Here is a 55,458-nt window from a genome sequence, read left to right on the forward strand (position 1 = left end):
GACCCGCGCGGCTCCGTGGCGCAGGACCCGACCGGCGGGGCCCTGCCGGGGATGCGGGACGGCGGCGACCGGGCCCCCGTCCCGGCCGGGTCGCGCCCGCCCACCGAGGGCACCGTCACGATCCGCGCCGTCGGCCGGGGCAGCGAGGCCGGTCCGTCGAACCGGCAAGAGGCGGGGTCCGCCCCCGGCGAGGGCACGATGACGATCCGGGCGCCCGGCGCGGGCGGCCGGTCCACGGCCCCCGGGACCGCACAGCCGGACTCCGGCGCCCCACAGGGCCCGCAGACACCGCAGGCCCCGCAGCCCATTCCGGCGGCCCGGAACGCCCCGGCCGCCCCGACCCCGACGACCTCGCAGGCCCCGACCCCGGCCCCGGCCCCGCCCGCGACACCCCACGGCCCGCTCCAGGGCCCGGTCCAGGTCCCTGCTCCCGCCCCCGCCCCTGCCCCGACGCCGGCCCCGGCCTCGTCCACCGCCCCCGAGCCCGCTCCGGCCGCTCTGCATTCCCCCCTGACCCCCGGGCCCGGCGGCGGATCGGCCTCCTGGGCGCAGCAGGTTCACCAACTGGCCCAGCCCGACCCGCAGCAGGCGCCCCAGCAGCCCCAGCAGTCTCGGAGCCCCGGCGCCGACCAGCAGCCCGTCGTGCCCTGGAAACCGCCGGTCGACGACCCCTTCCAGCAGCTCGCCCGCTCGCAGGCCTCGGCCCGGCCCGCCGGTCTCGGCAAGCGCCTCGCGGCCCGGCTGGTCGACAACCTCGTGCTCGGCGCGGCCGTCGGGGCGGTGGCCCTGCCGCTGACCGCGCAGGCGCTCGATCACATCGACCGGAAGATCACCGCGGCGGAGCGGACAGGAGAGACCGTCACCGTCTGGCTGCTGGACGCCACCACCGGGGCGCTGCTGGGTGCCGTGCTCGGCGCGTTCCTGCTCCTCGGCTTCCTCCTGGAGGCGCTGCCCACCGCCAAGTGGGGCCGGACGCTGGGCAAGAAGCTCTTCGGGCTCGACGTACGGGACATCGAGTCCCACGACACGCCCTCGCTGGGCGCGGCCCTGCGCCGCTGGCTCGTCTACGGCGTGCTGGGCGTCCTCGCCCTCGGGGTGGTCAATGTGCTCTGGTGCCTGTTCGACCGCCCCTGGCGCCAGTGCTGGCACGACAAGGCGGCCCGCACCTTCGTCGCCGGCTGACAGGCTGACCGGCTGACCGCGTTCCGGAAGAGCGTGGCCGGGCGGGCGGCGGCAAACCTGTTTAGACTCGTATGCCGCTGTGCGTCCCCCGAACGCACCTGAGCCGTTGCGGGCCCCCGTGGGGCGGGATGCACTGCCCCCATGAGCAACGACCAGCCGACGCCCGGCCAGCCGCCCGAGGACGACGATCCGTTCCTCAAGAAGCCGCAGGAGCCCCCGCCGCCGTCCGACGGTCAGCCGTACGGCAGTACACCGCCCCCTCCGCCGCCCCCGCCGCCGAACGACCCGTACGGCAGCGGCGGCGGCTTCGGGGCGCCCGACCCGCTGGCCGGAATGCCGCCACTGGCCGAGCCCGGCAAGCGCATCCTGGCGCGGCTCATCGACTTCCTCATCATCTCGATCCCGCTGTATCTGATCTCGCTGCCGTGGGGCGGCGCGGTCGACGTCGACGGGGGCGGGGACAGCGGGTTCAACGCCGCTTACACCGGCCAGCAGTTGGTGTGGTCGCTCATCGGTCTGGTGGTGTACGTCGCGTACGACACGTACTTCACGCACAAGGACGGCCGCACCGTGGGCAAGCGGCTGCTGAAGCTGCGGGTCGCGATGCTCAGCGACGGGCGGGTGCCCGACACGAACGCCGCGCTGACGCGGGCCGTCGTGCTGTGGGCCCCGGCGCTGCTGTGCTGCCCGTGCCTGTGGTGGCTGATCAACATCGTGCTGATGTTCACCGACAAGCCCTATCGGCAGGGACTCCAGGACAAGGCGGCCAAGACCGTCGTGGTCGTCGTCCCCTAGGGTGCTCAGCGGCGCAGCGAGTGCTCACCCGCCCGTGCGGACGTGGAGGCGGACGCGGACGGGGGGGCGGACGCGGACGGGGGGGCGGGCGGACGGGCCGCCGGGACCCGCTCCCGCGCTCCGACTTCCTCCAGGGCCCGGTGTGTACGGGTGGCGGCAGCGGTCGGTGCGGCGCTCTTTGTCGCGGCGGGCAGGGTCAGGGCCGCCAGCAGGCCGAGCACCAGTGAGGCCGTGCCGATGGCGGCCACGCCGACGCCCGACTCCGTACGGAACAGGAGCAGCAGGGCGAGGGCGGTGACGACGACGGTGGCCGAACCGTAGGCGAACTGAGCGGCAGTCGGACGCGGCATGGCGGTTTCCGTCCTCGGGACGTCGGATGGGCGGGCGGTCGACGCGGTCGCGGTGTCGAGCGACCCTACGACGGTGGATGCCCGAGCCGGACCAGCGGTAAGCGTGACCTAACCCACGGTACTGGTGCACAGGGGGCGCACGGAGTCACGTCCCGGCCAACCGGACTGTCCGGCGCGCCTGTTGACGACGGTGCTCATTCCTGGTGAGTTATTTGCCGTCCGCATACCGGAATGGCCGTCCTGCATAGTGCACTTGGCCTGTTCAAGTCAAGGTCTGTCTTTTCTCTCATAACTTCGATCGAATGTCGTCACTTGTGACGCGTTTACGCGGGCGGCCCTCTCCATACCCCCCTGGCCGCTGCGCGGACGCCCGGGGAGGACTGCATCAAGTGACCAATCAGAGACGCGCGCTTCGCGCCGCTGCTGTTGTCGTGGCCATGGCCGCGACTGCGGCGACGGCGTCGACCTTCGCCACCGCCCAGGCGCATGAGACCACGTCGGGCTCCGCCGCCCCCATCGTCGACCGCCAGGACCCGGCGCCGGCGAAGGGGCATGTGGAGCACAACCTGGAAGGCCCCTTCAGCGAACAGCAGGCGGCCCAGCGCGAGGCCGCGCTGGAGGAGGTGCTGTCCGGGGACAAGAAGGTGTCGAACCGGGGCGGCTCCAAGGTCGTCAAGCTCGACAACAAGAAGTACGTGGAGCTCGGCCGGGAGAAGACCGACAAGATCTTCACCATCCTGCTGGAGTTCGGCGACAAGGTCGACGACACCACGATGTACGACCCGGACGGCGACGGCCCCAAGCCGCCGGTGAAGAAGTACGGCGGCGCCCCCGGCCCGGCGCACAACGAGATCGCCGAGCCGGACCCGGAGAAGGACAACAGCACCGCCTGGAAGGCCGATTACAACCGGGAGCACTTCCAGAAGCTCTACTTCGGCGAGGGCAAGGGCGTCCACTCGCTCAAGACCTACTACGAGAAGGCCTCCTCGGGCCGCTACTCGGTCGAGGGCGAGGTCTCCGACTGGGTGAAGGTCGAGTACAACGAGGCCCGCTACGGCTCCAACTACTGCGGCCAGTCCAACTGCGCCAACGTCTGGGACGCGGTGCGCGACGGCGTGAACGCCTGGGTCGCCGACCAGCAGGCCAAGGGCCGTACCGACGCCGAGATCAAGGCGAACCTGGCCGAGTACGACCAGTGGGACCGCTACGACCACGACGGCGACGGCAACTTCAACGAGCCCGACGGCTACATCGACCACTTCCAGCTGGTCCACGCCGGTGAGGACGAGTCGGCCGGCGGCGGCGCCGAGGGCACCAACGCCATCTGGGCGCACCGCTGGTACGCGTACGGCACCAACGCCGGTTCGACCGGCCCGGAGTACAACAAGGCCGGTGGCGCCCAGATCGGCGACACGGGCATCTGGGTCGGCGACTACACCGTCCAGCCCGAGAACGGCGGCCTCGGCGTCTTCGCCCACGAGTACGCCCACGACCTCGGTCTGCCGGACCTGTACGACACCTCCGGCGGCGGCGAGAACTCGGTCGGCTTCTGGTCCCTGATGTCGGCGGGCTCCTGGCTCGGCACCGGCGACGGCGAGATCGGCAACCTGCCGGGCGACATGACCTCCTGGGACAAGCTCCAGCTGGGCTGGCTCGACTACGACACGGCCAAGGCGGGCAAGACCTCGCTGCACAAGCTGGGCGTCTCGGCGTACAACACCAAGAACCCGCAGGCGCTCGTCGTCGAGCTGCCGGAGAAGGCCGTCACCACCACCGTCGTCAAGCCCGCCGAGGGTGCGAAGCAGTGGTGGAGCGACATGGGCGACGACCTGTCGAACACCCTGACCCGCTCGGTGGACCTGACCGGCAAGTCCAAGGCCACGCTGGACCTTTCGGGCTGGTACGACATCGAGGCCGACTACGACTACCTCTACACCGAGGTGTCCGACAACGGCGGCAGCAGCTGGACCGCGCTCGACGGCACCGCCGACGGCAAGGCCCTCCCGCGCGACGCCAGTGACAAGCCCGCCCTGACCGACGTCTCGGGCGACCACAAGGAGCTCTCCTTCTCCCTGGACGCCTACGCGGGCAAGAAGATCGACCTCCGCTTCCGCTACCAGACGGACGGCGGCGTGAGCGGCAAGGGCTTCACGGCCGACGAGATCACCATCACGGCCGACGGCGCCACGCTCTTCTCGGACAACGCCGAGGGCGACGACAACGGCTGGACGTCGAAGGGCTTCTCGCGGATCGGCGAGTCGTTCACGGCGGACTACCCGCAGTACTACATCGCGGAGAACCGGCAGTACGTCAGTTACGACGAGACCCTCAAGGTCGGCCCGTACAACTTCGGTTTCTCCGCCACCCGCCCCAGCTGGGTCGAGCACTACGCGTACCAGACCGGTCTGCTGATCTGGCTGTGGGACACCTCGCAGAAGGACAACAACACCTCGGTCCACCCGGGCCAGGGTCTGATCCTGCCGATCGACTCGCACGCCAAGCCGCTGAAGTGGAAGGACGGCTCGCTCCTGCGCAACAAGATCCAGCCGTTCGACGCGCCGTTCAGCTGGTACCCGAACAAGGGCTTCACGCTCCACAACGCGGACGTCCCGGTGAGGATCAAGCCCTCGTTCGGCAACCCGGTCTTCGACGACCGCAGGGGCACCTACTGGTACAAGGAGAACCCCACGGGCAGTGTCAAGGTTCCTGACACGAACACCCGCATCTCCATCGTCCACGAGCCGCGCAACGGCTCCACGATGACCGTGCTGGTCAGCCCCTCGGGCCGATAGTCCCGTAAAACCGCAGGTCAAAGCATGATCGGCCGTCGCCCTCTAGCGGGCGGCGGCCGATCGTGTTTAGGTGCGTCTTGTTCACATCCTTATTGACACGGCGTCTCGCGGGGGAGCGTGGAGCATGGCAGGCGGAGGTTTCTGCAGGTTGCCGAACGGCACGGTGGTGGTGGCCCTCACCCTCACCAGGCCGACGGAGGGAACGGCATCCCGCGCCGGTACGGGAGCGGGGCCCGGGGCCCCCGTACGGGTGCTGGTGCACGCGGCGAACCGGGCGCGCGCCCTGACCAGGCTGCGCAATCTGGGGCTGCGGGCGGTCTATCTGCGCGGGAACGACCGGCCGCCGACGCCGGACGAGGTCACGGCGGTGCTGCACCACCCGGACGGCCTGCTGTGGCGGGGCGTACCCCAGGCGGATGCCTCCGGGCGGCCGGACGCCTCAGGGCGAGCGGACACCTCCGGGCGGCCGGGCGGCCTGGTGCCCCGGTCGCCGCACCTGCCGCAGTCGTCCCACCCGCCGCAGTCGTCCCAGTCGTGCCAGGAGCTGTGGCACCCGATCAGAGCCCTGCTGGGGCCCTCCGGGCACGCCGGACCGGCCCGCCCCGCCGCCTGAGGGCTGTCCGGAAGGCGCTGGAGGGGGCGCGTGGTGGCAGGGGGGCCTGCGGGCCTTACGGGACCTGGGCGACGACCGGGGTGCCCGAGAGCTTCACCCCGGCGGTGCGAAGCTCCTCCAGGGCGCGTTCCGTGGTCGCTCCGGAGACGCCCGCGGTCAGGCCGAGCAGCACATGCGTGACGAAGCCCTCGCGGGCGGCGTCCAGCGCGGTGGCCCGGACGCAGTGGTCGGTGGCGATGCCGACCACGTCCACTTCGGTCACCTCGTGCTCGCGCAGCCACTGGGCGAGACCGGTGCCGTTCTCGTCGGAGCCCTCGAAGCCGCTGTAGGCGGCCGAATAGGCGCCCTTGTCGAACACGGTGTCGATCGCGCCGGAGGCGACGGCGGGCGCGAAGTTCGGGTGGAAGCCCACGCCCTCCGTACCGGCCACGCAGTGCACCGGCCAGGAGTGCTCGAAGTCCGGGGTGGCCGAGAAGTGGTCCCCGGGGTCGATGTGGTGGTCGCGGGTGGCCACCACATGGCGGTAGCCGGGCTGGGCGTCGCCGATCAGGTCGGTGATGGCGGCGGCGACGTCGGCACCGCCCGCCACCGCGAGGCTGCCGCCCTCGCAGAAGTCGTTCTGAACGTCCACGACGATCAATGCGCGGTGCATGGCGGGTGTCCTTCGGTGGGGGAGGGAGCGGGATGTCTCACGGGCGGATCGAGTGGTTCGAGTGGTTCGAGTGGATCGGTGGTGGTGGCTCGGGGTGACCGGCCGACGGGGTGTCTGGGAGTTCGAGCCCGGGGAACGGAGTGCCTGGGAGTTCGAGCCTAGGGACTGGAACCTCACAATCAAGCCCGTCCACCAAACCCCGGGGCGGAACGAGACGGTCCGGGTGCCGGGGCGCCCCTCGCCGGGCCGCCCCGGACCGCCCTCAGACGTACTCGGTCGGGATCACCGGCTCGCCCCGCGACAGCTGGATCGCCGACATCGGCAGCCCCGCGCGCGCGGCCACATGCCGCTCCCGGGCCGCGTCCAGCGGTTCGCGGGCGACCACCTCGCCGCCCCGTACCAGCTCCACCAGCAGCTGCCGGTCGGCCAGCTCCGCCGGGACCGGTCCGGTGCCGACCACCTCGGCCTCGGCGACTCCGTGCTCGTCCGGCCGGCGCGCCGCCCACTTGCGCCCGCCGACCGACGACTTCGCGCCCAGCGACTTCTTGGCCACCGGCCGCAGCGGCTCGGCCGGGTCCGCCGAACCGGCGCGGGCGACCAGCTTGTAGACCATGGAGCACGTGGGGTGCCCGCTCCCGGTGACCAGCTGGGTGCCGACCCCGTACGCGTCCACCGGCGCGGCGGCCAGCGAGGCGATCGCGTACTCGTCCAGGTCCGAGGTCACCACGATCTTGGTGTCCGTCGCCCCCAGCTCGTCCAGCTGCTGCCGCACCCGGTGCGCGACCAGCAGCAGGTCCCCGGAGTCGATCCGTACGGCTCCGAGCTCCGGCCCCGCGATCTCCACCGCCGCGCGGACCGCCTCGGTCACGTCGTAGGTGTCGACCAGCAGCGTCGTGCCCCGGCCCAGCGAGTCCACCTGCGCCAGGAACGCGTCGCGCTCGGTGTCGTGGAGGAGGGTGAAGGCGTGCGCGCTCGTGCCGACGGTCGGGATCGCGTAGCGGAAGCCCGCCGCCAGGTCGGAGGTGGCGTCGAAGCCGCCGACGTACGCCGCGCGGGCCGAGGCGACGGCCGACAGCTCGTGCGTCCGCCGCGCGCCCATCTCGATCAGCCGGCGGCCTCCGGCGGCCGCCGACATCCGCGAGGCGGCTGCGGCGATGGCGGAGTCGTGGTTGAGGATGGAGAGGATCACCGTCTCCAGCAGCACGCACTCGGCGAAGCTGCCCTCGACCCGCAGGATCGGCGAGCCCGGGAAGTAGACCTCGCCCTCCGGGTAGCCCCAGATGTCACCGGTGAAGCGGTAGTCCGCCAGCCACTGGAGGGTCGGCTCGTCGACGATCCCCTGCTGGCGCAGGAAGCCGATGATCTCGTCGTCGAAGTGGAAGTTCTCCACCGCGTCCAGCACCCGCCCGGTGCCCGCCACGACCCCGTAGCGCCGCCCCTCGGGCAGCCGGCGGGTGAACGCCTCGAAGACCGCGTGCCGGTCGGCGGTGCCGGCCTTGAGGGCCGCCTGCACCATGGTCAGCTCGTACTGGTCGGTGAAGAGCGCGGTCGACGGAACGCCGACCCGTCGCCCGAGGTCCGCTGAGTTCATGGCTGGGATGCTACCCCCTATTCGTCAGAGTGACGAGATGTGGGGTCCGTTTGTGCGCGGGGGCCTCCCGAGTGGCAGCATGGGACAAGTGAGCGTTGCTACCCCCGTAGAGATCGAACGTCCCGATTCGGCAGAGGAGACCTTCGCGGTCCCCGAGCCGGACGTCCCGTGGGTGACGCTCGTCCACAATGACCCGGTCAACCTCATGAGCTACGTGACCTACGTCTTCCAGGCCTACTTCGGCTACTCCAAGGACAAGGCCCACCGGCTCATGCTCGACGTGCACCAGAAGGGCCGCGCCGTCGTCTCCAGCGGAAGCCGCGAGGAGATGGAGCGTGACGTCCAGGCCATGCACGGCTACGGGCTGTGGGCCACCCTCACCCAGGACCGCAACTAGCGCCCGCGCGCACCGCCGTACCCCCCGCCCCGTTCGACCCACCATCGGAGAATCCATGGCCGGCCATTTCGAGGCCACCCCAGGCGGCGGCGCGGCCGTCGCGCTCGACGAGGTCGAGATCTCGATCCTGCGCTCCCTCGCCGTCCAGCTGCTCGAACTGATCGGCCCCGGTGACGAGCCCGCCGAGGGCGAGGACCCGCTCGCCGCCCTCTTCGCCGAGGGGCCGAGCAAGCCGCCCTCCGACCCGGCGCTCGCCCGGCTCTTCCCGGACGCGTACGGGGGGCCCGACGGGTCCGCCCCGCAGGGCGGGTCCGAGGAGGATCTGCGGGAGCTGTCCGCCGAGTTCCGCCGGTTCACCGAGAACGACCTGCGCTCCCGCAAGCGCGAGGACGCCCTCACCGTCGTCCGCACCCTGGACGGGCTCTCGTCCGCCGGGGACGGCGGCGCCGTGCTCACCCTCACCGGCGACGAGTGCCGCAGCTGGCTCGGCGCCCTCAACGACCTGCGCCTCACCATCGGCACCCGGCTGGAGGTCTCCGACGAGGACGAGGGGCAGGAGGGGTCGCTCTACCGGCTCCCCGACAGCGACCCGCGCAAGCCCATGGTGATGGCCTATCTCTGGCTGGGCGCGCTCCAGGAAACGCTTGTCGAGACGCTGATGCCGTAGCCGTCCCGCGCCGACCGGCGAGGCGGGTCCGTTCGCTCAACGGACGCTCAGATCCGGGTAATGATCCCCCCAAGTCATAAGCGTTGTTCGTGGCGGATGAGGTTTCTTGTCCGCTTTTATCTGTGGAGTGCGCCACAGAATGTCCCAGGGTGTCCTGTGGCGGCCGTGATAGATCTTCACGACCGCCCGGCGACGCCACCCCTGTCTCCGGGGGCGCTAATGCCGGCCGAACGCCGGCGGCACTCCATCCATATCCGGGGGGATCAGGACCTGGTCCGCAGCCTGCACGGCGCGGATCGGCGTGGAGAAAGGCGCACCACACATGACATCGGCGCAGGTCGACGAGGGACAGGTCGACAAGGGTCGGCCCGGCGGTGACGCCGGGGACGCCGGGACCGGTGGCGAGGGATACCAGCGGGGTCTGGGAGCTCGTCAGATTCAGATGATCGCCATCGGCGGGGCGATCGGCACCGGACTCTTCCTCGGTGCGGGCAAGGCCATCGACCGGGCCGGGCCCAGCCTCATCCTGGCCTATGTCCTCGCCGGGCTCGTCATCTTCTTCATCATGCGGGCACTGGGCGAACTCCTCATGTACCGCCCGGTGTCCGGTTCCTTCTCCGAGTACGCCCGGGAATTCCTCGGCCCGTTCTTCGGATTCGTGACCGGCTGGACCTACTGGCTCTTCTGGGTCGTCACCGGAATCACCGAAGTCACCGCCGCGGCCACCTATATGACGTACTGGTGGAACATTCCCCAGTGGCTGTCCGCCCTGGTCTTCACCGTCATTCTGTACGGCGCCAACCTGATCTCCGTGAAGCTCTTCGGTGAGCTGGAGTTCTGGTTCTCCATGGTCAAGGTCACCGCGATCGTCGGCATGATCCTCATCTGCGCCGGCGTCCTGACGGTCGGTTTCTCGGACGCGGGTGACACCGCGACCGTGGCCAACCTCTGGAACGACGGCGGATTCTTCCCCAACGGCATCGGCGGCATGCTGATGACGCTCCAGATCGTCATGTTCGCCTTCCTCGCCGTCGAGCTCGTCGGCGTCACCGCCGGGGAGTCCAAGGACCCCGAGACCGTGCTGCCCAAGGCCATCAACACCGTGCCGTGGCGCATCGCCGTCTTCTACGTCGGCGCCCTCATCATGATCCTGTCGGTCGTGCCGTGGTCCACCTTCAAGCCCGGTGTCTCGCCGTTCGTGAAGGCCTTCGAGGAGATGGGGCTCGGCATCGGCGCCGCCATCGTCAACTTCGTCGTCCTCACCGCGGCGCTCTCCTCCTGCAACTCCGGCATGTACTCCACCGGCCGCATGCTCCGCGACCTCGCCCTCAACGGCCAGGGCCCCCGGGCCTTCACCAGGCTGACGAGGAACGGCCTGCCGCTCGTGGGCACCACGTTCTCCGCCGCCCTGATGCTCGTCGGCGTGTGGATCAACTACCAGTGGCCCGGCGAGGCGTTCAACTACGTCGTCTCCTTCGCCACCATCTCCGGTATGTGGGCCTGGATCATGATCCTGCTCAGCCAGATCCGCTACCGCCGCATGGCCGACGCGGGCATGCTGCCGCAGTCCTCGTTCAAGGCCCCCGGAGCCCCGTACAGCAGCTGGTTCGCGCTCTGCTTCATCGGGTTCGTCATCGTGATGATGGCCGTCGACAAGGACGCCAGGATCTCGCTCTACTGCGCACCGCTGTGGGCCCTCGTCCTCTTCGTCTCCTACCGGATGCTCCAGGCGCGCAACCCGGAGAACGCCTCCTTCGCCAAGCGCTGACCCGAGGGCGGACCCGGCGGCCACCGGGTCCACGACCACCCTCCTCCCGGACGCCGTCGTCCGCCCCCACGACCGACGGTGTCCAGCATGCGGGCCCCTGCGTACCACCCTCCGGTACGCGGGGGCCCGCCGTCCTATCCTGGCGCCATGCTGACCATCACCCAGACGCTCTACGACCAGATCGTCGCCCACTCCCGTGCCGACCACCCCGACGAGGCGTGCGGAGTCGTCGCGGGCCCGGCCGGGACGGACCGCCCCGAGCGCTTCGTCCCGATGCTCAACGCCGCCCGCTCGCCCACGTTCTACGAGTTCGACTCCGGCGACCTCCTCAAGCTCTACCGCGAGATGGACGACCGCGACGAGGAGCCCGTGATCGTCTACCACTCGCACACGGCGACCGAGGCCTACCCCTCCCGCACCGATGTGACGTACGCCAACGAGCCCGGCGCGCACTACGTCCTGGTCTCCACCGCCGACACCGACGGCGCGGGCCCCTTCCAGTTCCGCTCGTACCGCATCGTGGACGGCGAGATCACCGAGGAGGACGTGCAGGTCGTCGAGGCGTACTGAACCCCGGGCAGATCGCAGGGCCGTCGCACGGGTCTGGCACACTGCACCCCAGACCCGACCACAAAGGCAGCAGGAACCAGGAAGCCGGTGCGATTCCGGCACGGTCCCGCCACTGTGACCGGGCCCCCTCCCACGCGGACGACTCCCCAGCGGACGACTTCGCACCGGAGGGCGGCCCGGAAGCCAGGAACTGGCCCGCCGCCTTCCCGCATCGACCAGGGGACGCGGAAATCCCCCGGAGAGGCCCTGCCATGTCCCGGCGCACCCCCGCGCTCATAGCCGCCGCCGTGCTGCTCCCGCTCGCCCTCACCGCCTGCTCCTCCTCGGACGGCGACAACGCCACCGGGGACAAGGCCTCGGAGAAGAGCGACGGCTTCCCGTACACCGTCACCAACTGCGGTGTCACCACCACCTTCAAGGCCCCGCCGAAGCGCGTGGTCACCATGAACCAGCACGTCACCGAGATCATGCTGGAACTGGGCCTGGCCAAGTCCCTCGTCGGCACCGCCTACCTCGACGACAAGGTCCTGCCGAAGTACGAGAAGGACTACGCCTCCGTACCGGTCCTCGCCAAGAAGTACCCCTCCTACGAGCAGGTCCTCGCAGCCAACCCCGACTTCGTCTACGGCGGCTACGGCAGCGCCTTCACCGCGGGCGACGGCCGCGGCCGCGAGGCGTTCAAGAAGTCCGGCATCGAGACCCGGCTCAACACCGAGAGCTGCGCCGAGGCCGACACTCCGATGGAGACCCTCTACGAGGAGGTCCGCGAGGTCGGCCGCACTTTCGGCGTCCCCGACCGCGCCGAGGCCTGGGTCAAGCAGGCCAAGGCCTACAACGCGGCCACCGCCGAGAAGCTCAAGGACGTCAAGCCGCTCCCCGTCTTCGTCTACGACAGCGGCGACAAGACCGCGTTCACCGCGGGCGGCAAGGGCATCGGCAACGAGCTGATCAAGCGGGCAGGCGGCACCAACGTCTTCGCCGACCTGGACAAGCCCTTCGGGGACGCCTCCTGGGAGAACGTCGTCGCCCGCAAGCCCGAGGTCATCGTGATCTACAACTACGGCTCCACCACCGTCGAGCAGAAGATGAAGCGCCTCCTCACCGACCCGGCCCTCGCCGACGTCCCCGCCGTCAAGAACAAGCGCTTCGCGGTCATGCCGCTCTCCGACGCGGTCCTCGGCGTCCGCGTCCCCGCCGCCGTCGAGAAGCTCGCGGCCCAGCTCCACCCGGCGGCCACCACCTCGTGACCTGCCGCACCCCCGCACCGCGGCGGCTGCTGCGCTACACCCTGGTGCTCGGCGTACTCGCCGTGCTCCTGGCCGTCGCCGTGCTCGCCGCCCTCGCCCTCGGCTCCGTCCGCATCCCGCCCGGCCAGGTGCTCGACATCCTGACCGGGCGGGCGGAGGCGAGCCCGTTCCGCACGATCGTCCTGGACGTGCGGCTGCCCCGGGTCCTGCTCGGTATCGTCGTCGGCGCCGGACTCGCCGTCATCGGCACCGTCCTCCAGGCCCTCGTACGCAACCAGCTGGCCGACCCGTTCCTCCTCGGCGTCTCCTCCGGGGCCTCCACCGGCGCGGTCCTGGTGATCGTCCTCGGTATCGGCGCCGCCCTCGCCACCACCGTCACGATCCCCGCCGCCGCGTTCGCCGGCGCGCTGCTCTCGCTGCTGCTCGTCTACACCCTGGCGCGCGGCGGGGGCGGCCTCACCACCAACCGGCTCGTCCTCGCCGGGGTCGCCGTCTCCTACATCCTGTCCGCCCTGACCAGCCTGATCCTGGTCACCTCCGCCCGCGCCGACCACCTCCAAGAGGTCCTCTACTGGACCCTCGGCGGACTCGGCGCGGCCCGCTGGGACATGCTCGCGCTCCCCACGGTCACCCTGGTCATCGGCACCGCCGTGCTCCTCACCCTGGCCCGCCCGCTCGACCTGCTCCTGGTGGGGGAGGAGGGCGCGACCGTGCTCGGCCTGGACACCGCCCGCTTCCGGGCCGCCGTCTTCGTCCTCGCCTCCCTCATGACCGGGGTGCTGGTCGCGTACAGCGGGGCGATCGGCTTCGTGGGCCTGATGGTCCCGCACATGGCCCGGATGGCGGTGGGCGCCTCGCACCGCGCGCTGCTCCCGGTGGCCGCGCTCGGCGGGGCGGTGTTCCTGGTCCTGGCGGACCTGGCCGCCCGGACGCTCGCGGCCCCGCAGGACATCCCGGTCGGCGTGCTCACGGCCCTCACGGGCGGCCCGTTCTTCCTGTGGATGCTGCGGCGCAGACCCGAGGGAGCGCCCGCATGAGCTCTTCCCGCCGGGAGTGCCCGCATGAGCCCCTTTCCACTGGGAGTGCCCGCATGAGCCCCTGCCCCCGTTTCTCCTTCGCCCGTCCCTTCGCCGGAGCCCGCCCGTGACCACCCTGCGCACCGAGCGCCTCTCGTACGGGACCGGCGAAGGCCGCCACCTCGTCGACGCCGTCGACCTCACCGCCGCCGACGGCGAGACCGTCGGCCTCGTCGGCCCCAACGGCAGCGGCAAGACCACCCTCCTGCGCTGCGTCTACGGCACCCTGCGCCCCACCCACGGCAGGGTCCTCCTGGACGGCGACGACCTCGCCGCCCTCCCCGTGAAGGCCCGCGCCCGGCGCATCGCCACCGTCCCGCAGGAGAGCCACGCGGGCTTCGAGCTCACCGTCGGCCAGGTCGTCGCGATGGGCCGCGCCCCGCACAGGCGGTTCTGGGAGGCGGACACCGCCGCCGACACCGCCCTGGTCACCGAGGCCCTCGCCCGGGTGGGGATCGCCGCGCTCGAATCCCGAACGTTCGCCTCCCTCTCCGGCGGCGAACGCCAGCGCGCCCTGGTCGCCCGCGCCCTGGTCCAGCAGCCCTCCCTCGTCGTCCTGGACGAGCCGACCAACCACCTGGACATCCGCTACCAGCTGGAGATCCTCTCCCTGGTCCGCGAGCTCGGCACCACCAACCTCCTGGCCCTGCACGACCTCAACCTCGCCGCGTACTACTGCGACCGCATCTACGTACTCAAGGACGGCCGCGTCGTCGCCTCCGGCACCCCCGAGGAGGTCCTCACGACGGAGCTGCTGGGCGAGGTGTACGGCGTCGCCGCCGAGGTCAGCACCCACCCGAAGACGGGCGCACCCACGGTCGTCTACCTCCCGCAGGACCACACCAGCCGGCGTGAGTCCGCATAATGGTCGCTCACCATCCACCATGTGAGATCACACTCGGGTTTCCGGACCGGGAATCGATACGATGCCCGCATGGTTCCCCATGACGTGAGCAACAGGACGCCGGGCACGCTGCTCGTCGCGCGGCTGCACGTCGACCTGTGCAGGCTCGCCAGCGCGATCTGTCCCGCCCGAAGCCTGCCCGTGAGCCGCCCGGCCTGAGCCGCGGTCCGCGCGCCCACCCACGTACCACCCCCCTGCGCGGGGGCATAAACGCGCGCCCCACGCCACCTCTCCGCTTTCGACAGGAGCCCACGCCATGGCCATCGAGGTCCGCATTCCGACCATCCTCCGCACCTACACCGACGGCGCGAAGGCCGTCGAAGGCAACGGGGACACCCTCGCCGACCTCTTCGCCGACCTGGAGAGCCGCCACACCGGCATCCGTGAGCGACTCGTCGACGGTGCGAACGGCGAACAGCTCCGCCGCTTCGTGAACGTCTACCTCAACGACGAGGACGTCCGCTTCCTGGACGGCATCTCCACCAAGCTCAGCGACGGCGACAACGTCACGATCCTCCCGGCCGTCGCCGGCGGCATGCGCTGATGCGGTACGACTCCCCGCTGGCGGCCGTGGGGAACACCCCCCTCGTCCGCCTCCCGCGGCTGTCCCCGTCCGAGGACGTCCGCATCTGGGCCAAGCTGGAGGACCGCAACCCCACCGGCTCGATCAAGGACCGCCCGGCGCTCCACATGGTCGAACAGGCCGAGAGGGACGGCCGGCTGACGCCCGGCTGCACCATCCTGGAGCCCACCAGCGGCAACACCGGCATCTCGCTCGCCATGGCGGCCAAGCTCAAGGGCTACCGCATCGTGTGCGTCATGCCGGAGAACACCTCGCAGGAGCGGCGCGACCTGCTCGCCATGTGGGGCGCCGAGATCATCTCCTCCCCGGCCGCGGGCGGCTCCAACACCGCCGTGCGCGTCGCGAAGGAACTCAGCGCCGAGCACCCGGACTGGGTGATGCTCTACCAGTACGGCAACCCGGACAACGCGGGCGCCCACTACGCCACCACCGGCCCGGAGATCCTCACCGACCTCCCGTCCATCACCCACTTCGTCGCGGGCCTCGGCACCACCGGCACTCTCATGGGCGTCGGCCGCTACCTCCGCGAGAACCGCCCCGGTATCCGGATCGTCGCCGCCGAACCGCGCTACGACGACCTGGTCTACGGTCTCCGCAACCTCGACGAGGGCTTCGTCCCCGAGCTCTACGACGCCTCGGTCCTCACCACCCGCTTCTCCGTGGGCTCCGCCGACGCGGTCACCCGCACCCGCGAACTCCTCCAGCAGGAGGGCATCTTCGCGGGCGTCTCCACCGGAGCCGCACTCCACGCGGCGATCGGCGTGGGCAAGAAGGCGGTCAAGGCGGGGGAGAGCGCCGACATCGCCTTCGTCGTGGCGGACGGCGGCTGGAAGTACCTGTCGACGGGCGTCTACACGGCCGAGACGACGGAAGCGGCGATCGAAACGCTCCAGGGCCAGCTCTGGGCGTAGGCCGCAGGTCAAGCCCGTCCGGCGTTCGAGGACGTCCTTCCAGGCCGTCCGGCGTTCGAGGGCGCCTTTCAGCCTCTCCGGCGCTTGAGGAGCGGGGTCCTGGGCAGAGCACCGAAAAGGGCCCCGCCCCTCACCCCGCCCCCAGCCCCCGCACCCGCTCCCAAAGCTCCGCGTCCACCGCGCCCACCCTCCGCCGGAACCCGGCGATCGGCACCTCCCGCAGCTCATCCGTCTCCAGAAAGCTCCGCCGCCCCCGCGCATCCCCCACCGTCCCCGCGGGCAGCGCGATCACCCCGGGCCGCTCCTCGTGATGCTTGCTGGTGATCTTGGCGACGAGTGCCGTACGCCTCCGCCCCCGGCCCCGTACGGAGAGGACCAGGCACGGCCGGTCCTTGGACCCGGGCCCGTCCTCGTACGGCACATCGGCCCACCACACCTCACCCGCCCGCGGCGTACGCCCGTCCCCGCGCCCCACCGGGCCCGACGGCCCCGAAGGCCCCGAAGGCTTCCCGGGCGGCCGGGTCCGAGCCGTCGCCCCCGGCTGCCGGGGCCGCCGCGTGCGGGGCCCGCGGTCCGAGCGCCCCCGCCCGTCCACCACGGCCGCGACGAGCGCGAGCAGGACCACGGCGACCAGCGCCACCCACCAGAACGTGTCCATCCCCCGACCGTACCGGCGGGCCCGCTTCCATCGAACCGGTGACAGAGCAGGTGAGTTCCCCCACAACGGCAGGCAGCGAAGGAGCGACGCGGAGTTTCGCGCCTTACGCTCGACGAACCGCAAAACGTTCCCGCAGAACTCGCACGAACCCTCCCCGTTCCCACGTATCGGAGGTTCACGCTCCATGAAGCTCACCGTCGTCGGCTGCTCCGGCTCGTTCCCGTCCACGGGTTCGGCATGTTCGAGCTACCTCGTAGAGGCCGACGGCTTCCGGCTGCTCCTCGACATGGGCAACGGCGCCCTCGGCGAGTTGCAGCGCCACGTCGGTCTCTACGACCTCGACGCGATCTTCCTCAGCCACCTCCACGCCGACCACTGCATCGACATGTGCGCGTACTTCGTCGTGCGCTACTACCGCCACGACGGCGCCCGCCCCGTCCCCCTTCCGGTCTACGGCCCCGAGGGAACCGAGCAGCGGCTGACCGCCGCCCACGGCGACACCCCCTCGGACCGGGCGATGAGCGAGGTCTTCGACTTCCACACCCTGAAGTCCGGGTCCTTCGAGATCGGGCCCTTCTCGGTCCGCACGGAGAAGCTCTGCCACCCCGTCGACACCTTCGGCATCCGGATCGAGCACGGCGGCTCCACCCTCGCCTACTCCGGCGACACGGGGACCTGCGGGGCGCTGGAAGACCTGGCCCGGGACGTGGACCTGTTCCTGTGCGAGGCATCGTTCGTCGACGGCAAGGAGGACATCCCCGACCTGCACCTCAACGGCCGCGAGGCAGGCGAGGCGGCCACCCGCGCCGACGCCCGTCGGCTCGTCCTCACCCACATCCCCCCGTGGACCGACGCCGACCGTAACCTCGCCGACGCCCGCGCCGCCTACCCGGGCCCGGTCGAACTGGCCGTACCGGGCGCGGTGTACGAGCTCTGAGCCCCGGCGCCCGGAATCCGCGGCAGGCCCGGGCCCGCTCTGCGAGACTGCCCGCGTGATCACCATCAGACCCGCCCGCGAAGCCGACCTCGCCGGCTTCCTGACCCTCGCGTCCCAGGTCGAGCACTGGTTCGGGCCGATGGTGGCGGAACCGGGCTTCCACCGGGCGGTGGACGACCACATCCGTGACGGGGCGGCCCTGATCGCCGAGTCCGCCACCGCACCCGGCATCCTCGGCGGCCTCCTGCTCGGCGCCGCCCCGCCCGCGTACCACGTGCACTGGCTCGTCACCTCCGAGCACTGCCGGGGCGCGGGCGTGGGCCGCCTGCTGATGGCCGAGGCGCTCCGCCGGTACGTCACCGGGCCCGGGACCGTCGAAGTGGTCACTTTCGGGCCCGACCACCCCGGGGCCGTGGACAGCGGGGCCCGCGTCTTCTACGAGAAGCTCGGCTTCGAGCCCGGCGAGCCGACCGACCCCGGCCCGGAGGGCGGCTCCCGCCAGATCTACCGCCTGCCCGTGCCCCTGCCCGTACGCCAGGTGTGAGGCGACCGTACGGCAGGTACGACGAAGCCCCCGCCCCGAAAGAGATCTTCGGGAAGCGGGGGCTTCGTCGTACGGGCGTGGCGGAGGCTACTTCGCCTCGGCCTTCTGCAGCTCGGCGAGCTCCTCGTCCGACTCCCGGCCCGGGGTCGGGAGGTTGAACTTGATGATCGCGAAGCGGAAGACCACGTAGTAGATCACCGCGAAGCAGAGGCCGACCAGGACCAGCATCCAGGGCTTCGACGCGATGCCCAGGTTCAGCAGGAAGTCGACCAGACCGGCCGAGAAGCCGAAGCCGTCCTTCATGCCGAGCGCCCAGGTCAGGGCCATCGACACACCGGTCAGCACCGCGTGGATCGCGTACAGCACCGGGGCGATGAACATGAACGTGAACTCGATCGGCTCGGTCACACCGGTGACGAACGAGGTCAGCGCGAGGGAGAACATCATGCCGCCGACGACCTTGCGGCGCTCCGGGCGGGCGCAGTGGACGATCGCGAGGCAGGCCGCCGGAAGGGCGAACATCATGATCGGGAAGAAGCCGGTCATGAACTGTCCGGCCGACGGGTCGCCCTCCAGGAACCGGGCGATGTCGCCGTGCTTGCCGTTGTACTCGCCCGCCTGGAACCACGGGAAGGAGTTCAGCAGGTGGTGCATGCCGACCGGGATCAGCGCACGGTTGGCGACACCGAAGATGCCCGCGCCGACCGCGCCGGAGCCGACGAGCCACTCGCCGAAGTTGTGCAGGCCTGCGCCGAGGACCGGCCAGATCAGACCGAAGACGATACCGACGACGAGGCCCGCGAAGGCAGAGAGGATCGGGACCAGACGGCGGCCGCTGAAGAAGCCCGCCCAGTCGGGCAGCTTCGTCCGGTAGAACTTCTGGTAGAGCAGGGCCACGATGATGCCCATCACGACACCGCCGAGGACACCGGCGTTGACGGGCGCGTCGTTCATCACGATCTTGCCGTCGACGACGCTGGCGACCTGCGGCAGGTTGCTGTCCGTGAAGGTGGCGAGCACGTTCTTGAAGACCAGGTAGCCCGTGACGGCCGCCAGGGCGGTGGAGCCGTCCGACTTCTTCGCGAAGCCGATCGCGATGCCGACGGCGAACAGCAGCGCCATGTTGTCGAGGAGTGCGCCGCCGCCCGCGGCCATGTAGCCGGCGAGCTTCGTTATGAAGGCCGGGAACGAGTCGCGGCCCAGCATGTCTTCATTGCCGAGGCGGACCAGGAGCGCGGCGGCCGGCAGCACGGCGACCGGCAGCATGAGGCTGCGGCCGATGCGCTGCATGACGGCCATCACGCCGGCGCCCTTCTTCTTCTCGGCCGCGGGTGCGGTCTCAGCCGTGGTCATCAACTTCCTCCATGGGGCACAGTGCCGCCCAGGTCATCGATGCGGGGAGGCGGCGACTCGACAGACGCGGCAGACTGCCGTGGTCTGGACCACTCAGTGGTGTAGACCAGTTTTAGCACGGTGAGGGTTAGATAAGGAACCTGCAATTCCCCCTTGATTCGCAGTAGCAGATCCAGCACGTTCGGTGACATGCCGAAGGCCCCCGGACCAGCTGGTCCGAGGGCCTTCGGCGGCCGGGGGCAAAGCCCCGGTGTACTGCTACTTCGTCAGATCCCTCTCGATCTCCTTCTCGATCTCCTCCGGTTCGCGCCCCGGAGTCTTGAGGTCGAACTTGGTGATCGCGAAGCGGAAGACCACGTAGTAGATCACCGCGAAGCACGCGCCGATCGGGATGATCAGCCATGGTTTCGTATCGAGATGCCAGTTGACGACGTAGTCGATCAACCCTGCCGAGAAGCTGAACCCCGCATGCACCCCCAGCAGCCAGGTGATGCCCATCGAGGCTCCGGTGAGCACCGCGTGCACGCCGTACAGCAGCGGCGCGACGAACATGAACGAGAACTCGATCGGCTCGGTCACCCCCGTCACGAACGAGGTCAGCGCCACCGACACCATCAGACCCCCCACTTCCTTACGGCGCTCCGGCCGTGCGGTGTGGGTGATGGCCAGGGCGGCGGCGGGCAGACCGAACATCATGATCGGGAAGAAGCCCGAGGTGAACTGCCCGGCCGACGGGTCCTGGGCGAAGAAGCGGGAGATGTCGCCCTGCACGGTCTGGCCGTCCGCCCCGGTGAACTCGCCCGCCTGGAACCAGAAGAACGTGTTCAGGAACTGGTGCATGCCGACCGGGATCAGCAGCCGGTTCGCGAAGCCGAAGATCGCCGCACCCCACGAGCCGAGGTTGATCAGCCGCTCGGAGAACCAGGTCAGGCCGTCGCCCACCGGCTGCCACAGCAGCCCGAACAGGACGCCGAGGATCACGCAGAGGAACGCCATCAGGATCGGCACCAGGCGCCGCCCGTTGAAGAACCCGAGCCAGTCCACCAGCTTGGTCCGGTGGTAGCGCTGCCAGACGACCGCGGTCAGCAGGCCGATGATGATGCCGCCGAGCACTCCGGGGTTCTGCGGCTCACCCAGGGGCAGATCGTCCGTCACGGTGTCGTCGATCGGGAACGCCCCGAGGACACCCCGGTAGACCAGGAAGCCCACCACGGCCGCCAGTGCGGTGGAGCCGTCCGCCTTCTTCGCGAAGCCGATGGCCACGCCGATGCAGAAGAGCAGGGGGAGGCCGAGCTTGCCGTCCAGGATCGCGGTGCCGCCGTTGAGCAGCACCAGTGACGTCTTTTCCCAGAAGGCCCCGTGCAGATAGGAGGCGAAGAGGTTGCCGAGGCTGACGAGCAGACCCGCCGCCGGGAGGACGGCCACCGGGAGCTGGAGGCTCCGCCCGACCTTCTGGAGGCCCTGGACCGGTCCGTTCCACCATTTTCGCTGCGGTGCCGCAGCGGCGCTCGAACTCATGGGCGTCCTCCCGGAACACATCGCGTTTGGCGGTCGTTGCAAACTGGTGTAGACCAGTTGCGTCACGGTCCGGGCCCCGCCCCGGAGGCAGGGGACCGGTGATCGTCATCTTTGGGGATCGTCCGGTTACCCGCCCGCGAAGTTGGGCCAACCGTGCGTTACCGTGACGAAACGGACCCGCAGCGGGCGGCCGTCTGCGCGCGAAGAACCAGGGAGAAGGACATGGCCACCAAGGCTGAGAAGATCGTCGCCGGGCTCGGCGGTATCGACAACATCGACGAGGTCGAAGGCTGCATCACCCGCCTCCGCACCGAGGTCCACGACCCCAGCAAGGTCGACGAAGCCGCCCTGAAGGCCGCCGGCGCCCACGGCGTCGTCAAGATGGGCACCGCGATCCAGGTCGTCATCGGCACCGACGCCGACCCCATCGCCGCCGACATCGAAGACATGATGTGACCGACTGCTGACCCTCGGCGGCGCACGCCGCCCCGACGGCCGGGCTCCGCATCCCGCAGACCCCGCAGGCCCCGCACCCACGTGACTCGGTGCGGGGCCCGCGCCGTACCGGGCCCCACACACCGGCGCGTCCCCGCTACGGCCGCCGGCGCGTCCCCCGTACGGCCGCCGACCGCACCCGAACGGAGCCACCCGCGTCAGCGGATAAAGTCGGGCCCATGTCTCGCATCGACGGCCGCACCCCCGAACAGCTCCGCCCCGTCACCATCGAACGCGGCTGGAGCAAGCACGCCGAAGGCTCAGTCCTCATCTCCTTCGGCGACACCAAGGTCTTCTGCACCGCCTCCGTCACCGAAGGCGTCCCCCGCTGGCGCAAGGGCAGCGGCGAGGGCTGGGTCACCGCCGAGTACTCCATGCTGCCCCGCTCCACCAACACACGCGGCGACCGCGAAGCCGTACGCGGCAGGATCGGCGGCCGCACCCACGAGATCAGCCGCCTGATCGGCCGCTCCCTGCGCGCCGTCATCGACTACAAGGCCCTCGGCGAGAACACCATCGTCCTGGACTGCGACGTCCTCCAGGCCGACGGCGGCACCCGCACGGCCGCCATCACCGGCGCCTACGTGGCCCTCGCCGACGCCGTCACCTGGGCCCAGGGCAAGAAGATCGTCAAGGCCGGACGCAAGCCCCTCACCGACACCGTCGCCGCCATCAGCGTCGGCATCGTCGACGGCACCCCCCTCCTCGACCTCTGCTATGAGGAGGACATCCGCGCCGAGACCGACATGAACGTCGTCTGCACCGGCGACGGCCGCTTCGTCGAGGTCCAGGGCACCGCGGAGGGCGCGCCCTTCGACCGCAAGGAACTCGGCGCGCTCCTCGACCTCGCCACGGCGGGCTGCGTGGACCTCGCCACGCTCCAGCGCGACGCACTCGCGAGCACGCAGGACGCGTAACGACCCGCCCCCCGGGTAAAGAAGCAACCAAATGCGCACCACAGAGCGTCGTTACGGACACGGACGCACGGGTCGAACCGTGCGTCCGTCCACGTAACGATCCCCGGGGAGGGACCCCACCATGGCTTCGCGCCGCCACCAACGCCTCGTACTCGCCACGGCCGCCACCCTGCTGACGCTGACCACGGCCGTGGGCTGCGCCGGACTCGACAAGGCGCTCGACTGCGTACGCACCGCCGACGCCATCGCCACCAGCGTCGGCAACCTCCAGAACGCCGTCTCCAGCGCCTCCGAGGACATCACCCAGGCAACCGAAGCCCTGGACGACATCGACCGCGAACTCAAGAACCTGAACGACACCACGGACGACGCCGACCTCTCCAAGGCGGTCGACGACCTCCAGGCGGGCGTCACCAACGTGCGCGAGTCCATCGAGAAGGGCGACGCCACCCCCGACATCACCCCGGTGACGGACGCGGCCGCGGAGATCGGCAAGGTCTGCACGCCGTAAAGCGGAGATCGGCAAGGTCTGCACGCCGTAGGGGGAGCGGCCGCGGACCGACGGCGACCGGCGACAATGGGCCCATGACGCGCCTGATCCTCGCCACCCGCAACGCCGGGAAAATCACCGAACTGCACGCCATCCTCGCCGACGCGGGACTCGACCTCGACCTCGTCGGCGCGGACGCGTACCCCGACATCCCCGACGTCAAGGAAACCGGCGTCACCTTCGCCGAGAACGCGCTCCTCAAGGCCCACGCCCTGGCCCGCGCCACCGGCCTCCCCGCCGTCGCCGACGACTCCGGCCTCTGCGTGGACGTCCTCGGCGGCGCCCCAGGCATCTTCTCGGCCCGCTGGTCCGGCACCCACGGCGACGACAAGGCCAACCTGAACCTGCTCCTGGCCCAGCTCGGCGACATCGCGGACACCCACCGCGCCGCCCACTTCGCCTGCGCCGCCGCCCTCGCCCTCCCCGACGGCACGGAACGCGTGGTCGAGGGCCGCCTGAACGGCACCCTGCGCCACGCCCCGTCCGGTACGAACGGCTTCGGCTACGACCCGATCCTCCAGCCTGAGGGCGAGACCCGCACGTGCGCGGAGCTGACGGCGGCGGAGAAGAACTCGATCAGCCACCGCGGCAAGGCGTTCCGGGCGTTGGTGCCGGTGGTGCGGGAGCTGGTGGGGTGAAGCGTGGAGAAGGGGCCGTCCCGATCGGGACGGCCCCTTCTCGTGGGCGTGCGGCCGGTGGGATTCGAACCCACACAGGATTTCTCCCAGATGCCCCTAAAACACCCGCCGATACCAGTTTGGCCACGGCCGCGCAGCAGATCTCAGCTTACTGCCCTCTGCGGAGTGAGCGCGCTGGATATCAGGGAGAGATCCTCAGGCCGGTGCGACCTTGCCACCCCTGCACCAGGTGCGGGTCACCGCGTGGCAGTTCGGGCACAGGAGCCGCAGATTCTCCCTGCGGTCGTCGCTCCAGTCGCCGTTGATGTGATCCACCTCCAGCGTCATGGGCTTGCCCAGCCAGAGGGCCGGGGTCGCGCACTCGGCGCACTCCTCCGCGAGGCCGACTTCCCGCAGTGCCCGCCGTAACAGGGCCGTCTTCGTACGGCGTTTGCCCTCGTTTTTCACCAGGATCTGTTCAGCGGTCCTGAGCGGGGTGGGTCCGGCTTGCCCCCGCTGGTGGCCCTGCCCCAGAAAATGTGCGGTGGAGAGTCCGTCGTCGGCTGTCCACGTGCGTAAGTGCTGTCGTTGGCTTGTGGTGTCCGCCAGGCCCAGCCGCCTGAGGACGTCGGCGATCGAAACGGCAGCGGCGACGGCTTCCGCGAGTTCTGCGGTCGAAGGACGTTCTCCGGCTCTGTGGTGGCCACGGCGGGAGAAGTGGGACACGTCGATCCCGAAATGCTCGAAGCGGGCGAACAGGTAGCGGCTGAGTCTGCCATAGGGGCGGGTGCCCAGAAAGGCGATGACCTCCTGGATGTCGGCGCACCGACGGGCTGCCTCGGCCAACCGCTCCCGTGTATAGCTGTTGCGGGCGCTCACCGGGCTTCACTCCGTGCCGAGGTGCGAAGCCCTTTGCCGCGGCCGCGGCCGCGGTACGTGTCGGTCGTCGAATGGCAGTTGGGGCAGAGGAGCCGAAGGTTCTCCGGCCGGTTGTTCCGCCAGTTGCCGTCGATGTGATCGACCTCAAGTGGCAGAGGCCTCTCCCGCCACCTCCGGCCCGTGTCGCAGAGGGCACACCGTTCCACGGCGCCCAGAGCGATCATGGCCCGCTTGAGCCGCTCGCCGGGTATGCGGCGTGCGAGGTGTTGGCTCTGGTCGACCAGCAGTTCCTCCGGATGCCGACGGCGGATGTCGCCGGTCCTCGGCGGTGCCGAGAAGTGCGATGTGCCGATCCCCAGAGCCTTCACACGGCGGCTGATGTGGGTGTGCTGACCTCCGACCACCTCAAGGCCGAGGCGCCGCAGCACTTCGCACATGTTGGTCGAGGAACCGACCGCCGCTTGCAGGACCTCCTCCGTCCAGCGCACGCTTTCGCTCTCGAAGTGGCGGGTGTCCACGCCGAGCTTTCGCATACGGTCGAGCAGATACCGCCGCGTCGGACTCTTCGGATCCACCCCGAGCTTTGTCAACGCCTCCGAAAGAGTTCGCGACGACGACGCGGCCTCCGCCAGCCGTTCCCGCGTGTACGGGCTCTTCCCCATGCCCCTGCCCCTCCGATTCCGGCCGCACGTTCGCAGCCTCGTACGGAGTAACGAACCGTTTATCAGATGGTTACGTCCGGAATCCGGAGGGCGCACTCAAAGGGAAAGGCCTCAGAACTTCGGCTCCGGCGCCTGCGCCCGCACCAGCGCCGCCGCCTCCTCCTCCGTCTCCACCGACGGCGGGGACCCGATCAGCGGCTTCTGGGCGGTCTCCTTCATGCAGGCCACCGCGATCACCCCGACCAGCGCCGCCGCCATCGCGTAGTACGCGGGCATGAGGTTGGAGCCGGTCCAGCTGATCAGGGCCGTGATCACCAGCGGCGTCGTGCCGCCGAAGAGCGACGCGGAGAGGTTGTAGCCGACCGACAGGGACCCGTAGCGGACGTTCGTCGGGAAGAGGGCCGGCAGCGCCGCCGACATCGTGCCGAGCATGCAGACCAGGGAGAGGCCCAGCAGCAGCATGCCGACCGTGATCGGGAGGATGCCGTCCACCCGGATGAGGAGGAACGCCGGGAGCGAGAGGAGGAGGAAGCCCAGCATCCCGGTCATCAGCAGCGGCTTGCGGCCGAAGTGGTCGGAGGCCCTGCCGATCTGGCTGATGACCGCCATCAGCAGCACCATCACCGCCAGCAGGATCAGCAGCCCGTGGGTCTCGCTGTAGCCGAGCTCGTCGGAGAGGTACGTCGGCATGTACGACAGCAGCATGTAGTCGGTGACGTTGTACGCGCCGACCAGGCAGATGCAGAGGATCAGCGTCCGCCAGTACTGCCGGAAGATCTTGGCCAGGTCGCCCTTGGCCGTCGTCTCGACGCCGTCCGCCGCCTCGCTCGCGTGCGCGGTGCCGCCCTCCAGCTTCTGGAAGGCCGGGGTCTCGTCCAGGCGCAGGCGCAGGTAGAGGCCGACCAGGCCCAGCGGGCCCGCGACGAGGAAGGGGATGCGCCAGCCCCAGGTTTCCATCTGAGCATCGCTCAGAAGGGCGTACAGGGTCGTTACGAGGCCCGCCGCGCAGACGTAGCCCGCCAGGGTGCCGAACTCCAGGAAGCTGCCGAAGAAGCCGCGGCGCTTGTCGGGGGCGTACTCGGCGATGAACGTGGACGCACCGCCGTACTCACCGCCCGTCGAGAAGCCCTGGAGCATCCGGAAGAAGATCAGCAGGACCGCGGCCCAGACCCCGATCGTCCCGTGCGAGGGGATGAGGCCGATGGCGAACGTGCCGACCGCCATCAGGATCATCGTCAGTGCGAGGACCTTCTTGCGGCCGATCTTGTCACCCATCGGGCCGAAGAACATGCCGCCGAGCGGCCGTACGAGGAAGGCCACCGCGAAGGTCGCGAAGGAGGAGAGGAGCTGCGTGGTCTCGTTCCCGGACGGGAAGAACACGTGCCCGATCGTGACGGCCAGGTAGGAGTAGATGCCGAAGTCGAACCACTCCATGGCGTTCCCGAGCGACGCCGCCTTCACGGCCCGCTTGACCGCGGCGTCGTCGGTGACCGTGATGTCCGTCCGGCGCAGCCGCGGATTCCGGCGCTTCCGGATGACCCGGAAGAGCGTGGGGTGGCGTTTGACCGCTGCTGGGTCGGCCGCCTGGTGGGGTTCGGGGGCCGCCATGGCCGGGGTCCTTTCCTCGGAGGGTGTTCCAGGAAAGGCTTCTGCGCGGTCATGGCGGCCGCAAACCGGCTTCGCGGGTCGGTGCGATCTCCCTCACACCGTCCCGGCGTGCGATTCCGGCGCCCGGACGGCGGGAGGGCTCAGATGCCGAGGTCCCTGATGATCTTGGCTACATGGCCCGTCGCCTTCACGTTGTAGAACGCGTGCTCGACCTTTCCGTCCTCGTCGACGACGACGGTGGACCGGATCACACCCGTCACCACTTTGCCGTAGAGCTTCTTCTCGCCGAAGGCGCCGTACGCCGCCAGGGTCTCCTTGGCGGGGTCGCCCACCAGGGTGACCTTGAGGTCTTCCGTCTCGCGGAACTTCGCGAGCTTCTCCGGCTTGTCGGGGGAGACGCCGATGACGTCGTACCCGGCGTTCGCGAGCAGGTCGAGGTTGTCCGTGAAGTCGCAGGCCTGCTTGGTGCATCCGGGGGTGAGCGCGGCCGGGTAGAAGTAGACGATGACCTTGCGGCCCTTGTGGTCCGCGAGCGACACGTCGTTGCCGTCGGCGTCGGGAAGGGTGAAGGCGGGAGCGGTGTCGCCGGGCTTCAGTCGCTCGCTCATGGGTTCTCCTCGGGTGGCGCATGGGTCGGACGGGACCGAGCGTAATAGGGGTGCCGTCGGGTGTGCGGAGGTTCGAGCTGACAGACTGTCGACGAAGGTTCAGATGAAGGTTGACCGGACGACGACCACGGAGGCGGCGCAGTGTCGGATGCCAGGACCCCTGCGCAGATCGAGGCGGACATCATCAGCAGGCGGGAGCAGCTCGCTGTGGTGCTCGACGAGATCGGGGTGCGGGTACACCCGAAGACGATCATCGGTGACGCGAAGGCGAAGGCGGCCCAGTCCGTGGACCGTACGGTCGGCCGGGCTTTCGTCGCGGTGAACCGCTCGGTGTCGGATGTGAAGGCGCGGTTCGTCGCGGAGGACGGCTCGCCGCGGCTGGAGCGGGTGATCCCCGCGGCGCTGCTGGTGGTGGGTGTGGTGGGGCTGCTCACCGCGTCGAAGAAGCGCCGCCGCGCGTGATCCGTACCCGGAGGCGTACGGTCCGGGGTGCGGCAGGTAGGTTGCGGGCGTGAGCGAGAACACCCACGACGACAAGCTGCCCATCCGGATGCTGCACGACCGGGTGCTGGTACGGAACGACACGTCCGAGGGGGAGCGCCGTTCCGGCGGCGGCATCCTGATCCCGGCGACGGCCGCGGTGGGCCGGCGCCTCGCCTGGGCCGTGGTGGTCGCGGTCGGGCAGAACGTGCGGACGGTCGAGCCCGGTGACCGCGTGCTGTACGACCCCGAGGACCGTGCCGAGGTCGAGGTGCGGGGCGTGGCGTACGTCCTGATGCGGGAGCGCGATCTGCACGCGGTGGCCGCCGACCGGTTCGAGGGGTCGGTGGATTCGACCGGGCTGTATCTGTAGGCGTCCCTGGGAGAAGCGCTCCAGGAGAGTGCGGGTAAGGGTCTGGCGACCGGTGTCACCAGGCCCTTTCCCTCTTTCTTGCTACGGTGGAAGCACCCCGACGAGACGCGCCGTACCGGGTTGGCAAAGACGACGCACCCGTTCTGTTCGCGTGGTTGTCGTCGGAGGTGCCTGTCGTGGCGTGGGTTGTGTTGATCATTGCCGGTCTGCTCGAAGTGGGCTGGTCGATCGGGATGAAGTACACCGAGGGGTTCACCCGGCTGTGGCCGAGCGTGTTCACGGGGCTCGGGATCGTGGCGAGCATGGTGCTGCTGTCGCACGCGGCGAAGACGCTGCCGATCGGTACGGCGTACGGCGTGTGGGTCGGTATCGGCGCGGCCGGTGCGGCGATCCTGGGCATGGTCGTGCTGAACGAGCCGGTGACCGCGGCCCGGATCTTCTTCGTGTGTCTGCTGCTGGTGGCCGTGGTGGGTCTGAAGGCGACCTCGGGGCACTGAGCCTCGGGGCGCTGCGGTCGTGAGGCGCTGGGTCCCCGCCGCGTCACCCGGTGTCCGTGGGGGCGCCGGAGTGGGCGGCCGGCGGCGGGCCGGACGGGTCCGTGCCGCTGCCGGGGTCCTCGTCGAGGTCGGGTTCGTCCACCTCGTCGGAGCCCGGGGCCGTCTCCAGGTCGAATTCCCGGGCCGGGGAGGAGCGCAGTGCCGCTTCCGTATAGGCGGCCCAGGTCTCGGCGGGGACGCCGCCGCCGTTGACGCGGGACAGGCCGAGGGCTCCGTACAGCGGGGTCTGGGCGCCGGTGTCCGGGTTCTGGCCCATCACGGCGACGACGGTCGCGAGGTCGGGGGTGTACCCGGCGAACCAGGCGGCCCGGTCCTCCTCGGCGGTGCCGGTCTTGCCCACGGCGGGGCGCCCCACCGCCTGGGCGGCGGTGCCGGTGCCGCCCTCCACGACGCTGCGCAGGACCGCGGTGGTCGTGTCGGCGGCCTCGCGGCTGACAGCCTGTTCGGTCGTGCGTTCGGGCAGTTCGATCTCGGCGCCGCCCTTGGTGACCTTGTCGACGAGGACGTACGGGCCGCGCCGGCCGTGGTCGGCGAGGGTGGCGTACGCCTGGGCCATGTCCAGGACGCTGGCGTTGGCGGTGCCGAGGGCGATGGAGGGGGAGGCGGTGAGGTCGGGGGTCTTCGCGGGGATGCCGAGGGCGACGGCGGTGTCCCGCACCCTGCCGGGGCCGACGTCCTGTGCCATCTGCGCGTAGACGGAGTTGACGGACTTGTCGGTGGCGGTGCGTACGGTGATGGAGCCGTAGTCGACGTCGTCCTCGTTGGCGGGCGCGTAGTCGGTGGCGCCCTGCGGTCCGGTGACGGGGCGTCTGTTGGAGCCGTCGTAGACGGTGTTGGGGGTGATGGGCCGGCCGTCGCCGGTCGTGGAGCCGTTGACGAGGGCGGAGGTGAGGACGAACGGCTTGAAGATGGAGCCGACCTGGTAGTCGCGACGGGTCGCGTTGCTGACGTACTGCTTGGTGTAGTCGATGCCGCCGTACAGGGCGACGACCGCCCCCGTCTCGGGGACGATCGAGGCCCCGCCGACGCGGATGTTGCGGTCGATCTCGCGCTCGTGGCTGGTCTTGGCCATCACGTTCGTGTCGACGGCCCTGACGAAGGCGTCCTGTTTGGCCTTGTCGAGGGTGGTGGTGATGCGGTAGCCGCCGGTGGCGAGGGTCTCCTCGTCGAGGATGCCGCGCCGGCTCAGGTAGTCCTCGACGGCCTGCACGATGTATCCGCGCTGTCCGGAGAGCCCGGTCGGGGGCTTGGCCTCGCCGGGTGCGGGGAACCGGGTCGTCGCCCGTTCGGCCGCGTCGAGCCAGTGCTCCTTGACCATGCCGTCCAGGACGTAGTTCCAGCGGCGCAGCACGGCCGGTTCGTTGTCGGGGTGGGCGACGACGTCGTACGCGCTGGGGGCGTTGAGCAGGGTGGCGAGGTAGGCGCCCTCGGCGGTGGTGAGGTCCTCGACGTTCTTGCCGTAGTACGCCTGGGCGGCGGCCTGGATGCCGTAGGCGTTACGGCCGAAGTAGCTGGTGTTGAGGTAGCCCTCAAGGATCTGGTCCTTGCTCTCCTCGCGGTTGAGCTTGACCGCGATGAAGAGCTCCTTGGCCTTGCGGACGACGGTCCGTTCCTGGCCGAGGTAGTAGTTCTTGACGTACTGCTGGGTGATGGTGGAGCCGCCCTGCTTGCCCTTGCCGGTCACGGTGTTCCAGCCCGCCCGGAGCAGCGCCCTGACGTCCACGGCGGGCTGGGAGTGGAAGTCGCGGTCCTCGGCGGCCAGTACGGCCCGCTGGACGGTGAGGGGGACCTGGGAGAGATTCACCTTCTCCCGGTTGACGTCGCCGTGGCGGACGATGACGCTGCCGTCGTTGTAGAGGTAGACGTTGGACTGGGCGGTGGCGGCGGCGTTGGCGGCCGGGATGTCGACGAGGTGGTATCCGGCGATGAGCCCGCCGCCGAGGAGGAGGGCCAGGCCCAGCGCGGTGCCGAGGATCATCCGCCAGGTGGGGAGGACGCGCCGCCAGCCGGTGCGCCGGGGCCGTTTCGGGTGACCCTTGCGCGGTGTCCTTCCCGGCTTCCGCGGGCGGTCGCCTCCGGGTGCCGCCATCGCGCCCGAGGGGTCGCGGGGGGCCCAGTTCTGCGGCTCGTCGCTCATATCGGTGAGGGCTCCTCGGGCGTGGACAGTTCTTCCATAGTGCCCGTTTAGTCACAAAAACTGTGGTTTAGGAAGGTGCGTTCCCTCCTCCGGTCGCCTCACCGGCCGTCAGAAACACGGTCGCGGCCGCCTCCGCGCGCGTACTAGGCTCGCGGGCTTTGGCGTCGGGAGCCGGTCGGCGGCGGGGGAGAGGGGGCGGCGTGCGGCTCTACGCGGTCGTGGCGGCGGGCGGATTCCGGCGCTACGCCACCTACCGGACGGCCACGGCCGCGGGGGTGTTCACCAACACGGTCTTCGGCTTCATCGTGGCGTACGCCTACATCGCCCTGTGGGACGAACGCCCGCAGCTCGGCGGCTACGACACCGCGCAGGCGCTGACCTACGTCTGGCTCGGGCAGGCCCTGCTGATGGCCTGCGCCATGATGGGCGGCGGCTTCGAGGACGAGCTGGCGGAGCGGATCCGTACCGGGGACATCGCCGTCGACCTGTACCGCCCCGCCGACCTCCAGCTGTGGTGGCTGGCGGCCGACCTGGGCCGGGCGGCCTTCCACCTGCTGGGCCGGGGCGTCGCACCGATGTTCCTGGGGGCGCTCGCCTTCGACCTGGCGCTCCCCGGCTCCCTGTGGACCTGGCCCGCGTTCCTCGTCTCGGTGTTCCTGGGCCTCGTCGTCAGCTTCGCGGTGCGCTTTCTGGTCGCGCTGTCGGCGTTCTGGCTGCTCGACGCGGCGGGAGCGATGCGGATCGCGTCGCTGGCCGGGCTGTTCTTCTCCGGGATGCTGCTGCCCCTGAACCTGTTCCCCGGCCTGCTGGGCGAGGTGGCGCGGGCGCTGCCGTGGTCCTCGCTGCTCCAGGTCCCGGCCGATGTGTTCCTCGGCAGGCGCACGGGGTGGGGGCTGGTGGAGGCGTACGCGTTCCAGGGCGGCTGGGCGGTGGTCCTGCTGCTGGCGGGGCGCCTGTTGCAGACCGCGGCGACCAGGAGGGTGGTGGTCCAGGGTGGCTGAGACGGCGGTACGGGCCGACGAGGGCCGGGAGGCGGGCGGCTTCGCGTTCGAGGAGCGGCCCCGGCTGCTGGAGGGGCTGCGCGCGTACGGGCTGATCACGGCGATGTGGGTGCGCTCGACGATGGCGTACCGGGCCTCGTTCGTGATGACCGCGCTCGGGGACTTCGCGGTGACGGCCTTCGACTTCGTGACGATCCTGCTGATGTTCACGCACGTCGACGCGCTCGGCGGCTACACGCTCCCGGAGATCGCCCTGCTGTACGGGCTCTCGGCGACGGCGTTCGGGCTGTGCGACCTGCTGCTGGGGTCGATGGACCGGGTGGGCCGCCGGGTCCGGGACGGCACGCTGGACACGCTGCTGGTGCGGCCGGTGCCGGTGCTGGCGCAGGTGGCGGCGGACCGGTTCGCGCTGCGCCGGGCCGGGCGGATCACCCAGGGGCTGCTGGTCCTCGGCTATGCGCTGATCACCCTCGACATCGCGTGGTCGCCGCTGAAGGTGCTGATGCTGCCGGTGATGGTGGTGAGCGGGGCGGCGATCTTCGGCTCGGTCTTCGTGGCGGGGGCGGCGTTCCAGTTCGTCGCGCAGGACGCCTCCGAGGTGCAGAACTCCTTCACGTACGGCGGGACGACGCTGCTCCAGTACCCGCCGACGGTCTTCGCGAAGGACCTGGTGCGCGGGGTGACGTTCGTGGTCCCGCTGGCCTTCGTCAGCTGGCTGCCCGCGCTCTACGTACTGGACCGGGAGTACCCGGTCGATCTGCCGCAGTGGGTGGCCTTCCTGCCGCCGGCGGTGGCGGCGGGCTGCTGGGGGCTGGCGGGTCTCGCGTGGCGGGCGGGGCTGCGGGCGTACCGGAGTACGGGCAGTTGAGGAAACGGGAGCCGGGCCCCTCGGGCCGGGTGTCGGACGGGAGGCCGGACAGGGTGCCGGACGGGTTGTCGGACAGGACTACGCAGGAGGTCACGGGCATGGGCGGCGACGGCTTCATCACCCTCGACGGCGTCGAGAAGGTCTTCCAGGTCCGCCGGAAGGCCGGTCTGCTGCGCCGCGAACGGCACGAGGTCCGGGCCGTGGACGGGATCAGTTTCCAGGTCCCGCGCGGTGAGATGGTCGGCTACATCGGCCCGAACGGGGCGGGCAAGTCGACCACGATCAAGATGCTGACGGGCATCCTCACCCCGAGCGGCGGCCGGCTGCGCGTCGCGGGCATCGACCCCGCCCGGGAACGCACGCGTCTGGCGCACCGCATCGGCGTCGTCTTCGGCCAGCGGACCACGCTCTGGTGGGACCTGCCGCTGCGCGACTCGTACCGGCTGATGCACCGCATGTACCGCATCCCGGACCGCCGTTACCGGGAGAACCTGGACCGCTGTGTCGAACTCCTCGACCTGGGAGCGCTGTTGGACGTCCCCGTGCGGCAGCTCTCCCTCGGTCAGCGGATGCGCGGCGACATCGCGGCGGCGCTGCTGCACGATCCGGAGGTGCTGTACCTGGACGAGCCGACGATCGGGCTCGATGTGATCTCCAAGGTCAAAGTGCGCCAGTTCCTCCAGGAGTTGAACGCCGAGCGCGGGACGACGGTCCTGCTGACGACGCACGACCTGACCGACATCGAGCAGTTGTGCAGCCGGGTGATGGTGATCGACCACGGCCGTCTGATGTACGACGGTTCCCTCGCCGGCCTCCACGAGGCGGGGGAGAGCGAGCGGATGCTGGTGGTGGACCTGGAGCGCGAGCTCCCGCCGATCGAGCTGACGTCCGGCCCGTCGGGGCCCGTGCTGCGAGCGGTCAGGGTGGAGGGCCCGCGTCAGTGGCTGGCGTTCCCCGCCGAGGCTTCGGCGGCCCCGCTGGTGGCGCGCATCGCGGCTGAATACCCGCTGGTCGACCTGTCGGTGCGGGAACCGGACATCGAGGCGGTGATCGCGAGGATGTACGAGTCGGCGCCCTGACGGTTCCTGCCCTGACGGCCCCTCTCCGGGACGGCGGGTGCGACTGCTCGGCCTGCGCGTCTGTGCCTTGAGCGGGTGCGTTCAATAGGCTGCGCGGTATGACAAGTGAACGTCCGGAAATGCGCGCATCCGACACCGAGCGTGAACGGATCGCCGAGCTGCTGCGCGAAGCCGTGGCCGAGGGCCGACTGGAGATGGACGAGTTCGAGCAGCGCCTCGAAACGGCCTACAAGGCGCGTACACACGGGGAGCTGGAGCCGCTCGTCCAGGACCTTCCGGCGCCCGGCTCGGCGGTGGCCCCGGTGGGCGCGACCGCGCCCGCCCCGCTGCGGGGTTCCGCGGCGAACTGGCCCGCCCGGATCGGTGGCACCGCGACCTCCAAGGGCGGGTTCGCGCTCTGGGGCGGCTTCAACCGAAAGGGCCGCTGGACGGTGGCCCGGAAGTTCACGGCGTTCGCGATGTGGGGTGGCGGCGAGATCGACCTGCGCGAGGCGCACTTCGAGGACCGCGAGACCGTGATCCGGTGCTTCACGATCATGGGCGGTCTGCATGTGACCGCGCCGCCGGAGCTGAACGTCGACGTCAGGGGAGTCGGCATCATGGGCGGCTTCGGCGAGGGCTCCAACGAGGAGGGCGAGCCCGCGCCCGATGCCCCGTACGTGCGGATCACCGGCTTCGCGCTGATGGGCGGCGTCGGCGTGGAGCGCAAGCGGACGAAGGCGGAGCGCCGCCGCCTGAAGGAGGCGGAACAGGCGGAACTGGAGGCGCGCCGCCGACGCGGTCTGGAAGGCCCGGATGGCGGCACCCGCAAGGAACTCTGAGGGGGAGGGCGGGGCCGACGCGGCTGTTCAGCACGTCACGCGTCTCGCAGTGCCTCACGCGTCTCGCAGCGCCTCCCACGCCTCACCGCGCCTCCGGCCGATCGGGGCCGGGGTGCCGCTCAGCGGCCGCTCACAGTGCGTCGGACCGGGGGGCAGGGGCCCGGTCCAGGGACGCCAGGTCCACCCGGTCGCCGAGCGCGCGGTAGCCGTCGTCGTTGAAGTGCAGGTGGTCGCCGGAGTCGTACGCGGTGAGCAGCCGGTTCGGCGCGGCGGGATCGCGTACCGCCTCGTCGAAGTCGACGTACGCGTCGAACACCGTCCCCGCCCGGATCTGCTCGTTGACCGCCAGCCGTACGGCGTTGCGCTCGGGCGTCCAGCTGGGGAAGCCCTCGAACGGGGTCAGCGTCGCGCCGACGACCGTGAGCCCGCGGGCGTGCGCCCGCTCGGTGAGGGAGCGCAGGCTGTCCACGATGCGCTGGGGGTCGGTCTCCTGGGGGGACTGCTGTACGTCGTTGATGCCGAGGGCCACGATGACCGTCCGGACCCCGGCGACCGGCAGGACGTCGCGCTCGAACCGGTCGGTCCCGGCTTCGCCACCGGTGCCGCGCCCGATGCCCACGACCCGGTTGCCCGAGATGCCCGCGTTGGCGACCCCGTACCGGCCGCCCAGCCGGTCGGCGAGGACGTCGGTCCAGCGGGCGTTCGCGTCGGTGGTGGAGCGGCTGCCCGCGGTCAGGGAGTCGCCGAGGGCGACGATCGCGCCGAGGGCCCTCTCGTTGCGGACGTCCACGGCGGTCAGGTAGCGCCAGTTCGTGGTGGGCCGGGTGCCGCGCTCGTCGACGAGGTAGGACGTCTGGTGGCTGTTGGGGTGGTAGGTGACCGGCCCGCCGGGCTCCGGGGTGCGGAAGCCGACCTCAAGGTCGGAGTCGGGGGCGACGGGCACGACGACGGGATCGCTGACGATCCGCCCGCCCGCGGCGATGGTGACGGCGGCGGCGCCCTTGAAGGTCACCGGCCTGGTGTTGACGGTGGCTTGGTCCACGACCAGGGGGACCGTGCCGAAGAGGTTGGACAGCGTGATGCGGGCTACGTTCCCGCCGATGCTGGTGTGGACGATGTTTCGGATGGTGCGTCCGGGTAGCCCGTTCGGGGTGTTGGGCTCGGCCCGGACCGGTGCGGCCGTCCAGGTGGCGACCCAGTTGCCGCCCGAGGTGGCGGGGGCGACCGGGTTACGGGCGGCCGCATGGGTCTCGGCGGGCGGGGGCGGCGTCGGCCGGGGGCCCGAGAGCAGCGTCGTGCCGAAGGCGACGGCGGCGGCGAGCGCGACGGTGCCCGCCACGAGGGCGATGAGCAGGGCATACCCCTGGCGCCTGGGCATGTGCGGTGTTTCTCCTTGTGATGATCGTGCTGGTCCCATGATGCGACAGGCCGTCGGGAACTCGACGTGCGGCCCGGGAGTAGGTGAGGTAGGGACAATGCGTACGTCACGGGGGCGAGGCGTACGCGGACGGGTGGAGCGGATGGAACGGACCGGATCCGAAGAGCAGGACGCGGGGCAGGGGCAGAAAGCCGAGCGAAAGTCAGTGGGCCCGGGCCCGGGCCCGGGCCCGGGCTCCGGCGCGGGCTTCGGGCCAGGGCCGGGCGCGGGGCCGGGGCCGCTGGCCTCGTTCGCGTACACCGCCGCCGACGAGGAGAAGCAGCGCGGCGTACGGCGCATGAAAACCACGGCCACCGGCCTCCTCCTGCTCGTCGCGCTCGTGTACGTGCTGGCCACCTGGGCGAAGAGCTCAGGTGTGGGGGGCTGGCCGGGCTACGTCGCGGCGGCTGCCGAGGCGGGGATGGTGGGCGCCCTGGCGGACTGGTTCGCCGTCACGGCGCTCTTCCGGCGCCCGCTCGGTCTGCCGATCCCCCACACCGCCATCATCCCTACCAAGAAGGATCAGCTGGGACAGTCCCTCGGTTCCTTCGTGGGTGAGAACTTTCTCTCCGGAGACGTCATTCGTGACCGAATTCACGCGCTGGGCGTCGGAAAGCGGCTCGGTGTTTGGCTGGCGGAGCCCGCCCACGCGGACCGGGTGACCGCCGAGTCGGCGACGGCGCTGCGCGGAGCGCTGACGGTGCTGCGGGACTCCGACGTCCAGGCGGTGGTCGGTGAGGCGATCACCCGGCGCGCGGACGCGGCTGAGGTCGGCCCGAGCCTCGGCAAGATGCTGGAGAAGGTCGTCACCGACGGCGGCCACCGCAAGGTCGTCGACCTCGTCTGCGTACGGGCGCACGACTGGCTGGTGGAGCACGGCGACTCGGTGATGAACGCGGTGCAGGGCGGGGCACCGGGCTGGACGCCGCGGTTCGTGGACAAGCGGGTGGGGGAGCGGGTCTACAAGGAACTGCTGCGGTTCGTCACGGAGATGCGGGACATGCCGGAGCATCCGGCGCGCGGCTCCATCGACACGTTCCTCAACGACTTCGCGGCCGACCTCCAGAGCGATGAGGACACCCGGGCCCGGGTGGAGCGGCTGAAGTCGGAGATCCTGGGCCGCAGCGAGGTGCAGGACGTCATCGCGTCCGCCTGGTCCTCCGTCCGTACGATGATCATCGCGGCGGCCGAGGACGAGCGCAGCGAACTGCGGCTGCGGGCGCGCGCGTCGCTGATGTCGCTGGGCGCCCGGCTGGCGAACGACGAACGGCTCCAGGCCAAGCTGGACGGCTGGCTGGAGGACGCGGCGGTGTATGTCGTGACGACGTACCGCGCGGAGATCACGTCCCTCATCAGCGAGACGGTCGCGGGCTGGGACGCGGACCAGACCTCGAAGAAGATCGAGGCGCACATCGGCCGCGACCTCCAGTTCATCCGGATCAACGGCACGGTGGTGGGTGCGCTGGCGGGCCTGGCGATCTACACGGTGTCGCACGCGCTGGGCGGCTGAGGGCCCTACGGGGCTGTGGGCTCCGGGTGCGTGCCCGTCCTGTCGTGTACGGGCACGCACCCGGCTTGCACGGGGGAGTTGCCCGGTAGTACGGGCCCGGCGCGGCGGGTGTTCAACGCCGCGCGCCTTTTCTCTGTCGCCCACCGGCTTCGGTCAGTTCGGCCACGACGCTCTCGCCGATGTCGGCGAAGTCGTCGACCTGTTCCGGCCTCAGCCCCTGCCCGCCCTGCCCGCGTGCGCGGCTCGCACCGAGCGCGCGGTGTCGTAACGGCTCCCTCTGACCGGAACGAAGGGCTCTCCCGACTAACGCCGGGCGCGGCGGGTGACGGCCCAGGAAGCGGCGGCCACGCCCCCGGCGACGGTGAACACGGCGGGCCAGGCGCCGACCTTCTTGGCGAGCGGGTGCGACCCGGCGAAGGCGGCGACGTACGCGGCGGTCAGCCCGGCGGCCGCGCGCGGCCCGGCCTGGCGGTTCCACTCGTACGCGGCGAGGGACCCGGCGGCGGCGAGCGCGACGCCGCCGAGCGGGCGCTTCCCGGTCCACCGGGCGACGCCGTAGCCCCCGACGAGCCCGCTCGCCGCCACTGCCGCCACTGCCGCCACCGGAACGTTCGCCATCGTCGCTTCCCTCGTGTGTCCGTCGTATGTCTGTCGTATGCCCGTGGTCCGATTCCGCTCCTGAGGCTAACGTCCGGTTCGGCGTCGCCGACGGGCGGGCGAACAAGCGGGGCTGGACAGGGGGAACCAGTTGAGGACGTTCACGGTCACGGTGGCGAGCGGCGACGAGGTGCAGGCGGCCCCCGTACGCCTCTTCTGTACCGACCACGGGGGCGACGGCCCGCCCCTGCTCCTGCTGCACGGGCTGGCCGGGCACTGCGGCGAGTGGGACGCGCTGGCGGCCCGGTTCGCGGCGACCCACCGCGTGGTCGCGTTCGACGCCCGGGGCAGCGGGGCGAGCACCCGCCGCCCCGGTGACGTGTCGCGCGCGGCGCACGTCCGCGATGTCCTGGCCGTGGCGCGCGCCCTGGGCCTGTCCGGCGAGCACACGGTGCTGGTCGGACAGTCGATGGGCGGTCTCACCGCGCTGCTCGCCGCGGCGGCGCACCCGGAGGCGTGCCGGGCGCTGATCCTGATCGAGGCGGGCCCGGCGGGCCCGAACCCCGAGCTGCCGGTACAGATAGGCGATTGGCTCGACTCCTGGCCCGTGCCGTTCCCGGACGCGGAGGCGGCCACCGCGTTCTTCGGCGGCGGCCCGGCGGGCCGGGCGTGGGCGGCGGGCCTCGCACCCGGCCCCGGCGGTCTGTACCCCCGGGTGGACCGGGATGTGATGGTGGCTACGGTTCAGGAGAACGCGCACCGCGACTACTGGGACGCCTGGGACCGGGTGCGTTGCCCGGTACTGGTGGTGCGGGGCGAGAGCGGCGCGATGCAGCCGGAGGAGGCGGACCGGATGGGGGCCCGCCACCCGGATACGCGGGTGAGCGTGATCCCGGGGGCGGGCCATGACGCCCATCTGGACGACTCCGCTGCGGTGTACAGGGAGATAGCGGCCTTCCTCGCGGGAACCCGGGCCGCGGGCGCCGTGTAAGGTCTGGGCCCTTCACGCGAGGGGGTCTCATGCAGTTCCGTACCGTTGCCCGCACCACCGTCCGTACCGATGGCGCGGGTGTTCGCCGCTCAGCCCGAACGGGGTTGCGCGCAGGTGCGCTTGCCGTGGTCGTGGCCGCGGCGCTGGTGTCCTGCACCCAGGCGTCGGGCGGGGACGGCTCCGGCGCGGACGGCCCCGCGGCCTCGGCGCCCTCCTCGGCGGACGCGGACCCCACCCGCACCGCGGAGGACGCCGAGAACACGGACAAGGCCGAGCGGGCGGCCACCGGGGCGCCGGACACCGCCGCCCCATCGCCCGCCCCCGAGCTGGTCCGTGACGCCTTCGCCACGTTGCAGGCGACGCTCGGCGACACCTGCACCCCCGGCGCGGGCGACTGCGCCTACTTCCTCGGCCGGGTCACCCGGGAACTCACGGAGCTGGACGAGGCGATGCGGGCGGACAGCAAGGGCCCGGGCCACTTCAAGAAGCCCCTCGCCGACATGAAGGTCCTGTTCGGCAAGCTGGGCGAGGACCGGTCCACGGCGCACCTGGAGAAGTACTTCTCCGAGATCGTCGGCACCCGTGACGGCATCAACACCTGGATGCAGGACCACCCGGACGACTACCGCTGACAAAGCCCCCGGGCCCCTGCCTCTACTCGCAGGCGACGCCGTCCCCGTCGCGGTCGAGGTGCCGGCCGTAGCCGGGCTCCCCGGCGTGGATGGGCGCGGCGCCCGCGGCCCGTACGGCGGTGCAGTTCGCGTAGTACGTGCTGCTGCCCCCGCCCCCGCCACTCGTACCACCACTGCTCGAACCGCCGCCGCTCCCGCCGGAGGAGGACGACGACCCGCCGCCCCACGGCTCGCAGCCCACGCCGTCGCCGTCGCGGTCCAGGTGGGGCGCGTAGCCGGGGTCGCCCTTCTCAACGGGTGCGGCCCCGGCGGCGCGGGCGGCGTCGCAGTTCTCGTAGTACACCGGCGCCGCGGTCGTCGCCTTCGGCGTGGGCTTGGCCGTGGGCTTCGGGCTCGGCTTCGGCGCGGTCACGTCGATGCGGACCACGGCCGTGGCGGCAGGTACGTCGGTCCCGGTGACGAGCACCCGGTACGTGAACGTGTCCTCGCCTGCGTACCCGGTCGCGGCGGTGTACGCGACCGAGGCCCCGGACACCGTGGCGGTCCCGTGGCCGGGGGCGGTGGCGACGCTCAGGGTCAGGTCATCCGGGTCGTAGGCGTCGAGCAGGGCCGCCGCGTCGCCGCTCTCCAGGGTGATGGAGTCGTTGTCCAGGACGTCGATGTCCAGGCTCTTCCCGGCCACCGCGCGCTGCTCCTCGTCGTCCATGAGGGCCAGGGCCCGCTGCACGGAGGGCGATGGACTGGCCGACGCGGCGACCTTGGCGGCACCCTTTCCGCCCCCGTCGTCCGTATCGCCGCCGCCCCCGCACCCGGCGAGGAACAGCGCGAGCGCGACGGCCCCCACCGGTATCCGGAGGAAGTCGCGCCTCGGCTGCCGTGACTGCTTCGTCGTCTGCATGTGTTGCCCCCAAGGCGGAACTCGGCGCTGTGGTGCGGTGGAGCAGCCGATGCTCGCAGCGGGCCCGGGGCGGTTTCAGGGGCATGGGGGAAGCGAAGCGGAATTGTGATGAAAGCATGGACGAACCATGGAGGGGCCGGAGGCCGGTCAGCCGTGGGCGGTGCCCCACTCGCCGTCAGCGTGGGGACTCCAGGCTGACGCGGGCAGCGACCGGCAGGTGGTCGCTGCCGGTGGCGGGCAGGGCGCGGAGGTGACCGACGGTGGCCGAGCGGGCCATCACCTGATCGATCCGGGCCACCGGGAAGGAGGCGGGGAAGCTGAAGGCGAACCCGCGCTCGGCAACGTTCAACTGCGAGGCGAGAGGCCTCAACCCCCGGTCGTCGACGGCCCCGTTGAGATCCCCGAGCAGAATCAGCGCCCCGGTCTCCTCGGCGGCGATGGCCCGCCCCAGCAGCCGGGCGCTCTCGTCCCGCCAGGCGGACGCGAGACCGCCCGTCCCGATGCGCATGGAGGGCAGGTGGGCGACGTACGCGGCGACCTCGCCGTGCGGCGTACGGGCCACGGCCCGTAGCCCGCGGCTCCATCCCTCCGCGATTCCGTCCGGCTTGATGTCCACCGACCGCGCTCCGGACAACGGGTACTTCGACCACAGCCCGACGGTGCCCCGGACGGCGTGATGGGGGTACTCGGCGGCCAGCGTCCTCTCGTACACCGACAGGGCCGGAGGCACCAGCTCCTCCAGCGCGATGAGATCGGGTCCGGCGGCGGCCAGCGCACGGGCCGTCCCCGCCGGGTCGCGGTTCTCGTCACTGACGTTGTGCTGTACGACGACGAGGTCCCGCGCACCGGGATCGGCCTCCGGCAGGAGCAGCGCGCCGAAGGAATGCGTCCAGACGGCCACCGGCAGCAGCACCGCCACCAGGGCGATCGCCGACCGCCGCACCAGGGCGAGGACCAGCAGCAGGACGACGGCCAGCCCGGCCCACGGGAGGAAGTTCTCCACCAGACTGCCCACCTGCCCGGGCGAGTTGGGAATCCACCGGTGGAGGCCCATCACCCCGGCCACCATCACCGCGAGCCCGGCGAGCACCGCCCCCCGCCGCCCGCCGCCCGCGCCGAAGGCGACCCACCCGGCCGACGGCGCCCCACGGCGGCTCGCCCGCTCCCGCAACTGAAACCGCACCCGCTCCACCACGTCTTTCTGTCCGCTGCCCGTTCCCTGGTCCGTAACTTCGTAGGACGAGCCTCCAGGGGGGAACGGTTTCCGCTCGGCCGGGCCGACCGTGCCGCGCCCCTACGGGGAAGGGGTTCGGTAGGCCCGGAGGAAGGTCCGCACCCCCTCGACGACGAGTGGCCGGACGCGGGAGTCCTCCGCCGCGTTCGCCGAACCGAGCCGGTCCAGCGCGACGCCGAAGGTCAGCGCGAGGAACTGGTCGGCCGCTAGCCGGGGGTCGGGGACGTCGAGCAGCCCGGCCGCGGCGAACGCGGCGAGTCGCTCGGCGATCGCCTCGTCGGGGGTGTCGGCCATGGGGTTGTAGTCCTGGTGCGGCAGGTGGCCGGATTCCGCCCGGACCAGCCGTCGCAGCGTGGCGTACTCCGCCGAGCCGAGCATGTCGGTCGCGATGCGCATCGAGAACGTGACCAGTGCGTCTTCGAGACCGGCGGCCTCGGTGCGGTCGGTGAGGGTGTCGTCGAGGGTGCGCCGGACAGCGGTGACCAGTGACTGCCCGACGGAGTCGACGACCGTTCGCAGCAGGGTCTGCTTGTCGCCGAAGTAGTCGTAGACCGTCCGCTTGGACACTCCGGCCCGGGCGGCGACCGCGTCGACGCTGGACCGGTCGAAACCGTCGGTGAGGAACAGCTCGCGGGCCGCCGAAAGGATGGCGGCCCGCTTCGGCGCGGACCCCTCGCGCAGGGTCTTCGTGGGCGGCATGAGCACATCGTAACGCTTCTACACTGCACGGTGTAGTGTAGAAGCGTTGACGGAAGGGACTGTCCATGACGGGAACGAACGCACCAACCGGCTTAACCGGCTCAACCTCAACCCGCTCAACGGAAAGCCAAGCTCCCCCGGTTCGTATCGGAAGGGCCGCCGTCGGCGCCCTCGGCGCACTGGCCGTCGCCACCGGCGCCCTGGAGTCGGTGGTGACACCGACGCTCCCGCTCCTGCAACGCGAGCTCGCGATGAGCCCATCCGAAGGGGCGTTGCTCAGCGTCGCGCTCCTCGTCACCGGCGCGCTCGTCACACCGGTCGCGGGCAAGTTCGGCGACCGCTACGGCGGGAAACGGGTCCTGATCCGTCTGATGGCGGTGGTCTGCGCCGGTGGCCTGGTCTCCGCCCTGGCCACCGGCCTGCCGATGCTGCTGCTCGGTCAGGTGCTGCAAGGGGCCATGGTGGGCGCACTGCCCCTCTCGTTCATCCTCGTGCGCAAGCACCTCCCCGAGGGGGCGTCGAAGGTGGCCATCGGGGTGGTCAGCGGGCTGTTCGTGGGCGGCGGGATGGCGGGCACCCTGTCGGCCGGACCCGTGGCCGAAGGACTGTCCCGGCACTGGATGTTCGCGCTGCCGACGATCGCGGTCGTCGGGGCCACCCTGCTGGTGAACCGTCTGATGCCGAACGATCCGCCGGCCCGGCCTGACGATGCCGGGGTCGACTGGCCCGGCCTGGTCCTCCTGAGCGGGACCCTGGTCACGCTCATGCTCACCCTCGCGCTGGCGGCCGACCTCGCCTCCTCGCAGCCCCTCGTGCTCGGCGCCCTCCTCGTGATCACGGCCGCCTGCGCGATCGGATGGGCGGCGGTGGAGCGCCGCGCGGCCTCGCCGATGGTCGATCTGCGCATGCTGGCCCGGCCGGTGGTGTGGAAGTCGTGCGTGCTGACGTTCGTGCTGTGCGTCGGCACCGCGGTGCCGGTCCATCTCGTCCCGCAGCTGTTCGCGGTGCCCTCCGACGCGTACGGCTTCGGGGCCGACGCCACCCGGATCGGCTTCTTCCTGCTGCCCGGGGCCGTGGTCGCGTCGCTGGCCGGGCCGATCAGCGGGCTCGGGGCGCGGCGCTTCGGCCCGCGTGCCGTGGTCACCGCGGGGACAGTCATCATGGCCGCCGGCCTGTTCGGCCTGGCAGCCGTGCACAGCGAGGTCTGGCACCTCGTCCTCGGCAAGGCGATGATCGCGCTCGCCAACGGACTGATCGTCACGGCGATGGTGACCAGCGCCGCCACCACCGTCGACCGGGGCGACACCGGCATCGCCACCAGCCTGGTCCTGGTCACCCGCGTGATCGGTTACGCCGTGGGCGTGCAGATCAGCGGCGCGATCCTCACCGCCGGCACCCCGCCCGGGTCGGACGTCCCGGCCGAATCCGCCTTCGTCACCGGCTTCGCCCTGGCCGCCGTCGTCACAGCGCTGTCCCTCCTGGTCACCCGCACCATGAGCAAAGGAGCCGAAGAGTGATGCCCCGCATCGATCTGCCGAGCGGCAACCGAACCACACCCAGGCGCACCGCCCTGATATCCGGGGCCGGCATCGCGGGGCCTGCCCTCGCCTTCTGGCTGAACCGTTACGGCTTCGAGGTCACGGTGGTCGAGAAGGCGGACACCCTGCGCGGCGGCGGCTACCCCGTCGACGTACGCGGCACCGCACTGGAGGTCGTCCGGAGGATGGGAATCCTGCCGCGACTGCGGGACGCCCACATCGACCTGCGCCGGCTGACCTTCCTCGACGAGGACGGCGGCGAGGTGGCCTCCCTCGCCCCGCACACCGTCACCGGAGGCGTCGCGGGCCAGGACCTGGAGGTGCCGCGCGGGGAGCTGACCCGCGCTCTCCACACGGCGGTCCGCGACGACGTGGAGTTCCTGTTCGGCGACTCGATCGACACCCTCCACACCCTCGACCGGCCGGACCACGGGGTCGGCGTCACCTTCCGCCGGGGCGGCAGCCGTACGTTCGACCTGGTATTCGGCGCGGACGGCCTGCACTCGCACACCCGCCGACTGCTGTTCGGCCCCGAAGAACAGTTCCACAGTTACCTCGGTTACTGCTTCGCCGGGTTCACCATGCGCAACACCCTCGGCCTCTGCCGCGAAACCGTGCTGTGGAACGCCCCGGGCAGGGCGGCGGCCCTCTACGCGGCGGGCGACAACGCCGACGAGGTCCACGCCTTCCTAAACTTCACCCGCCCGACCCCGCCGTTCGACGCCTTCCGGAACCCGGCAGCCCAACGGGCCCTGCTCACCGAGGTCTTCGCCGAATCGGCCTGGCAGATCCCGGAGATGCTCACCACCCTGCACATCGCGGACGACCTCTTCTTCGACGTGGTCAGCCAGATCCGCATGCCCCGCTGGTCCAACGGCCGGGCCGCCCTGGTCGGCGACGCCGCGTACGCCCCCTCGCTCCTCACCGGCCAGGGCACCAGCCTCGCCCTGGTGGGCTCCTACATGCTCGCCGCTTCCCTGGCGGCCCGGGACCACACCACGGGCTTCGCCGCCTACGAACACGACACCCGCGCATTCGTCACCCTGAACCAGGACCAGGCAGGCAAGGGCGCCGCCGCCCTCTTTCCCGCCACGGCCCGCGCGTTGGAGCAGCGAAACAGGGGGCTGCGCGAGCTCAGCACAATCCCGCCACAAAAAACCGGCCGCCCGGCCCATTCGGCCCTCGCCTTGCCCGAGTTCACCGATGTGGCCTGATCCCTTTGGCCGACAGCGGAAGTCTGGCAATGGCAAACCCTGTGTTTGATTTGTCCCGTCGACGCCGGAGAGAATGTCCACTCGGCCCGAGGCGCCCGGGAACAGGGCACGGGAAACGGGGATGTGGGGAGAGTTTCGCGGTGGCGTGGGACGAGTGGGAGCAACTGAAAGCCGATGCGTCGGCGCACGGTACTGTCCACATGCAGCTGAATCGGGCCCCGTCGGAGGACAGGGCCTCAGCTGGGCCGGCCTCAGGGGATCTGAAGACGAACAAAAGGGCATGGGTGAAGGCCGGCGAGGGCGTCTTGGGTCTCAAGGACGGTGTTGGCAAGGCGTTGACGAAGCTGACCGAGGGGCAGACGGGGCTCGGTGACACCGGGGGATGCCGGAGCGCCGCGGCGCAGAAGGAGCTCTACGACTCCTGGAAGAAGTACGTCGGCGACGTGAGCGGCCGCTGTGACACGTTGGGCGGGCTGCTGCAGAAGGCAGGCCACGATCTGTCGAAGTCCGAGCAGGAAGTCAAGGCGGAGCTGGACAGGCTCGCGGTGAGGTATCGGGACACCGAGGCCGTTGGCGGCCAGGCAAAGGAGCGGTGATTCAGCTCATGAACCTGGCCACGTTGAAAGCCTTCAAGCCGTCCGAGTACGAAGAGGCCGCGGACGGATACCGGGCGACCGGTGACATGGCCTCCACGGCCAAGGACACGATCGACAACCAGATTAGCGCGGGGGTCCGCAACCAGCTGCAGGGCGAGGCAGCGAAGGCTGCTCTCGACGAGCTCAAGAAACTGTCGGCGAATTTCCACTACGCGCAGACCGAGTGCGGCCTGGTGAGCACCGCGCTGAGTGGTCTCGCATTCGACATGGCAGCGGCCAAGCGGAAGCTGGAGGCGGCTGTCGAGGACGCCCGGGCCGACGGTTGCTCGGTCAACCCCGACGGATCCGTTTCGTATCCGGCAGGCAAGAAGCCCGGTGACGAGAAGCCCGCCGACGGCGGCACGGTGACCGGGAGCGCCGGGGGCAGCCCTATGTCCGACGCGCTGGAGCGCCAGGCGGCCAACATCCACCCGAACCCGAACTACGGCAGGGCGATGGCCTATGCCAACCGGATCGCCGACGCCTTGAAGGAAGCCACGGACGCGGATGCCAAATGGGCACCGAAGCTGCGTGCGCTGAAGGCCGACGACGACTTGGTCGTCTCCAAGCGCGACTGGGCCGACACACAGTCGGACCTGGGAGGTGTCCGCGAGGCGGGCAAGGGCTACCTCGACTCCCTCCCGGAGCCGCCGAAGGACGGCAGCCCGAAGGACAACGCGTCATGGTGGAAGGGGCTCGCACTTGAGGAGCAGTCCGCTCACCTAGCTTTGAACGCTGCCGTGGTCGGAGCGTTGGACGGTCTGCCTGCTGAGACTCGTGACGAGGCCAACCGTGCAGTGCTGGCGCAAGCCAGGGCACGTGTAGAGCTGGAACTCGAAAGGATGCCGGAGCCCACGAGGTACTCTCCCAACCCCAACGGCACCTACCCGGCCGTCATCCAGAACGACAATTGGACCAAGTGGCACGAGAAATATGGTGAGCGGCACGCGGAGCTCATCAAGTCTCGTGACGGGATGAAGAGCATTCAGGAGCGCTTCGACTCGACCGGCATCAAGGGTCTTCCCGAGGCGTACCTGCTTGGGTTCAGCACGGAAGGCAACGGTCGTGCCATCGTCGCGAACGGGAACCCTGACACGGCTGATCACCAGGCGGTGTACGTACCGGGCACGACGTCGAATCTGAGTAGCATCAGTGGAGATATCAATCGGATGGCAAATGTGTGGCGTGTGGCCACCGACGAGGCTGATGGGGCATCGGTTTCCACGATTACGTGGCTCGGATATGACGCACCGCAGAGCATCGTGAAGGATTCGCCATTCAGTCATTACGCGGACGACGGTGCGCCTGCCTACAACCGCTTCCTCGACGGCCTCGACGTCTCGCATACAGCCGAGTCGGACCCGCATCGCACGGCAATCGGTCATTCGTACGGAACGACCCTCATTGGTTCCGCAGCCCGGCAGGGTGAGCTGAACGCGGATGATGTGATCCTTGCCGGCAGTCCTGGGGTCCAGGTCAGCAAGGCCGAGCAGCTGGATGTTCCGAAGGGGCACGTCTGGAACCAGGAAGCGGACTGGGACGTGGTCCCGGACATTGGTCGATTCGGTCATGGGGGGAACGACCGGGACGGCGTATGGATCATCCCAAGTGACCCCGTCTTCGGCGCCAATCAGATGACGACAGACACCAGTGGCCACAGTGACTACTGGAAAGAGAACACCCAGAGCCTCCGGAATCAGGGCCTGGTGGTCGCAGGGCACGACGACGACGTCAAGCTCGAACCGCTGCCTTCTGCATACACAAGGGCGCGATAGAGCTTCAGGCGTACGACGGGACGCCAGACCATCTGAGCACCAGCCCACGCGACTACCGACCGTATCGACCGGCCCGTGTTCCGGCCCGACCCACTGAGGCTCATCGTGAAAACCAGACTGGGCGCACAAGCGCTCACCTTGTTCATCGCTCTCACTACCCTTACCGGATGCAGCATGACTGACGCCAAGAAATCCGATGACCTACCCTTGGCAGGTACCAGCACATCGCTCGCTGCCGCTGACGAGGCAGAGAAAGTCTCCAGTGAGATTTACGATTTGATCGGCATTAGAGGCAAAGGGTCAGATACCGGCCCGGGCGTCTCGGAATGTGGCGGGAAAGATCCTGACAAGTACTTTCAAATCTTTCACCCTTGGAGCTTCACTCCAGAGTCACCCAGTCAGCTCGATGATGTGATGGAGCGGCTCAGGGAAGAACTTCCCAAGCATGGCTGGAAGATCGTTGAGTATGGGCACGACACGAGTAAGAACAAGAACATCAACCTCACAGCTGACAATGACAAGAAGAAGCACAGTGTGAATATCACCCACTATGCGAAGCGAACCCCCCCGAAGCTGAGCCTGACGGTCGTCTCCGGGTGCTATCAGACTCCGGAAGGCCAGAAGGTCCAGCGGTTCTGAGGCCATTGCGCCCTCGGGTGTGCCTGGGCGCGGCTCTACCTCCGCCCCCACGCCGCCTGGTGTGCCAACCCGGACTCTCGGCTCTACGAGGTCGGGGGCCCGTTCCGTGTGCACGTCGGGGTTCGTGGCGATCACCCGCTCGCCGCGGACCACGCCGGTGTTGCCGAGCTCGCGCATGGGGCGTTCGGCGGTGCACCGGGCCACCGGGACGCGCTGGGGGCCTCTTCAGCCACGATTTGAAGCTCAGTAGTCTGCCTCGGACGCCATTGCTACACCCGGCCACGCGAAAGCCCGCGTTGAAGCGCCTGCCTTCGCGTTGAGCTGGTCAGCTGGCAGCGATTGCTGAGTAGGTCAATACATCGGCCGGAATCTGATGAGAGAGCTTCCACTCGATCGCCATAGGGTTACTTCCCGTGTGCTTAACGTACTCCGCTGGGCCCAACAGCATCCATGGCTGGGGGCCGCCGATATCTGTCTTCTTGTATCGGCGCACGAAGAGGAGGACGTGAGTGCCCTTCTCCTTGTGGGTTTGATAGCGGATGCCGGTGGTTGAGCTCTCCGATGTCTGGTTCTGTGACTCCCAGTGAAATAGTGAGTCGTTGAGGGCGTAGTCCTTGTAGCGAGTCTCGGGTGAGAAGTCCTTCTCGTCTTTCTCTAGGGTGACGAGCAAGGCGTCGGTTTGGATGTTCTCGCACCACTTCACGCCCTCGCGGAAGTGGCCCGGCTTGAAGCCGTCCACCGCGGCCTGGCCCAGGGCGGGCAGGATCTCTTCGCGGCTGTACGAGGCGTGGACGGTCAGCGGGATGGCGGCGTGTGTGCCGAGGAGCGGCGCTGGAACATGGTCGGCGTGCTGTAGAACGTGGGCGAGTACTTGCCTCAGCTCGTCGCGGAACGCGTGCTGATGGTGGAGTGAGTCCAGCCCCGCTTGGTAGCTGGGGAAGCCACCGCCCAGCGGCCAGAGCGAGAAGAAGAGCATGCGGGCGTACCCCCGCTCCTGCTCGCTGAGTTCGTCGTAGGCGGGAGCATCATCGGCGAGCAGCTTGCTGTATACCGTAGCGCGCAGTGGGTCATCGACGTGCAGGAAGGCCGATACCCGCTTCAAGAGTGGCAACTCGCCATCAGGGCCGACGGCGTCCAGCAGCTTCGCTCGACGCAATAGGCCTGTCCACGAGTTTCCGTTGCCGCGGTATAGCTCCTTGAGTTCCCGGCCACTCTCCTTGAGGAAGTCTGCAAGGCGTGGCGTCGCGTAGGAAGCAAGTTCGCGGGCCAGCTGTGTGACATTGACTGCGATCTGTGTGCGAATGTTGTCAATGATCAGTTCCTTGGCCTTCGTCTCAAGGATGATCTGGCAGCCGGAGGGCAGCTGTGGGAAGTCCTGCTCGATGTTTTTGAGGAGTCGGTTGCGCGTCAGGTTCGTCAGAGCGCGGAACTGTTCCTCGAAGCGAAACTCCTTGCGGTGCTGACCGATGAAGTCCAAGACGGTGAGGACCGCCTTGTCCTCAGTGCGACGCAACCCGCGGCCCAACTGCTGAAGGAAGACCGTGGCGCTGGACGTGGGGCGCAACAGGAGCAGGGTGTCGACGTCTGGGATGTCGAGGCCCTCGTTGAACAGGTCGACGGAGAAGATGACTTGGAGTGCTCCGGAGCGCAGGTCGTCAAGGGCGGTCTTGCGGTCAAGTGGCGGAGTTTCGCCGGATAGTGCGACGGCCTTGAGGCCTGCCCGTCGGAAGAAGTCAGCCATGAAGTGCGCGTGCGCGACCGACACACAGAATCCCAGGGCACGCATCGAGTCAGGGTCGGCGACCTTGTCCTTCACCGCTTGTACCACGAGCCGAGCTCGTGCGTCGTTGCCTGTGAACAGATTGCTTAGCGCTGTTGAGTCGTAGGCTCCACGTTTCCACGTGACAGCGCTCATGTCCGTGTTGTCGGTGACGCCGAAATAGTGGAAGGGGCTCAGGAGCTCGTTCTCCAGCGCCTCCCAGAGCCGCATCTCCGCCGCGATTCGGCCATCGAAGAACTCGTCCTGGATGTTCAAGCCATCCATGCGTTCCGGGGTTGCGGTCAGACCCAGGAGTTCCTGAGGCTGGAAGTGGTCCATGACCTTGCGGTAGGTAGGCGATGTGCCGTGATGAAACTCGTCGATCACGATGACGTCGAAGTGATCCGGAGCGATACGGTCCAGGGCCTGCGTGGCGAGCGACTGGACACTGGCAAATACGTGGTTCCAGCGGTTAGGGATCTCGCCGCTGAACAACAGCTCACCGAAGTTTGCATCGATAAGGACGTTCTGGTAGACGCGCAAGGATTGTTCAAGGATCTCCTTGCGATGCGCTACGAAGAGTAGTCGCAGGTCGCGGCCGAGCGTCTGGCGTAGGCGCTTGTAGTCCAGAGCCGCCATGACGGTCTTCCCGGTGCCTGTAGCTGCGACCAGGAGATTTCGGTGCCGGTCGTGCACCGTGCGTTCGACTTCGAGGCGTTCGAGCATGTCCCGTTGGTGTGGGTACGGTCGAACCTCCAGACCGGAGAGGGTGATGCTCGTAGCGCCGGGGCGACCGCTGCCACCGGCACGGGACAAAGCGTCGTCCAGCCGCTGTGCGTCCTTGTCGGGGTCGTACGGCTCGAAAGAGGGCTCACTCCAGTACGCGTCGAAGGTTGCCTCGAACTTGCGGATCACCGAGGGCGTAGCGACGGAGGAAAGGCGAACGTTCCACTCAAGCCCATCCAGAAGCGCTGCCTTGGAGAGGTTGGAGCTGCCGACGTACGCCGTGTCGAAGCCGCTGGCACGGCGGAAGAGCCACGCCTTGGCATGTAGACGGGTGGAGCGGAGCTCATAGTTGACCTTGACCTCAGCGCCGAAGTCTCGTACCAGGCGGTCTAGAGCGCGTCGTTCGGTGGCGCCGATGTAGGTCGTTGTCAGCACACGGATGGGGACGCCGCGGTCGCGCGCCGATGACAGGGATTTTTCCAGGACGCGAAGACCGTGCCACTTCACGAAGGCGCACAGGAGGTCGACGCGGTCAGCTGTGGCCAGCTCGGCGCGCAGCTCGAAGCCCAGACTGGGGTCCTCGGGGGAATTCGTAATGAGCGCTGTCTCGGACAACGGCGTTGCGGGGCGTATCGCGTAAACGCCTGGTGCCTCCTGCTCCGCGACGGCGAGCAGCTGTCGCGGTCCATCAGTGATGAGATCAACCCACTCTGTCGCACCCTCGATGGTGTTGAGCGATTCCAGAATGTGATTGGCCGCAATCACCTGCTCGGCTGGGGAGAGGCCCTGGAGTACCTGCCGCACCGTGGTGCCGATGTGGCGGGAAAGCACATGGGGCGCCGATTCTTGGCCGACTGAGGCATCGATGGAGCGCCAGCCCGTTGCGTCGAGCTGCTTCATCCGTTCCGCGAGTCGATGCGTGATGAGCGACTCGTAGAGCCCAGCAACTGGTGCGTTGTCCGAAATGCCGTTGGGCATGCCTAGAGTCCCCCTCATTTGGCTGCGTACTACATGTGCAGTTGTACCAAGGAGGACCGACAGCCGGAGCGATGGTTGCCAAGAACGAGCAGGAGCCGACATCGCACATCGCGGTTGTCGGCCCCTGCCAAGGACATGTAGTCAGCGTTACCCGACCCCGTGGCAAGCCACGTACGTTTCCCCCGACCCGCACCAGCAGGCCGCAGTGCGGGACGGGGGCCAGGGGGTGGCGCGGCCTCGGGCGGCGAGGGTAGTGGCGTACTGGGGGAGGAGGCCCGGGTCGGCCGGGGACGTTGCTTCGGAGGCGGCGAACGCTTCGTAGGAGGGGACCGTGCCCGTGACGATGCCCAGGTTCGGGGTGCCCGTCGTGTGGAGGTCGCGCAGGGATGCCTCCAAGCGGGACAGGTGGGTCTCGCGGTCCACGTACTCCTCGGTCAACTCGGGGTAGGCGGCCAGTAGTTCCTGGAGTTCCTGCTCGGGCCAGTGCAGTACCGCCACCGGGAACGGGCGGGAGAGCGCCGTGCGGTAGGTGCCCAGCTCCGCGCGGAGGCGGGCGATCTCGGCCCTCAGCTCGACCGGGTCCGAGGAGCCCAGCGACCACAGGCGTTTGGGGTCGTGGAGTTCGTCCAAGGGGACCGGGGCGGTGTGCAGATCGCCCGCCAGCTCGTCCCAGGCGTCATGGTCCAGCCCCATCAGCCGGCGTACCCGGTGGCGGCCGGTCAGCAGCGACTGCGTCGCGTACGGGACTTCCTCGCCGGGAGCCAGCAGCAGGGTCAGCGCGGTCGAGAAGAAATCGTGTGCCGACTCCAGCTCGTCGTGGGCCTCCAGGGTCTCGGCGGCCACCTGCCACGGCGCCGCGTTCAGCGGGCCCGCGGTGCGGAGGCCGTCGATGATCGCGCGAGCCTCGGCCTCGTGGCCGTACTCCCAGAGGTTGGCGGCCTTCAGGGCCTTGATCAGGTGAGGCTTGTCGACGGTGGACTCGGGGGCGGCGAGGAGGTCGTCGTAGAGCGTGCTCGCGCGGGCGCGGTCACCCGCGAGTTCCAGATGGGCCGCGGCCTGGAGGATCAGCGGTTCGTGGTCCTCGGGGTACTGCGCCGCGGTGCGGAGCAGACGCTCGGCTTCGGTGATGTGGTCGGCAGGCGTGTCGGGGCGCATGGATCACACGGTACTGCCGGAGAGCCGTGGCAGGGAGAAGAGGGCGAAGGAGGAGGAGTGAGGAGAAGCGGGAGGAGGCTGGAGAGTTGTGGGGTTTGGCCCTATCGTTCGCGCCCCCGGAGGCGGAGGGAGAGGGAGAGGCTACGTCCGGCTCCGCAAGGCCGGAGAGCCTCACAAAGCGGAACAGTCCCTGCAAGCGTGGCGAAGCCCGCAGGGTTGGGGAAGCTCCACCGGGTCGGAGAAGCCCGACCAGGTCGGAGAAGCCTCGCCAGGGTGGCGCAGCCCCGCGAAGACTGAAGAAGGGTGGCGGCGATGCCGGAGCGCGGGGCGGTTCCCGCGGTGCGAGGGCACGCGCGGTACGTACTCGCCCGCGGGCTCTGGGCGTCCGCCGAGCTCGTCGTGACCCTCGGGCTCGTCCTCCTGCTCCTCGTCGCTCATCAGCTGTGGTGGACCAACCGGGAAGCGCGCGCGGACGCCGGGCGGACCGTTCAGGAACTCCAGCGGGAGTGGGACGAATCTCCTGCCGTTGACGACCGTGACGACCGTGACGGCCGTACGGGGATGGGGACCGATACGGGGGAGGAGAGTGTGGGGGGCCCTGGTCCTTCTTCCTCCGGTCGTGCGTCCGGTGCGCCCGCCGCGCCGGACGCCTCCGCCAGCCGTACCCGCCCCTCCACCCCCCGCTGGGACCAGGCCTACGCCGTACTGAGCATCCCCCGTATCGGCCTCACCGCCCCCGTAGCCGAGGGCACCAGCAAGGGCGGGGTGCTCGACCGGGGGTATGTCGGGCACTACGTCCGCACCGCACAGGCCGGGCAGGCCGGGAACTTCGCGCTCGCCGGGCACCGCAACACCCATGGTGAGCCCTTCCGGCGCATCGACGGGCTGAGGCGCGGCGACCGGATCACCGTCGAGACCCGGGACGCCGTCTACACGTACACCGTCGACAAGCGCCTCGCGCGGACCGCCCCCTCCGACAGCGGGGTCATCGCGCCCGTGCCGCGCAGCAACATCACGACCTCCGTCGGGTACAGCGAGCCCGGGTACTACCTGACGCTCACCACCTGCACCCCCGAGTTCAGCTCCCGCTACCGGCTCGTCGTCTGGGGGAAGCTCACCGCGATGAGCCCGCGATGAGCCCGCGGTGAACAACGCGCGCACGAGCAGTGCCGCTGGGCGAATCCGGTCATCGTGTACGAGGAAAGGTCGTGTATAACGAAAGATGAAGATGAACGGGACCACGGACAGGGGGTGAGCGCCATGCGGGACGCCGACGTCCTGCGGCACGCGTTCGCCCGGTTGTTCCGGCCCGCCGGACTCCTCGTCCTCCTTCTCACCGAGGTCCTCCTCGCCGAAGGCGGCAGCCTCTCCGCCGCCGTCGCGCTCGCAGCCACCGCCGCGGCCGGATCCGCGCTCCTCGCCTGCTCCGTCATCAGCGCCCGCTGCGCGCCGCCGGTGCCCCGCACCCGGGTCCGTACGGCCATCAGGGACCGGGAGCAACGCACCGCGTTCCTTCCGCAACGAGACCCCGACGCCCGCGGCCGCACCCGGCCCCGAGCACCCGGGCATGCCCTCCTGACGGCCGCCGTCGCCGCGTAGGGCTCCCGCACTTCATCCCGTAGCGCCCCGCGCCCTTCCACGCCGGTCGTCATGCCGAGTACCGAGCACCACGTACTTCTCCCGGCACGACGAGACCCCCGGAGGGCTCACCCATGTCCGCCTTCATGTCCGCCTTCGCGAGCCTGGTCGGCTCCCTCGCCGACCTGGTCCAGCCGCTGTTCCACAGCGCTTCCACCGCCGTCGCGATCATCTTGTTCACCGCCCTAGTACGGCTCGCCGTCCACCCGCTCTCGCGGGCCGCCGCCCGAGGCCAGAAGGCGCGCAGCCGTCTCCAGCCGCAGATCGCCGAACTCCGCAGGAAGCACGGGAAGAACCCCGAGCGGATGCAGAAGGCGATCATGGAACTGCACGCCGCCGAGAAGGTATCGCCGCTCTCCGGCTGCCTGCCGAGCCTGCTCCAGATGCCCGCGTTCTTCCTGCTCTACCACCTGTTCTCCAGCGGCTCCATCGGCGGCGAGCCCAACGCGCTCCTCAGCCACGACCTGCTCGGCGCGCCGCTCGGCGGGCGCTGGCACGACGCCCTAGCGCACGGCGGGGTGTTCGGTGCGCAGGGGTGGGTCTACCTGGGGCTCTTCGCGCTCGTCGCGGCCGTCGCCACGTTCAGCTACGGACGGACCAAGCGGCAGCTGGCAGCCAACCCGATGACGCCCGCCACCGGCCCCGACGGGCAGCCGATGCCGG

General features: G+C 69.9%; 56 protein-coding genes, 1 tRNA gene and 2 riboswitches (1 of these 59 only partly in view). Of the genes, 38 read left to right on the forward strand and 19 right to left on the reverse strand.

The window, feature by feature from the left end; translation table 11 throughout:
- Together CIB93_RS19950 and CIB93_RS19955 are read left to right on the forward strand one after the other, a co-directional pair.
- Positions 1-1,182: RDD family protein (locus tag CIB93_RS19950; protein ID WP_107470965.1), on the forward strand; the 1,182-nt coding region annotated here is incomplete at its 5' end.
- Positions 1,183-1,323: 141 nt separating this feature from the next.
- A complete protein-coding gene (locus CIB93_RS19955; protein ID WP_096628564.1) occupies positions 1,324-1,977 on the forward strand; it encodes an RDD family protein in 654 nt (217 codons plus the stop codon).
- Positions 1,978-1,982: 5 nt separating this feature from the next.
- On the opposite strand, the gene CIB93_RS19960 is transcribed toward CIB93_RS19955, so the two are convergent.
- Entirely contained in the window at positions 1,983-2,327 is a 345-nt protein-coding gene (locus CIB93_RS19960; protein ID WP_096628565.1) for a hypothetical protein, read from the reverse strand.
- A gap of 389 nt (positions 2,328-2,716) precedes the next feature.
- Here CIB93_RS19960 and CIB93_RS19965 point away from each other — a divergent pair, with 389 nt between their 5' ends.
- Together CIB93_RS19965 and CIB93_RS19970 are read left to right on the forward strand one after the other, a co-directional pair.
- Positions 2,717-5,119, forward strand: coding sequence for an immune inhibitor A domain-containing protein (locus CIB93_RS19965; protein ID WP_096628567.1), 2,403 nt, complete (start codon positions 2,717-2,719; stop codon positions 5,117-5,119).
- A gap of 250 nt (positions 5,120-5,369) precedes the next feature.
- Positions 5,370-5,732, forward strand: coding sequence for a hypothetical protein (locus CIB93_RS19970; RefSeq protein WP_257002267.1), 363 nt, complete (start codon positions 5,370-5,372; stop codon positions 5,730-5,732).
- A gap of 55 nt (positions 5,733-5,787) precedes the next feature.
- Here the strand turns inward: CIB93_RS19970 and CIB93_RS19975 are convergent, their stop codons facing one another.
- On the reverse strand, positions 5,788-6,384 hold the full coding sequence (locus CIB93_RS19975) for an isochorismatase family protein (protein ID WP_096628570.1): 597 nt from the start codon (positions 6,382-6,384) through the stop codon (positions 5,788-5,790).
- Between the two features lie 262 nt (positions 6,385-6,646).
- On the reverse strand, positions 6,647-7,975 hold the full coding sequence (locus CIB93_RS19980; protein WP_096628571.1) for a nicotinate phosphoribosyltransferase: 1,329 nt from the start codon (positions 7,973-7,975) through the stop codon (positions 6,647-6,649).
- Positions 7,976-8,054: 79 nt separating this feature from the next.
- Between CIB93_RS19980 and clpS the strand changes: the two genes are divergently transcribed.
- From clpS to CIB93_RS20030, 10 genes are all read left to right on the forward strand, one after another.
- Entirely contained in the window at positions 8,055-8,372 is a 318-nt protein-coding gene (gene clpS / locus CIB93_RS19985) for an ATP-dependent Clp protease adapter ClpS (RefSeq protein ID WP_096628573.1), read from the forward strand.
- Positions 8,373-8,427: 55 nt separating this feature from the next.
- Complete coding sequence (locus tag CIB93_RS19990; RefSeq protein ID WP_096628575.1) at positions 8,428-9,039, forward strand: DUF2017 domain-containing protein; 612 nt, start codon at positions 8,428-8,430, stop codon at positions 9,037-9,039.
- Between the two features lie 322 nt (positions 9,040-9,361).
- Positions 9,362-10,807: an amino acid permease gene (locus CIB93_RS19995; protein ID WP_096628576.1), complete on the forward strand. Its 1,446-nt coding sequence runs from the start codon at positions 9,362-9,364 to the stop codon at positions 10,805-10,807.
- Between the two features lie 147 nt (positions 10,808-10,954).
- The gene (locus CIB93_RS20000) at positions 10,955-11,377 is read left to right on the forward strand and encodes a Mov34/MPN/PAD-1 family protein (RefSeq protein ID WP_096628578.1); all 423 of its coding nucleotides are present in this window, start codon (positions 10,955-10,957) and stop codon (positions 11,375-11,377) included.
- Positions 11,378-11,451: 74 nt separating this feature from the next.
- Positions 11,452-11,570, forward strand: a riboswitch (cobalamin riboswitch).
- A gap of 58 nt (positions 11,571-11,628) precedes the next feature.
- Positions 11,629-12,624, forward strand: coding sequence for an ABC transporter substrate-binding protein (locus tag CIB93_RS20005; protein WP_096628579.1), 996 nt, complete (start codon positions 11,629-11,631; stop codon positions 12,622-12,624).
- A complete protein-coding gene (locus CIB93_RS20010; RefSeq protein WP_096628581.1) occupies positions 12,621-13,661 on the forward strand; it encodes an iron ABC transporter permease in 1,041 nt (346 codons plus the stop codon). Before CIB93_RS20005 ends, CIB93_RS20010 begins: the two co-directional genes overlap by 4 nt.
- Before the next feature lie 106 nt (positions 13,662-13,767).
- Positions 13,768-14,565, forward strand: coding sequence for an ABC transporter ATP-binding protein (locus tag CIB93_RS20015; protein ID WP_096628583.1), 798 nt, complete (start codon positions 13,768-13,770; stop codon positions 14,563-14,565).
- Between the two features lie 69 nt (positions 14,566-14,634).
- Entirely contained in the window at positions 14,635-14,763 is a 129-nt protein-coding gene (locus CIB93_RS38955) for a putative leader peptide (protein ID WP_257002268.1), read from the forward strand.
- 97 nt (positions 14,764-14,860) lie between these two features.
- Positions 14,861-15,148: a MoaD/ThiS family protein gene (locus CIB93_RS20025; RefSeq protein ID WP_073872976.1), complete on the forward strand. Its 288-nt coding sequence runs from the start codon at positions 14,861-14,863 to the stop codon at positions 15,146-15,148.
- Entirely contained in the window at positions 15,148-16,098 is a 951-nt protein-coding gene (locus CIB93_RS20030) for a PLP-dependent cysteine synthase family protein (protein ID WP_096628586.1), read from the forward strand. Before CIB93_RS20025 ends, CIB93_RS20030 begins: the two co-directional genes overlap by 1 nt.
- Positions 16,099-16,228: 130 nt before the next feature.
- On the opposite strand, the gene CIB93_RS20035 is transcribed toward CIB93_RS20030, so the two are convergent.
- Positions 16,229-16,756 (reverse strand): type II toxin-antitoxin system PemK/MazF family toxin, encoded by a 528-nt coding sequence (locus CIB93_RS20035; RefSeq protein ID WP_096628588.1) that lies wholly within the window; start codon positions 16,754-16,756, stop codon positions 16,229-16,231.
- Positions 16,757-16,940: 184 nt separating this feature from the next.
- Here CIB93_RS20035 and CIB93_RS20040 point away from each other — a divergent pair, with 184 nt between their 5' ends.
- Positions 16,941-17,693: an MBL fold metallo-hydrolase gene (locus tag CIB93_RS20040; RefSeq protein WP_096628590.1), complete on the forward strand. Its 753-nt coding sequence runs from the start codon at positions 16,941-16,943 to the stop codon at positions 17,691-17,693.
- A 58-nt stretch (positions 17,694-17,751) separates the two neighbouring features.
- Entirely contained in the window at positions 17,752-18,237 is a 486-nt protein-coding gene (locus tag CIB93_RS20045; protein ID WP_096628668.1) for a GNAT family N-acetyltransferase, read from the forward strand.
- Between the two features lie 87 nt (positions 18,238-18,324).
- On the opposite strand, the gene CIB93_RS20050 is transcribed toward CIB93_RS20045, so the two are convergent.
- Positions 18,325-19,590, reverse strand: coding sequence for a PTS transporter subunit EIIC (locus CIB93_RS20050; RefSeq protein ID WP_096628591.1), 1,266 nt, complete (start codon positions 19,588-19,590; stop codon positions 18,325-18,327).
- Between the two features lie 258 nt (positions 19,591-19,848).
- Positions 19,849-21,108 (reverse strand): PTS transporter subunit EIIC, encoded by a 1,260-nt coding sequence (locus CIB93_RS20055; protein WP_096628593.1) that lies wholly within the window; start codon positions 21,106-21,108, stop codon positions 19,849-19,851.
- 222 nt (positions 21,109-21,330) lie between these two features.
- Between CIB93_RS20055 and CIB93_RS20060 the strand changes: the two genes are divergently transcribed.
- The 4 genes from CIB93_RS20060 to rdgB all read left to right on the forward strand — a co-directional run bounded on the left by CIB93_RS20060 (position 21,331) and on the right by rdgB (position 23,708).
- A complete protein-coding gene (locus CIB93_RS20060; protein ID WP_096628595.1) occupies positions 21,331-21,564 on the forward strand; it encodes a glucose PTS transporter subunit EIIB in 234 nt (77 codons plus the stop codon).
- Between the two features lie 218 nt (positions 21,565-21,782).
- Entirely contained in the window at positions 21,783-22,520 is a 738-nt protein-coding gene (rph, locus tag CIB93_RS20065; RefSeq protein WP_096628596.1) for a ribonuclease PH, read from the forward strand.
- A gap of 121 nt (positions 22,521-22,641) precedes the next feature.
- Entirely contained in the window at positions 22,642-23,031 is a 390-nt protein-coding gene (locus tag CIB93_RS20070; protein WP_096628598.1) for a hypothetical protein, read from the forward strand.
- A 74-nt stretch (positions 23,032-23,105) separates the two neighbouring features.
- On the forward strand, positions 23,106-23,708 hold the full coding sequence (gene rdgB, locus CIB93_RS20075) for an RdgB/HAM1 family non-canonical purine NTP pyrophosphatase (RefSeq protein ID WP_096628599.1): 603 nt from the start codon (positions 23,106-23,108) through the stop codon (positions 23,706-23,708).
- Between the two features lie 49 nt (positions 23,709-23,757).
- Here the strand turns inward: rdgB and CIB93_RS20080 are convergent.
- From CIB93_RS20080 to bcp, 5 genes are all read right to left on the reverse strand, one after another.
- Positions 23,758-23,841: transfer RNA gene (locus CIB93_RS20080), tRNA-Leu, on the reverse strand.
- Between the two features lie 62 nt (positions 23,842-23,903).
- Positions 23,904-24,566 (reverse strand): HNH endonuclease signature motif containing protein, encoded by a 663-nt coding sequence (locus tag CIB93_RS20085; RefSeq protein WP_096628601.1) that lies wholly within the window; start codon positions 24,564-24,566, stop codon positions 23,904-23,906.
- Entirely contained in the window at positions 24,563-25,228 is a 666-nt protein-coding gene (locus CIB93_RS20090) for an HNH endonuclease signature motif containing protein (RefSeq protein WP_096628602.1), read from the reverse strand. The genes CIB93_RS20085 and CIB93_RS20090 overlap by 4 nt, the downstream gene beginning before the upstream one ends.
- 111 nt (positions 25,229-25,339) lie before the next feature.
- Positions 25,340-26,836 (reverse strand): glycine betaine/L-proline transporter ProP, encoded by a 1,497-nt coding sequence (gene proP / locus CIB93_RS20095; RefSeq protein ID WP_096628604.1) that lies wholly within the window; start codon positions 26,834-26,836, stop codon positions 25,340-25,342.
- A gap of 140 nt (positions 26,837-26,976) precedes the next feature.
- Positions 26,977-27,444, reverse strand: a complete 468-nt coding sequence (gene bcp, locus CIB93_RS20100; protein WP_096628605.1) for a thioredoxin-dependent thiol peroxidase — start codon at positions 27,442-27,444, stop codon at positions 26,977-26,979.
- 141 nt (positions 27,445-27,585) lie between these two features.
- On the opposite strand from bcp, the gene CIB93_RS20105 reads away from it, so the two are divergent.
- The 3 genes from CIB93_RS20105 to CIB93_RS20115 all read left to right on the forward strand — a co-directional run bounded on the left by CIB93_RS20105 (position 27,586) and on the right by CIB93_RS20115 (position 28,794).
- Positions 27,586-27,906, forward strand: coding sequence for a DUF3618 domain-containing protein (locus CIB93_RS20105; protein ID WP_096628607.1), 321 nt, complete (start codon positions 27,586-27,588; stop codon positions 27,904-27,906).
- A 49-nt stretch (positions 27,907-27,955) separates the two neighbouring features.
- Positions 27,956-28,297 carry a co-chaperone GroES gene (locus CIB93_RS20110; RefSeq protein WP_030629018.1) on the forward strand — a complete coding sequence of 114 codons (342 nt, stop codon included), beginning with the start codon at positions 27,956-27,958 and terminating at the stop codon, positions 28,295-28,297.
- 75 nt (positions 28,298-28,372) lie between these two features.
- Positions 28,373-28,436, forward strand: a riboswitch (guanidine-III (ykkC-III) riboswitch).
- Between the two features lie 37 nt (positions 28,437-28,473).
- Entirely contained in the window at positions 28,474-28,794 is a 321-nt protein-coding gene (locus CIB93_RS20115; RefSeq protein WP_096628609.1) for a multidrug efflux SMR transporter, read from the forward strand.
- A 43-nt stretch (positions 28,795-28,837) separates the two neighbouring features.
- Here CIB93_RS20115 and CIB93_RS20120 read toward each other — a convergent pair whose 3' ends face one another.
- Positions 28,838-30,991 (reverse strand): transglycosylase domain-containing protein, encoded by a 2,154-nt coding sequence (locus CIB93_RS20120; protein WP_096628611.1) that lies wholly within the window; start codon positions 30,989-30,991, stop codon positions 28,838-28,840.
- 200 nt (positions 30,992-31,191) lie between these two features.
- Between CIB93_RS20120 and CIB93_RS20125 the strand changes: the two genes are divergently transcribed.
- The 4 genes from CIB93_RS20125 (at position 31,192) to CIB93_RS20140 (ending at position 34,760) form a co-directional block, all read left to right on the forward strand.
- The gene (locus CIB93_RS20125) at positions 31,192-31,992 is read left to right on the forward strand and encodes an ABC-2 family transporter protein (RefSeq protein ID WP_096628613.1); all 801 of its coding nucleotides are present in this window, start codon (positions 31,192-31,194) and stop codon (positions 31,990-31,992) included.
- Positions 31,985-32,860: an ABC transporter permease gene (locus CIB93_RS20130; RefSeq protein ID WP_096628615.1), complete on the forward strand. Its 876-nt coding sequence runs from the start codon at positions 31,985-31,987 to the stop codon at positions 32,858-32,860. The genes CIB93_RS20125 and CIB93_RS20130 overlap by 8 nt, the downstream gene beginning before the upstream one ends.
- Positions 32,861-32,958: 98 nt before the next feature.
- Positions 32,959-33,939, forward strand: coding sequence for an ATP-binding cassette domain-containing protein (locus tag CIB93_RS20135; protein ID WP_096628617.1), 981 nt, complete (start codon positions 32,959-32,961; stop codon positions 33,937-33,939).
- Between the two features lie 119 nt (positions 33,940-34,058).
- Positions 34,059-34,760, forward strand: a complete 702-nt coding sequence (locus CIB93_RS20140; RefSeq protein WP_096628618.1) for a DUF1707 domain-containing protein — start codon at positions 34,059-34,061, stop codon at positions 34,758-34,760.
- Positions 34,761-34,890: 130 nt separating this feature from the next.
- Here the strand turns inward: CIB93_RS20140 and CIB93_RS20145 are convergent, their stop codons facing one another.
- Positions 34,891-36,138 (reverse strand): SGNH/GDSL hydrolase family protein, encoded by a 1,248-nt coding sequence (locus CIB93_RS20145; RefSeq protein WP_096628620.1) that lies wholly within the window; start codon positions 36,136-36,138, stop codon positions 34,891-34,893.
- Between the two features lie 142 nt (positions 36,139-36,280).
- Between CIB93_RS20145 and CIB93_RS20150 the strand changes: the two genes are divergently transcribed.
- Positions 36,281-37,687 carry a DUF445 domain-containing protein gene (locus CIB93_RS20150; protein ID WP_257002260.1) on the forward strand — a complete coding sequence of 469 codons (1,407 nt, stop codon included), beginning with the start codon at positions 36,281-36,283 and terminating at the stop codon, positions 37,685-37,687.
- Between the two features lie 303 nt (positions 37,688-37,990).
- On the opposite strand, the gene CIB93_RS20155 is transcribed toward CIB93_RS20150, so the two are convergent.
- On the reverse strand, positions 37,991-38,305 hold the full coding sequence (locus tag CIB93_RS20155; RefSeq protein WP_096628624.1) for a hypothetical protein: 315 nt from the start codon (positions 38,303-38,305) through the stop codon (positions 37,991-37,993).
- 130 nt (positions 38,306-38,435) lie between these two features.
- Here CIB93_RS20155 and CIB93_RS20160 point away from each other — a divergent pair, with 130 nt between their 5' ends.
- Positions 38,436-39,275, forward strand: a complete 840-nt coding sequence (locus CIB93_RS20160; RefSeq protein WP_096628626.1) for an alpha/beta fold hydrolase — start codon at positions 38,436-38,438, stop codon at positions 39,273-39,275.
- Positions 39,276-39,400: 125 nt separating this feature from the next.
- A complete protein-coding gene (locus CIB93_RS20165) occupies positions 39,401-39,907 on the forward strand; it encodes a hypothetical protein (RefSeq protein ID WP_096628627.1) in 507 nt (168 codons plus the stop codon).
- Between the two features lie 22 nt (positions 39,908-39,929).
- On the opposite strand, the gene CIB93_RS20170 is transcribed toward CIB93_RS20165, so the two are convergent.
- From CIB93_RS20170 to CIB93_RS20180, 3 genes are all read right to left on the reverse strand, one after another.
- Positions 39,930-40,805: an excalibur calcium-binding domain-containing protein gene (locus tag CIB93_RS20170; RefSeq protein ID WP_096628629.1), complete on the reverse strand. Its 876-nt coding sequence runs from the start codon at positions 40,803-40,805 to the stop codon at positions 39,930-39,932.
- A 175-nt stretch (positions 40,806-40,980) separates the two neighbouring features.
- Positions 40,981-41,874: an endonuclease/exonuclease/phosphatase family protein gene (locus CIB93_RS20175; RefSeq protein WP_096628670.1), complete on the reverse strand. Its 894-nt coding sequence runs from the start codon at positions 41,872-41,874 to the stop codon at positions 40,981-40,983.
- A 225-nt stretch (positions 41,875-42,099) separates the two neighbouring features.
- On the reverse strand, positions 42,100-42,738 hold the full coding sequence (locus CIB93_RS20180; protein ID WP_096628672.1) for a TetR/AcrR family transcriptional regulator: 639 nt from the start codon (positions 42,736-42,738) through the stop codon (positions 42,100-42,102).
- Between the two features lie 65 nt (positions 42,739-42,803).
- Between CIB93_RS20180 and CIB93_RS20185 the strand changes: the two genes are divergently transcribed.
- From CIB93_RS20185 to CIB93_RS20205, 5 genes are all read left to right on the forward strand, one after another.
- Positions 42,804-44,255: an MFS transporter gene (locus CIB93_RS20185; protein WP_096628631.1), complete on the forward strand. Its 1,452-nt coding sequence runs from the start codon at positions 42,804-42,806 to the stop codon at positions 44,253-44,255.
- Positions 44,255-45,490 (forward strand): FAD-dependent monooxygenase, encoded by a 1,236-nt coding sequence (locus CIB93_RS20190; RefSeq protein ID WP_096628632.1) that lies wholly within the window; start codon positions 44,255-44,257, stop codon positions 45,488-45,490. Before CIB93_RS20185 ends, CIB93_RS20190 begins: the two co-directional genes overlap by 1 nt.
- A gap of 140 nt (positions 45,491-45,630) precedes the next feature.
- The gene (locus tag CIB93_RS20195; protein ID WP_257002262.1) at positions 45,631-46,086 is read left to right on the forward strand and encodes a hypothetical protein; all 456 of its coding nucleotides are present in this window, start codon (positions 45,631-45,633) and stop codon (positions 46,084-46,086) included.
- 8 nt (positions 46,087-46,094) lie between these two features.
- Entirely contained in the window at positions 46,095-47,900 is a 1,806-nt protein-coding gene (locus CIB93_RS20200; RefSeq protein WP_096628675.1) for an alpha/beta hydrolase, read from the forward strand.
- Positions 47,901-48,074: 174 nt separating this feature from the next.
- Positions 48,075-48,539, forward strand: coding sequence for a hypothetical protein (locus tag CIB93_RS20205; RefSeq protein ID WP_257002263.1), 465 nt, complete (start codon positions 48,075-48,077; stop codon positions 48,537-48,539).
- Between the two features lie 325 nt (positions 48,540-48,864).
- Here the strand turns inward: CIB93_RS20205 and CIB93_RS20210 are convergent, their stop codons facing one another.
- Both CIB93_RS20210 and CIB93_RS20215 read right to left on the reverse strand, forming a co-directional pair.
- The gene (locus CIB93_RS20210) at positions 48,865-52,002 is read right to left on the reverse strand and encodes a DUF3427 domain-containing protein (RefSeq protein WP_096628634.1); all 3,138 of its coding nucleotides are present in this window, start codon (positions 52,000-52,002) and stop codon (positions 48,865-48,867) included.
- A gap of 147 nt (positions 52,003-52,149) precedes the next feature.
- On the reverse strand, positions 52,150-53,157 hold the full coding sequence (locus tag CIB93_RS20215) for an SEC-C domain-containing protein (RefSeq protein ID WP_096628636.1): 1,008 nt from the start codon (positions 53,155-53,157) through the stop codon (positions 52,150-52,152).
- Between the two features lie 312 nt (positions 53,158-53,469).
- On the opposite strand from CIB93_RS20215, the gene CIB93_RS20220 reads away from it, so the two are divergent.
- The 3 genes from CIB93_RS20220 to CIB93_RS20230 form a co-directional block, all read left to right on the forward strand.
- The gene (locus tag CIB93_RS20220) at positions 53,470-54,294 is read left to right on the forward strand and encodes a class E sortase (protein WP_096628637.1); all 825 of its coding nucleotides are present in this window, start codon (positions 53,470-53,472) and stop codon (positions 54,292-54,294) included.
- A gap of 123 nt (positions 54,295-54,417) precedes the next feature.
- Positions 54,418-54,756: a DUF6412 domain-containing protein gene (locus tag CIB93_RS20225; protein ID WP_096628639.1), complete on the forward strand. Its 339-nt coding sequence runs from the start codon at positions 54,418-54,420 to the stop codon at positions 54,754-54,756.
- A gap of 113 nt (positions 54,757-54,869) precedes the next feature.
- A protein-coding gene (locus tag CIB93_RS20230; protein WP_096628640.1) for a YidC/Oxa1 family membrane protein insertase crosses the window boundary here: on the forward strand, positions 54,870-55,458 show its 5' portion. The gene runs 182 nt beyond the window's last position; only the first 589 of its 771 coding nucleotides appear in the window; the start codon lies at positions 54,870-54,872; its stop codon lies beyond the right edge, outside the window.

It is taken from the genome of Streptomyces sp. WZ.A104 (assembly GCF_002382885.1).
Lineage (GTDB): Bacteria > Actinomycetota > Actinomycetes > Streptomycetales > Streptomycetaceae > Streptomyces.

Excerpts from the sequence above, each read along its gene's own strand:
- CIB93_RS20090 (WP_096628602.1), bottom strand. The coding sequence starts at position 25,228 with ATGGGGAAGAGCCCGTACACGCGGGAACGGCTGGCGGAGGCCGCGTCG.
- CIB93_RS20030 (WP_096628586.1), top strand. The coding sequence starts at position 15,148 with ATGCGGTACGACTCCCCGCTGGCGGCCGTGGGGAACACCCCCCTCGTC.
- rph (WP_096628596.1), top strand. The coding sequence starts at position 21,783 with ATGTCTCGCATCGACGGCCGCACCCCCGAACAGCTCCGCCCCGTCACC.
- CIB93_RS20210 (WP_096628634.1), bottom strand. The coding sequence starts at position 52,002 with ATGCCCAACGGCATTTCGGACAACGCACCAGTTGCTGGGCTCTACGAG.
- CIB93_RS20000 (WP_096628578.1), top strand. The coding sequence starts at position 10,955 with ATGCTGACCATCACCCAGACGCTCTACGACCAGATCGTCGCCCACTCC.
- CIB93_RS20140 (WP_096628618.1), top strand. The coding sequence starts at position 34,059 with ATGCGCGCATCCGACACCGAGCGTGAACGGATCGCCGAGCTGCTGCGC.
- rdgB (WP_096628599.1), top strand. The coding sequence starts at position 23,106 with ATGACGCGCCTGATCCTCGCCACCCGCAACGCCGGGAAAATCACCGAA.
- CIB93_RS38955 (WP_257002268.1), top strand. The coding sequence starts at position 14,635 with ATGGTTCCCCATGACGTGAGCAACAGGACGCCGGGCACGCTGCTCGTC.
- CIB93_RS19955 (WP_096628564.1), top strand. The coding sequence starts at position 1,324 with ATGAGCAACGACCAGCCGACGCCCGGCCAGCCGCCCGAGGACGACGAT.
- CIB93_RS20120 (WP_096628611.1), bottom strand. The coding sequence starts at position 30,991 with ATGAGCGACGAGCCGCAGAACTGGGCCCCCCGCGACCCCTCGGGCGCG.
- CIB93_RS20180 (WP_096628672.1), bottom strand. The coding sequence starts at position 42,738 with ATGCCGCCCACGAAGACCCTGCGCGAGGGGTCCGCGCCGAAGCGGGCC.
- CIB93_RS19990 (WP_096628575.1), top strand. The coding sequence starts at position 8,428 with ATGGCCGGCCATTTCGAGGCCACCCCAGGCGGCGGCGCGGCCGTCGCG.
- CIB93_RS20070 (WP_096628598.1), top strand. The coding sequence starts at position 22,642 with ATGGCTTCGCGCCGCCACCAACGCCTCGTACTCGCCACGGCCGCCACC.
- CIB93_RS20175 (WP_096628670.1), bottom strand. The coding sequence starts at position 41,874 with ATGGTGGCCGGGGTGATGGGCCTCCACCGGTGGATTCCCAACTCGCCC.
- CIB93_RS20040 (WP_096628590.1), top strand. The coding sequence starts at position 16,941 with ATGAAGCTCACCGTCGTCGGCTGCTCCGGCTCGTTCCCGTCCACGGGT.
- CIB93_RS20155 (WP_096628624.1), bottom strand. The coding sequence starts at position 38,305 with ATGGCGAACGTTCCGGTGGCGGCAGTGGCGGCAGTGGCGGCGAGCGGG.
- CIB93_RS20005 (WP_096628579.1), top strand. The coding sequence starts at position 11,629 with ATGTCCCGGCGCACCCCCGCGCTCATAGCCGCCGCCGTGCTGCTCCCG.
- CIB93_RS20215 (WP_096628636.1), bottom strand. The coding sequence starts at position 53,157 with ATGCGCCCCGACACGCCTGCCGACCACATCACCGAAGCCGAGCGTCTG.
- CIB93_RS20025 (WP_073872976.1), top strand. The coding sequence starts at position 14,861 with ATGGCCATCGAGGTCCGCATTCCGACCATCCTCCGCACCTACACCGAC.
- CIB93_RS20060 (WP_096628595.1), top strand. The coding sequence starts at position 21,331 with ATGGCCACCAAGGCTGAGAAGATCGTCGCCGGGCTCGGCGGTATCGAC.
- CIB93_RS20200 (WP_096628675.1), top strand. The coding sequence starts at position 46,095 with ATGAACCTGGCCACGTTGAAAGCCTTCAAGCCGTCCGAGTACGAAGAG.
- bcp (WP_096628605.1), bottom strand. The coding sequence starts at position 27,444 with ATGAGCGAGCGACTGAAGCCCGGCGACACCGCTCCCGCCTTCACCCTT.
- CIB93_RS19975 (WP_096628570.1), bottom strand. The coding sequence starts at position 6,384 with ATGCACCGCGCATTGATCGTCGTGGACGTTCAGAACGACTTCTGCGAG.
- CIB93_RS20035 (WP_096628588.1), bottom strand. The coding sequence starts at position 16,756 with ATGGACACGTTCTGGTGGGTGGCGCTGGTCGCCGTGGTCCTGCTCGCG.
- CIB93_RS19960 (WP_096628565.1), bottom strand. The coding sequence starts at position 2,327 with ATGCCGCGTCCGACTGCCGCTCAGTTCGCCTACGGTTCGGCCACCGTC.
- CIB93_RS20150 (WP_257002260.1), top strand. The coding sequence starts at position 36,281 with ATGGAACGGACCGGATCCGAAGAGCAGGACGCGGGGCAGGGGCAGAAA.
- CIB93_RS20170 (WP_096628629.1), bottom strand. The coding sequence starts at position 40,805 with ATGCAGACGACGAAGCAGTCACGGCAGCCGAGGCGCGACTTCCTCCGG.
- CIB93_RS20050 (WP_096628591.1), bottom strand. The coding sequence starts at position 19,590 with ATGACCACGGCTGAGACCGCACCCGCGGCCGAGAAGAAGAAGGGCGCC.
- CIB93_RS20220 (WP_096628637.1), top strand. The coding sequence starts at position 53,470 with ATGCCGGAGCGCGGGGCGGTTCCCGCGGTGCGAGGGCACGCGCGGTAC.
- clpS (WP_096628573.1), top strand. The coding sequence starts at position 8,055 with ATGGGACAAGTGAGCGTTGCTACCCCCGTAGAGATCGAACGTCCCGAT.
- CIB93_RS19980 (WP_096628571.1), bottom strand. The coding sequence starts at position 7,975 with ATGAACTCAGCGGACCTCGGGCGACGGGTCGGCGTTCCGTCGACCGCG.
- CIB93_RS20135 (WP_096628617.1), top strand. The coding sequence starts at position 32,959 with ATGGGCGGCGACGGCTTCATCACCCTCGACGGCGTCGAGAAGGTCTTC.
- CIB93_RS20185 (WP_096628631.1), top strand. The coding sequence starts at position 42,804 with ATGACGGGAACGAACGCACCAACCGGCTTAACCGGCTCAACCTCAACC.
- CIB93_RS20225 (WP_096628639.1), top strand. The coding sequence starts at position 54,418 with ATGCGGGACGCCGACGTCCTGCGGCACGCGTTCGCCCGGTTGTTCCGG.
- CIB93_RS20055 (WP_096628593.1), bottom strand. The coding sequence starts at position 21,108 with ATGAGTTCGAGCGCCGCTGCGGCACCGCAGCGAAAATGGTGGAACGGA.
- CIB93_RS20190 (WP_096628632.1), top strand. The coding sequence starts at position 44,255 with ATGCCCCGCATCGATCTGCCGAGCGGCAACCGAACCACACCCAGGCGC.
- CIB93_RS19995 (WP_096628576.1), top strand. The coding sequence starts at position 9,362 with ATGACATCGGCGCAGGTCGACGAGGGACAGGTCGACAAGGGTCGGCCC.
- CIB93_RS20145 (WP_096628620.1), bottom strand. The coding sequence starts at position 36,138 with ATGCCCAGGCGCCAGGGGTATGCCCTGCTCATCGCCCTCGTGGCGGGC.
- proP (WP_096628604.1), bottom strand. The coding sequence starts at position 26,836 with ATGGCGGCCCCCGAACCCCACCAGGCGGCCGACCCAGCAGCGGTCAAA.
- CIB93_RS20205 (WP_257002263.1), top strand. The coding sequence starts at position 48,075 with ATGACTGACGCCAAGAAATCCGATGACCTACCCTTGGCAGGTACCAGC.